General features: G+C 27.4%; 62 protein-coding genes. 45 read left to right on the forward strand and 17 right to left on the reverse strand.

The genetic code is table 11. The features are described 5' to 3' along the window. Positions 1-29: 29 nt before the first annotated feature. Positions 30-1,394 carry an FAD-dependent oxidoreductase gene (locus AACT_RS03885; protein ID WP_172125133.1) on the reverse strand — a complete coding sequence of 455 codons (1,365 nt, stop codon included), beginning with the start codon at positions 1,392-1,394 and terminating at the stop codon, positions 30-32. A 277-nt stretch (positions 1,395-1,671) separates the two neighbouring features. Here AACT_RS03885 and ileS point away from each other — a divergent pair, with 277 nt between their 5' ends. The 4 genes from ileS to AACT_RS03905 all read left to right on the forward strand — a co-directional run bounded on the left by ileS (position 1,672) and on the right by AACT_RS03905 (position 6,662). Continuing rightward, positions 1,672-4,401, forward strand: a complete 2,730-nt coding sequence (gene ileS / locus AACT_RS03890) for an isoleucine--tRNA ligase (protein ID WP_172125135.1) — start codon at positions 1,672-1,674, stop codon at positions 4,399-4,401. Positions 4,402-4,523: 122 nt separating this feature from the next. After that, positions 4,524-4,802, forward strand: a complete 279-nt coding sequence (locus tag AACT_RS03895) for a NifU family protein (RefSeq protein ID WP_172125137.1) — start codon at positions 4,524-4,526, stop codon at positions 4,800-4,802. Continuing rightward, positions 4,802-5,395, forward strand: a complete 594-nt coding sequence (locus AACT_RS03900) for a hypothetical protein (protein ID WP_172125139.1) — start codon at positions 4,802-4,804, stop codon at positions 5,393-5,395. The genes AACT_RS03895 and AACT_RS03900 overlap by 1 nt, the downstream gene beginning before the upstream one ends. Continuing rightward, a complete protein-coding gene (locus AACT_RS03905) occupies positions 5,376-6,662 on the forward strand; it encodes a UDP-N-acetylmuramoyl-L-alanyl-D-glutamate--2,6-diaminopimelate ligase (protein WP_172125141.1) in 1,287 nt (428 codons plus the stop codon). Before AACT_RS03900 ends, AACT_RS03905 begins: the two co-directional genes overlap by 20 nt. Before the next feature lie 16 nt (positions 6,663-6,678). On the opposite strand, the gene AACT_RS03910 is transcribed toward AACT_RS03905, so the two are convergent. Genes AACT_RS03910 through AACT_RS03935 form a run of 6 tightly spaced genes read right to left on the reverse strand, consistent with a single transcriptional unit; the run spans position 6,679 to position 11,744 of the window. Further along, the gene (locus AACT_RS03910; RefSeq protein ID WP_172125143.1) at positions 6,679-7,239 is read right to left on the reverse strand and encodes a hypothetical protein; all 561 of its coding nucleotides are present in this window, start codon (positions 7,237-7,239) and stop codon (positions 6,679-6,681) included. Positions 7,240-7,289: 50 nt separating this feature from the next. After that, positions 7,290-8,627 carry a PAS domain-containing sensor histidine kinase gene (locus AACT_RS03915; protein WP_172125145.1) on the reverse strand — a complete coding sequence of 446 codons (1,338 nt, stop codon included), beginning with the start codon at positions 8,625-8,627 and terminating at the stop codon, positions 7,290-7,292. A 36-nt stretch (positions 8,628-8,663) separates the two neighbouring features. Continuing rightward, a complete protein-coding gene (locus tag AACT_RS03920) occupies positions 8,664-9,566 on the reverse strand; it encodes a VWA domain-containing protein (protein ID WP_172125147.1) in 903 nt (300 codons plus the stop codon). Then, complete coding sequence (locus AACT_RS03925; protein WP_172125149.1) at positions 9,559-9,954, reverse strand: hypothetical protein; 396 nt, start codon at positions 9,952-9,954, stop codon at positions 9,559-9,561. The genes AACT_RS03920 and AACT_RS03925 overlap by 8 nt, the downstream gene beginning before the upstream one ends. Further along, positions 9,954-10,787, reverse strand: coding sequence for a DUF58 domain-containing protein (locus AACT_RS03930; protein ID WP_172125151.1), 834 nt, complete (start codon positions 10,785-10,787; stop codon positions 9,954-9,956). Before AACT_RS03930 ends, AACT_RS03925 begins: the two co-directional genes overlap by 1 nt. A 3-nt stretch (positions 10,788-10,790) precedes the next feature. Next, positions 10,791-11,744 carry an AAA family ATPase gene (locus tag AACT_RS03935; RefSeq protein WP_228720534.1) on the reverse strand — a complete coding sequence of 318 codons (954 nt, stop codon included), beginning with the start codon at positions 11,742-11,744 and terminating at the stop codon, positions 10,791-10,793. Positions 11,745-11,987: 243 nt separating this feature from the next. Between AACT_RS03935 and rpsB the strand changes: the two genes are divergently transcribed. The 5 genes from rpsB to gmk are packed head-to-tail and all read left to right on the forward strand — an operon-like array spanning position 11,988 to position 16,027. Further along, positions 11,988-12,779 (forward strand): 30S ribosomal protein S2, encoded by a 792-nt coding sequence (gene rpsB / locus AACT_RS03940; protein WP_172125153.1) that lies wholly within the window; start codon positions 11,988-11,990, stop codon positions 12,777-12,779. 2 nt (positions 12,780-12,781) lie between these two features. Continuing rightward, positions 12,782-13,828 carry a translation elongation factor Ts gene (gene tsf, locus AACT_RS03945; protein WP_172125155.1) on the forward strand — a complete coding sequence of 349 codons (1,047 nt, stop codon included), beginning with the start codon at positions 12,782-12,784 and terminating at the stop codon, positions 13,826-13,828. A gap of 46 nt (positions 13,829-13,874) precedes the next feature. Further along, positions 13,875-14,558, forward strand: a complete 684-nt coding sequence (locus AACT_RS03950) for an ABC transporter ATP-binding protein (protein WP_172125157.1) — start codon at positions 13,875-13,877, stop codon at positions 14,556-14,558. Continuing rightward, on the forward strand, positions 14,555-15,406 hold the full coding sequence (locus AACT_RS03955; RefSeq protein WP_172125159.1) for a hypothetical protein: 852 nt from the start codon (positions 14,555-14,557) through the stop codon (positions 15,404-15,406). Before AACT_RS03950 ends, AACT_RS03955 begins: the two co-directional genes overlap by 4 nt. A 3-nt stretch (positions 15,407-15,409) precedes the next feature. Continuing rightward, positions 15,410-16,027 carry a guanylate kinase gene (gene gmk, locus AACT_RS03960; RefSeq protein ID WP_172128529.1) on the forward strand — a complete coding sequence of 206 codons (618 nt, stop codon included), beginning with the start codon at positions 15,410-15,412 and terminating at the stop codon, positions 16,025-16,027. A 1-nt stretch (position 16,028) separates the two neighbouring features. On the opposite strand, the gene AACT_RS03965 is transcribed toward gmk, so the two are convergent. Then, the gene (locus AACT_RS03965) at positions 16,029-17,651 is read right to left on the reverse strand and encodes an EAL domain-containing response regulator (protein WP_172125161.1); all 1,623 of its coding nucleotides are present in this window, start codon (positions 17,649-17,651) and stop codon (positions 16,029-16,031) included. Positions 17,652-17,765: 114 nt separating this feature from the next. On the opposite strand from AACT_RS03965, the gene AACT_RS03970 reads away from it, so the two are divergent. Continuing rightward, a complete protein-coding gene (locus AACT_RS03970) occupies positions 17,766-20,204 on the forward strand; it encodes a heavy metal translocating P-type ATPase (RefSeq protein ID WP_172125162.1) in 2,439 nt (812 codons plus the stop codon). 10 nt (positions 20,205-20,214) lie between these two features. Further along, entirely contained in the window at positions 20,215-20,478 is a 264-nt protein-coding gene (gene ccoS, locus AACT_RS03975; protein WP_172125163.1) for a cbb3-type cytochrome oxidase assembly protein CcoS, read from the forward strand. 11 nt (positions 20,479-20,489) lie between these two features. Here the strand turns inward: ccoS and AACT_RS03980 are convergent, their stop codons facing one another. Beyond that, entirely contained in the window at positions 20,490-20,783 is a 294-nt protein-coding gene (locus AACT_RS03980) for a c-type cytochrome (protein WP_172125164.1), read from the reverse strand. 201 nt (positions 20,784-20,984) lie between these two features. Here AACT_RS03980 and AACT_RS03985 point away from each other — a divergent pair, with 201 nt between their 5' ends. From AACT_RS03985 to prx-suh, 11 genes are all read left to right on the forward strand, one after another. After that, positions 20,985-21,590, forward strand: coding sequence for an ATP-binding cassette domain-containing protein (locus tag AACT_RS03985; protein ID WP_172125165.1), 606 nt, complete (start codon positions 20,985-20,987; stop codon positions 21,588-21,590). Beyond that, positions 21,577-22,512 (forward strand): ferrochelatase, encoded by a 936-nt coding sequence (gene hemH, locus AACT_RS03990; protein ID WP_172125166.1) that lies wholly within the window; start codon positions 21,577-21,579, stop codon positions 22,510-22,512. The genes AACT_RS03985 and hemH overlap by 14 nt, the downstream gene beginning before the upstream one ends. Before the next feature lie 20 nt (positions 22,513-22,532). Further along, entirely contained in the window at positions 22,533-23,081 is a 549-nt protein-coding gene (amrA, locus tag AACT_RS03995; protein ID WP_228720535.1) for an AmmeMemoRadiSam system protein A, read from the forward strand. Beyond that, a complete protein-coding gene (gene amrS / locus AACT_RS15675; RefSeq protein WP_172125167.1) occupies positions 23,081-24,856 on the forward strand; it encodes an AmmeMemoRadiSam system radical SAM enzyme in 1,776 nt (591 codons plus the stop codon). The genes amrA and amrS overlap by 1 nt, the downstream gene beginning before the upstream one ends. Then, a complete protein-coding gene (locus AACT_RS04005) occupies positions 24,857-25,600 on the forward strand; it encodes an ElyC/SanA/YdcF family protein (protein WP_172125168.1) in 744 nt (247 codons plus the stop codon). A 71-nt stretch (positions 25,601-25,671) separates the two neighbouring features. After that, positions 25,672-26,412, forward strand: a complete 741-nt coding sequence (locus AACT_RS04010) for a metal ABC transporter ATP-binding protein (RefSeq protein ID WP_172125170.1) — start codon at positions 25,672-25,674, stop codon at positions 26,410-26,412. Positions 26,413-26,553: 141 nt separating this feature from the next. Then, positions 26,554-27,354 carry a metal ABC transporter permease gene (locus AACT_RS04015; RefSeq protein ID WP_172125172.1) on the forward strand — a complete coding sequence of 267 codons (801 nt, stop codon included), beginning with the start codon at positions 26,554-26,556 and terminating at the stop codon, positions 27,352-27,354. Between the two features lie 213 nt (positions 27,355-27,567). Continuing rightward, positions 27,568-27,807, forward strand: coding sequence for a hypothetical protein (locus AACT_RS04020; protein WP_172125174.1), 240 nt, complete (start codon positions 27,568-27,570; stop codon positions 27,805-27,807). Continuing rightward, positions 27,797-28,156, forward strand: coding sequence for a type II toxin-antitoxin system PemK/MazF family toxin (locus AACT_RS04025; RefSeq protein ID WP_216658219.1), 360 nt, complete (start codon positions 27,797-27,799; stop codon positions 28,154-28,156). The genes AACT_RS04020 and AACT_RS04025 overlap by 11 nt, the downstream gene beginning before the upstream one ends. 21 nt (positions 28,157-28,177) lie before the next feature. After that, complete coding sequence (locus tag AACT_RS04030) at positions 28,178-29,020, forward strand: CvfB family protein (protein WP_228720536.1); 843 nt, start codon at positions 28,178-28,180, stop codon at positions 29,018-29,020. A 104-nt stretch (positions 29,021-29,124) separates the two neighbouring features. After that, positions 29,125-29,661, forward strand: a complete 537-nt coding sequence (gene prx-suh, locus AACT_RS04035) for a thiol peroxidase Prx-SUH (protein ID WP_172125178.1) — start codon at positions 29,125-29,127, stop codon at positions 29,659-29,661. 46 nt (positions 29,662-29,707) lie between these two features. On the opposite strand, the gene AACT_RS04040 is transcribed toward prx-suh, so the two are convergent. Continuing rightward, on the reverse strand, positions 29,708-30,556 hold the full coding sequence (locus tag AACT_RS04040; RefSeq protein ID WP_172125181.1) for a YitT family protein: 849 nt from the start codon (positions 30,554-30,556) through the stop codon (positions 29,708-29,710). A 143-nt stretch (positions 30,557-30,699) separates the two neighbouring features. On the opposite strand from AACT_RS04040, the gene AACT_RS04045 reads away from it, so the two are divergent. The 6 genes from AACT_RS04045 to AACT_RS04070 all read left to right on the forward strand — a co-directional run bounded on the left by AACT_RS04045 (position 30,700) and on the right by AACT_RS04070 (position 36,125). Further along, positions 30,700-31,431 carry a tetratricopeptide repeat protein gene (locus tag AACT_RS04045; RefSeq protein WP_172125183.1) on the forward strand — a complete coding sequence of 244 codons (732 nt, stop codon included), beginning with the start codon at positions 30,700-30,702 and terminating at the stop codon, positions 31,429-31,431. 114 nt (positions 31,432-31,545) lie between these two features. Next, positions 31,546-32,736, forward strand: coding sequence for an NnrS family protein (locus tag AACT_RS04050; RefSeq protein ID WP_172125185.1), 1,191 nt, complete (start codon positions 31,546-31,548; stop codon positions 32,734-32,736). Between the two features lie 68 nt (positions 32,737-32,804). Then, entirely contained in the window at positions 32,805-33,764 is a 960-nt protein-coding gene (msrP, locus tag AACT_RS04055) for a protein-methionine-sulfoxide reductase catalytic subunit MsrP (RefSeq protein ID WP_172125187.1), read from the forward strand. Next, positions 33,764-34,318: a ferric reductase-like transmembrane domain-containing protein gene (locus AACT_RS04060; protein ID WP_172125189.1), complete on the forward strand. Its 555-nt coding sequence runs from the start codon at positions 33,764-33,766 to the stop codon at positions 34,316-34,318. The genes msrP and AACT_RS04060 overlap by 1 nt, the downstream gene beginning before the upstream one ends. A gap of 135 nt (positions 34,319-34,453) precedes the next feature. After that, the gene (locus AACT_RS04065) at positions 34,454-35,770 is read left to right on the forward strand and encodes an ammonium transporter (protein WP_172125191.1); all 1,317 of its coding nucleotides are present in this window, start codon (positions 34,454-34,456) and stop codon (positions 35,768-35,770) included. A gap of 16 nt (positions 35,771-35,786) precedes the next feature. Beyond that, complete coding sequence (locus AACT_RS04070; RefSeq protein WP_172125193.1) at positions 35,787-36,125, forward strand: P-II family nitrogen regulator; 339 nt, start codon at positions 35,787-35,789, stop codon at positions 36,123-36,125. A 77-nt stretch (positions 36,126-36,202) separates the two neighbouring features. Here the strand turns inward: AACT_RS04070 and AACT_RS04075 are convergent, their stop codons facing one another. Beyond that, the gene (locus tag AACT_RS04075; protein WP_172125194.1) at positions 36,203-37,252 is read right to left on the reverse strand and encodes a GGDEF domain-containing protein; all 1,050 of its coding nucleotides are present in this window, start codon (positions 37,250-37,252) and stop codon (positions 36,203-36,205) included. 424 nt (positions 37,253-37,676) lie between these two features. On the opposite strand from AACT_RS04075, the gene AACT_RS04080 reads away from it, so the two are divergent. From AACT_RS04080 to AACT_RS04150, 15 genes are all read left to right on the forward strand, one after another. Next, a complete protein-coding gene (locus tag AACT_RS04080; RefSeq protein WP_172125196.1) occupies positions 37,677-39,725 on the forward strand; it encodes an ATP-dependent helicase in 2,049 nt (682 codons plus the stop codon). A gap of 54 nt (positions 39,726-39,779) precedes the next feature. Beyond that, a complete protein-coding gene (locus AACT_RS04085) occupies positions 39,780-40,943 on the forward strand; it encodes a cation:proton antiporter (RefSeq protein ID WP_172125198.1) in 1,164 nt (387 codons plus the stop codon). 249 nt (positions 40,944-41,192) lie between these two features. Continuing rightward, entirely contained in the window at positions 41,193-42,527 is a 1,335-nt protein-coding gene (gene soxC / locus AACT_RS04090; RefSeq protein ID WP_172125200.1) for a sulfite dehydrogenase, read from the forward strand. Continuing rightward, positions 42,496-43,683, forward strand: a complete 1,188-nt coding sequence (locus tag AACT_RS04095; protein WP_172125202.1) for a c-type cytochrome — start codon at positions 42,496-42,498, stop codon at positions 43,681-43,683. Before soxC ends, AACT_RS04095 begins: the two co-directional genes overlap by 32 nt. Before the next feature lie 13 nt (positions 43,684-43,696). Then, a complete protein-coding gene (gene soxX, locus AACT_RS04100) occupies positions 43,697-44,050 on the forward strand; it encodes a sulfur oxidation c-type cytochrome SoxX (protein WP_172125204.1) in 354 nt (117 codons plus the stop codon). Positions 44,051-44,065: 15 nt separating this feature from the next. Further along, a complete protein-coding gene (gene soxY / locus AACT_RS04105; RefSeq protein WP_172125206.1) occupies positions 44,066-44,518 on the forward strand; it encodes a thiosulfate oxidation carrier protein SoxY in 453 nt (150 codons plus the stop codon). 68 nt (positions 44,519-44,586) lie between these two features. Further along, complete coding sequence (gene soxZ, locus AACT_RS04110; RefSeq protein ID WP_172125208.1) at positions 44,587-44,892, forward strand: thiosulfate oxidation carrier complex protein SoxZ; 306 nt, start codon at positions 44,587-44,589, stop codon at positions 44,890-44,892. Positions 44,893-44,930: 38 nt separating this feature from the next. Further along, positions 44,931-45,845, forward strand: coding sequence for a sulfur oxidation c-type cytochrome SoxA (gene soxA, locus AACT_RS04115; protein WP_172125210.1), 915 nt, complete (start codon positions 44,931-44,933; stop codon positions 45,843-45,845). A gap of 14 nt (positions 45,846-45,859) precedes the next feature. Further along, positions 45,860-46,282, forward strand: coding sequence for a hypothetical protein (locus AACT_RS04120; RefSeq protein ID WP_172125212.1), 423 nt, complete (start codon positions 45,860-45,862; stop codon positions 46,280-46,282). Between the two features lie 80 nt (positions 46,283-46,362). Further along, entirely contained in the window at positions 46,363-47,019 is a 657-nt protein-coding gene (locus tag AACT_RS04125; protein WP_172125214.1) for a rhodanese-like domain-containing protein, read from the forward strand. Between the two features lie 15 nt (positions 47,020-47,034). Beyond that, positions 47,035-48,801, forward strand: a complete 1,767-nt coding sequence (gene soxB / locus AACT_RS04130; RefSeq protein WP_172125216.1) for a thiosulfohydrolase SoxB — start codon at positions 47,035-47,037, stop codon at positions 48,799-48,801. Positions 48,802-48,900: 99 nt separating this feature from the next. Next, complete coding sequence (locus AACT_RS04135; RefSeq protein ID WP_172125218.1) at positions 48,901-49,689, forward strand: thioredoxin fold domain-containing protein; 789 nt, start codon at positions 48,901-48,903, stop codon at positions 49,687-49,689. Further along, positions 49,686-50,126, forward strand: coding sequence for an MOSC domain-containing protein (locus tag AACT_RS04140; protein WP_172125220.1), 441 nt, complete (start codon positions 49,686-49,688; stop codon positions 50,124-50,126). Before AACT_RS04135 ends, AACT_RS04140 begins: the two co-directional genes overlap by 4 nt. A 3-nt stretch (positions 50,127-50,129) precedes the next feature. Then, entirely contained in the window at positions 50,130-50,567 is a 438-nt protein-coding gene (locus AACT_RS04145) for a DsrE family protein (protein ID WP_172125222.1), read from the forward strand. 21 nt (positions 50,568-50,588) lie between these two features. Continuing rightward, positions 50,589-51,374, forward strand: a complete 786-nt coding sequence (locus AACT_RS04150) for an alpha/beta fold hydrolase (RefSeq protein WP_172125224.1) — start codon at positions 50,589-50,591, stop codon at positions 51,372-51,374. 4 nt (positions 51,375-51,378) lie between these two features. Here AACT_RS04150 and AACT_RS04155 read toward each other — a convergent pair whose 3' ends face one another. The 4 genes from AACT_RS04155 to AACT_RS04170 all read right to left on the reverse strand — a co-directional run bounded on the left by AACT_RS04155 (position 51,379) and on the right by AACT_RS04170 (position 54,125). Then, the gene (locus tag AACT_RS04155) at positions 51,379-51,681 is read right to left on the reverse strand and encodes a hypothetical protein (protein WP_172125226.1); all 303 of its coding nucleotides are present in this window, start codon (positions 51,679-51,681) and stop codon (positions 51,379-51,381) included. 57 nt (positions 51,682-51,738) lie between these two features. Beyond that, positions 51,739-52,473: an IclR family transcriptional regulator gene (locus tag AACT_RS04160; protein WP_172125228.1), complete on the reverse strand. Its 735-nt coding sequence runs from the start codon at positions 52,471-52,473 to the stop codon at positions 51,739-51,741. 31 nt (positions 52,474-52,504) lie between these two features. Further along, on the reverse strand, positions 52,505-53,071 hold the full coding sequence (locus AACT_RS04165; protein ID WP_172125230.1) for a DJ-1/PfpI family protein: 567 nt from the start codon (positions 53,069-53,071) through the stop codon (positions 52,505-52,507). A gap of 133 nt (positions 53,072-53,204) precedes the next feature. Next, the gene (locus AACT_RS04170) at positions 53,205-54,125 is read right to left on the reverse strand and encodes an MBL fold metallo-hydrolase (protein ID WP_172125232.1); all 921 of its coding nucleotides are present in this window, start codon (positions 54,123-54,125) and stop codon (positions 53,205-53,207) included. An 88-nt stretch (positions 54,126-54,213) separates the two neighbouring features. Between AACT_RS04170 and AACT_RS04175 the strand changes: the two genes are divergently transcribed. Beyond that, the gene (locus tag AACT_RS04175; protein ID WP_172125234.1) at positions 54,214-55,374 is read left to right on the forward strand and encodes an HD-GYP domain-containing protein; all 1,161 of its coding nucleotides are present in this window, start codon (positions 54,214-54,216) and stop codon (positions 55,372-55,374) included. On the opposite strand, the gene AACT_RS04180 is transcribed toward AACT_RS04175, so the two are convergent. Then, positions 55,371-55,655, reverse strand: a complete 285-nt coding sequence (locus AACT_RS04180) for a helix-turn-helix domain-containing protein (RefSeq protein WP_172125236.1) — start codon at positions 55,653-55,655, stop codon at positions 55,371-55,373. The genes AACT_RS04175 and AACT_RS04180 overlap by 4 nt on opposite strands. Before the next feature lie 99 nt (positions 55,656-55,754). On the opposite strand from AACT_RS04180, the gene AACT_RS04185 reads away from it, so the two are divergent. After that, the gene (locus AACT_RS04185; RefSeq protein ID WP_172125238.1) at positions 55,755-56,807 is read left to right on the forward strand and encodes a type I restriction endonuclease; all 1,053 of its coding nucleotides are present in this window, start codon (positions 55,755-55,757) and stop codon (positions 56,805-56,807) included. Positions 56,808-56,848: 41 nt separating this feature from the next. Here AACT_RS04185 and AACT_RS04190 read toward each other — a convergent pair whose 3' ends face one another. After that, entirely contained in the window at positions 56,849-57,523 is a 675-nt protein-coding gene (locus AACT_RS04190; protein WP_172125240.1) for a rhodanese-like domain-containing protein, read from the reverse strand. Positions 57,524-57,671 lie beyond the last annotated feature (148 nt).

Raw genomic sequence — 57,671 nt, forward strand, 5'->3', positions numbered from 1 at the left:
TATTATATTTTATTAATTGTAGAAAAAATTTAAGCTATTTCAGGATCTGTTAAATCAGCTAAGAAAGCAGCTTCATCAAATTCTAAATTTAAATATTCACAAACAACTTTAATATCTCTTTCTGCATTTCCTAAACAAGAAGTTGCCCCTGGAGATGGAGTCATATTAAAGATGATTCCTTTACCTTCACTTAGTGAAGCTTCACCAAGCATTAGTTTTTTCTCAGTTTTATTAAGAACTTGAGGTCTAACACCACCAAATCCTTTTGCATATTCTAAATCATCAACAGTTAAAGAAGGAACGATTTTTCTTGCATCTTTAACGAATAAACCTTTGTTTATTCCTGGAACTTCAAATAAGAAGTTTTTAAATACATAGTTTCTAATTTCAGAATCTTTTAATAAATCCCAGAAGATTTTTAAAATACTTCCATCAATATTCATTGTTTTTAAACATTGGAATATTGATTTACCACCTTTGTATCTTTCAAGAACAAGTAATGCAAGTGCAGTTGGTCCAAATCTAGTTTTTCCATTTTCTAAGATATCCGGATCTCCATGAAGTGCAGCAAATGGTAATTTATCATTTTGTACCATATAAACTTTACCATTTAAGAACTCACCATTTGTAATATAAAATGATCCAGCCATTGATAAAGAACCCATATGTTTTCCATAACCCATTTTATGAGCTAAGAATAATGAGTGAGCACCAGCATTTACTACTACGAAATCAGCCGTATAAACAGTTCCATTAACAGTAGTTAATTTATATTTGTCTCCAACTTTTTCAATATCTTCAACTTCAGAGTTAAAGAAAATATCAGTTGTTTTTGTACTATCAGCATTTTGTCCAGCTTTTGCTAATTCTTTTGTCATAGCACCAAAGTCAACTGTTGTATATTGATCTTTAGCTCCCATTGCTACGATTGGTTCTGGTCTATCTTTAGTTTGTTCTTTATCAGCATAAACTAATTTAGGCTCTAATTCTCTTAAAGTTTCTTTATCCCATAATTCTAAATAAGGAAAAACTTCTTTAAATTCATTATATCTTTTTGTAATAAACTCAACTTCTTTTTCACCTACACCTAAAGCCATTTTTTGGTGTTTAAACATAATTTTGTCTTGTAAATCATATTGTAAACAGAACTTTTCAATCATTTTTGCAGTTCTTTTTGTAATTTTAGCCTTAGACAATGTATAGTTAGTTTCAATATCACCTACGTGAATTGTTTGAGAGTTACTTGTACCTTTTGAGTTCAAAGTTGCAAGATCTTCATATTTTTCTAGTAAACAGATGTTTTTTGCAGTTGAGTATTTAGCAAGCTCATAAAATAAAGCAGCTCCAGAGATTCCCCCACCTACAATTACGACTTCATAGTGTTTTTCGTTCATTTAGCATTCCTATGTTTTTGTGAAATATCTGATGATTCTATCATATAATTTTTATATTTTGCATAAATAAAACACAAAATTGTGCAATTAGTAAATAATTTATAGATTTTAGTAACACCTAATTTATATAGTATATATATGATTGTACATATATTGTACAATATGTTTAAAAAAAGTCATTTGATTTTTTATTGATAAATATAGTTTTAAATTAAATTAGATATAATCTACGATTTAATGAAAAACTATAAATATTTTGAATAATGAAGGTGTTATAATGGATTATAAAGAGAGTTTACTACTTCCAAAAACTGATTTCCCAATGAGAGGAAATCTTCCAAACAATGAGCCTGTTAAATATAAGCAATGGGACGAGCAAAAAGTATACGATAAGATGAAAAAAAATAGGGTAGGTTGTGAATCTTTCACACTACATGATGGACCTCCTTATGCAAATGGTAATATTCACATTGGTCACGCTTTAAATAAAATTTTAAAAGATATTATTAACAAATTTCATTATTTTGAGGGAAAATCAATTAGATATGTTCCAGGGTGGGATTGTCATGGTTTACCAATTGAACAAAAAGTAGAAGAGAAAATAGGTTCAGAAAAGAAAAAGATACTTCCTAAATCAAAACTTAGACAACTTTGTCGTGATCATGCTGCTAAGTTTGTTGATATTCAAAGAAATGAATTTAAACAATTAGGTGTTATTGCAGATTGGGAAAATCCTTATTTAACAATGGATTTTAAATTTGAAGCTAACATTTATAGAGAATTATGTGCAATTGCAAAACAAGGTTTATTGATTCAAAGAAGTAAGCCTGTTTACTGGTCATGGGCTGCTCAAACTGCTTTAGCTGAAGCTGAAGTTGAATATGAAGATAAAACATCACCATCAATTTTTGTGGCATTTAAACATGAAAAATTAGATGCAAGTATTATTATTTGGACTACAACTCCTTGGACATTACCTGCAAATACAGGTATTTCTCTTAATGGTGAAGAAGAGTATGTAAAAACAAGTGATAAATTTATTGTTGCTCGTAAATTATATAATTCATTAATAGAAAAAGAAGTAATCAAAGGTGAAGTTGTTGAAACTATTAATCCTAAAGATTTAGAAAATACAAATGCAATTAATCCATTAAATGATAGAAAATCTAAAATTGTTTTAGGTGATCATGTTATGATGGATTCTGGAACAGGTGCAGTACATACGGCTCCTGGACATGGAGAAGATGACTATAAAGTTGGTTTAATCTATGGTTTAGATGTTATTATGCCTGTTGATGCATTTGGTAAATATGATGAAACTATTATTAGAGAAAAACTATTTAAAGATACTGAAAAATATTTAGGATTAAATGTATTTAAAGCAAATGATTTAATTTTAGAAGAATTAGGTGAGGCTTTATTAAAAAGAGTTGATATTAGACACTCATATCCACATTGTTGGAGAACACATACACCAATTATTTTTAGAGCTACAAAACAATGGTTTATCTCTATTGATGATAATTATGGAAAAGAAAACAAAACATTAAGAGAAAATGCACTTAAAGTTGTTGAGGATTTAACTTTCTATCCTGAATGGGGAAGAAATAGATTAAAAGCTATGCTTGATGGAAGACCTGACTGGTGTATTTCAAGACAAAGAGATTGGGGTGTTCCAATTGCATTTTTTAGAAATAAAAAAACTGATGAAATTGTTTTTGATGAAAAAGTATTAAATTATACAGCTACGATTTTTGAACAAAAAGGTTGTGATGCTTGGTATGATTTAGAAATTTCAGAATTACTATATCCAGAAAGTGGATTGAATCCAGAAGACTTAGAAAAAACTGTAGATATTTTAGATGTATGGTTTGATTCAGGTTCAACTCAAAATGCAGTTTTAAGAAGCGGAAACTATGATGCTGGAACTTTCCCTGCTGATATGTATTTAGAAGGAAGTGACCAACATAGAGGTTGGTTTCAATCTTCACTTTTAACAACTTTAGCTTCAAGCGAAATTGCTCCTTTTAAATCGATTTTAACACATGGATTCACTGTTGATGAAAAAGGTGAAAAAATGTCTAAATCTAAAGGAAATGTTGTTGCTCCTGATAAGGTTTTAAAAGAGTACGGATCTGAAATTTTAAGACTTTGGGTTGCTATGAGTGATTATCAATCTGATTTAAAAATTTCTGATAATATCTTAAAACAAAATGCAGAACTTTATAGAAAAATTAGAAATACAGCAAGATTCTTACTTGCAAATGTTTCAGATTTAGAAGAGATTGTATCTGTAGATAAAATGGGACCTTTAGATAGATGGGTTTTAAATAAAGCTAAAAAAGTATTTGATGAAATTGAAGCTGCGTTTAATGTATATGAATTTTCAAAAGGCTTAAATAAATTAAATAATTTCTTAGTTGTTGATTTATCTGGTATTTATTTAGATGTTTGTAAAGATAGATTATATTGTGATGATAAAAATGATATTCATAGACTTGCATCTCAAAGTGCAATGGCATTAATTGCTAAAAAATTAATATCAACAATTGCTCCTATATTAACATATACTATGGATGAGTTATTATCATTTGCACCTAATTTTATAAAAGGTGATTGTGAAGATATCTTTGATTATGAAAAAGTAGTATTACCAAATGTAGAAATTAATATAAATGAAGCTGTTTTATTCTCGGCAAAAGAGAAATTTTCAGAAATAAAAGATGCATTAAGTAAAGAAAAAGTTATAAAATCTACACTTGAATTAATGATTTATACAAATTGTGAGGATATAATAGCATTAGATGAAGTAGAATCAAGTGATTGGTTCTTGGTAAGTTCTGTAACAAAAAATAAACAAAACTCTGATATACTTGGAACTTTCCAAGTTGATACAAATGTTTTTGAAGTTTATAAAGCAAATGCACATAAATGTCCTAGATGTTGGAAATATACAGCATTAGAAGAAGACACACTTTGTCAAAGATGTGATGAAGTTTTAAATTAGGAATAAAATGTTTCAAGAAGAAGTAACACTTACATTTATATTTGAAACAATAGCAGTAATTTTAGTAGTAACAGCTATTGGAATATATTTTGTAAAGAAGAAAGCAAAAGAGGTAAAATAAAATGATGCCATTTACAGATGAAGATTTACAAGACCCTGTAAGTTCAATTATAAAAAACAAAATTGCTCCAATGCTTGCACGAGATGGTGGAGCAATTGAACTGTTGGATATAAGAAATGCAAGAGTTTTTGTTCAATTAAAAGGTGCATGTGTTGGTTGTAGTGCTAGTGGAAGTACATTAAAATATATTGTTGAAAAAGAGCTAAAAGCTGCTATTCATCCTGAATTACAAATAGTTAATGTACCACAAGGTATGGAAAATAGATTAGAGGAATTTTAATGATAAATGAGAGTAGATTATTAAACGTGGCGAACTCTTTTTTTACTCAAAGAAAATTTGAGAAAGCTTTGTTTTTATACTCACAACTATCATCAGAGTTTCCAGATAATAAAGAGTATCAAATATATGCATTATTTTGCGATATTGCAAGTGAAGATGAAGAAAAAGCAATGTCACTTTATGATTATTTTGTAGTTGTAAAAGATGAAAATCTAGAAGTTGCAATAAGATATGTAGAAGATGTAATAAACGCATATGATGGCGATATTGATAAAATGATGGAGATACTAAAAGAAGTAAGTTCTTCAACAATTGAATCATTAGATGCTATTAGATATGAAGATTTTAAAAAACTTATAGAATCAAGAGGTTCTTTTAGAATTGCTTTTGAAGATATTATGTTTTCAACAAAAGTTGCAATTGAAAATAAAGATGATTTTTTTGATTTTGTAACTAAATTAATAGATAATGATTTTAATACAACAGCTTATACATATCTTGATGGATTTAATGAATATTTTTCATATGACCAAGAGATAGAAAAATTATATAAAAAATTAGAAGAGAAAAAAATTGCAATTAATCATAAATAATAAAGTTTATACGGATAATTCAAAAGAAGCAGATGAAAATTCTGTTTTTGTAGTTTCAAAACAAAATGAAAAGTTTAAAGAAAATGCAATTGCTAATGGTTGCAAAGAAATTATTGATTCAAGTGAATTGAAAAATCATATTGATTTTTCATCTATAAAAATAATTGGAATCACTGGAACTAATGGTAAAACTACAACAGCAGCTGCAATATATTCTATTTTATTAGATTTAGGATATAAAGTTGCACTTCAAGGAACAAGAGGATTTTTCATCAATGATGAAAGAGTTGAAGATTATTCGTTAACAACTCCTGTTCAAATTGGAAATTTTGCACACATACAAAAAGCATTACAAAATGAATGTGATTTTTTTGTTATGGAAGTTAGTTCCCATGCAATTGAGCAAAAAAGAATTGAAGGTTTAGAATTTGCTTTAAAAATTCATACTAATATTACAAGAGATCATCTTGATTATCATAAAACTATTGAAGAATATATTAGAATTAAAAATTCATTTTTTGAAGATGATAGTAAGAAATTAATTAACAAAGATGATAAAATAGTTAAATATAATTCTAAAAATGGATATGCCTATTCTCTAGATGATCCTTCAACTTATAAAGTAACTGCATACTCTTTTAAAAATGGAACTCATGTTATGTTTTCTCACTTTGGAACTATGCACTCTTTTTCATCTTCTATGATGGGTATTTTTAATGTTTATAATTTGATGGCAGCAGTTGCTGCTGTTCATATAACTACAAATAAGCCTTTAGATGAGATTTGTGAAGCTCTTGAAGGCTTTGCAGGTGTTAGTGGAAGAATGGAAACTATTTCTTCAAATCCTTTAATTATTGTTGATTTTGCCCATACACCTGATGGAATGAAAGAAGTTTTACAAAGCTTCAATGAAAAAGATATTATCTGTGTATTTGGAGCAGGGGGAGATAGAGATAAAGCAAAAAGACCATTAATGGGTAGTGTTGCGGCATCTTATTCAAAACATATTATTGTAACAAGTGATAATCCAAGATTTGAAGATCCTGATATGATTATTGAAGATATTCTAAAAGGAATCAAAAGTCATAAAAGTGTTGAAGTTGAGATAAATAGAAAAGAAGCTATAAAAAAAGCCATAGCTATGGCAGATGAGAATAGTGTAGTATTAATCCTTGGAAAAGGTGATGAGTCAACTCAAACAATATATGATAAAAAATTTCCTTTTTCTGATAAAGAAGAAGTTCTAAAAGTTTTAAATAAAGAGTAGTTTTACTCTTTGTTTATTAAACCGCACCCATAAGAGATTTTTTCGTATTACCAATCAAATTTTTCATTTCTTCGTAAGTTTTATTTATATTCTCTTTTTCTAAATTAGTTAATTGGTCATAAATAGTTATTAATTTATCTTCGTTTGAGAGTTTTTTTAAATCATTTTTTTCTAAAGATACAAAATCTAAAACTTCATTCCAAACTGAATTTTCATATAACATAATTGCATTAAATTTAATGCCTTCATATTCAAAAATGCCATTACCATCTAGGTCTATAACATAAAGAATAATAATAGATTCTTTATCAAAGAAATTTTTATATTTTTCAAAAAATTGTTCAAAGTGATTAAATGTTTCTAATTCACAAGCAAAAAATTTAACTTTATCATTTTCACTAATCATAATAACTTGTTTTGCTTGAGCTTTTGGTGGCATAACTTTTGTTTCAGATAACTTTTTACCTTCTTCTACAATTAATGCGCCTCTATATGCATTTAAAGAAGATGAAATTGAACCATTAAATGATGGTTGCCATTCAAGTTTATTCTCTTTAATATATTCATTAGGTGTCATAAAAATCCTTTTTTATAAAGGAATGCAAGTTTTATTCCACAGAATAAAAATTATAATTGAAGAGTAATTTTAAAAGAGGCTCCTGTATAATTTTTTTCTAAATAATCAAATATAACAGTTTGGACACTAATAGTGCCTTTTAAATGTTTAGTAACAATTTCATTACACATATAAAGACCAAGTCCAGTACCATTTTTTTCATCTTTTGTACTAAAATATGGTTCAAATACTTTCCCTATAACATCATCTGCAATTCCACCTGCATTGTCTTTTATTTCAATTATTAAATGGCTATTTACTTTTTTTGTTTCTATAAAAATATATTTATTGTAATTTACTTCCATAAAAGCATCAATTGAGTTGTTTAGAATATTTATATAAATTTGAATTAATTCATTTTCATATGTATCAATTTCAACATTTTCATTATTCAAAATTATTTCGATATTATTATCTTTTAATCTTGAAGAAATTAATTTTAATGTTCTAGCAAGTAAATCATCAGTGTATATGGTATTTGTATAATTACTTTTTTTAAAGAAATTTTTAAAATCATCAATAGTTTTAGATAAATATTGAGTATTTTGGTTTATCATATCCAATGATTCATTCTCGTTTTCATCATTTGAAATACCCAACTCTCTTTCAAGTTTTATTCCTGTTGCTAAAGTAGAAATTATAGATAAAGGTTGTCTCCATTGATGGGCAATATTTGCAATCATTTCTCCCATTGAAGCTAGTCTTGATTGTTGAATTAGTAGTTGTTCTTGCTCTTTTAATAAATTTAAATTTTCTGTGTGTTCTGTAATGTCTTGAGTAATAGCTAAAATCCCAATAACATTTCCTTCAAAATTTAGCAAAGGTACTTTTGAGGTATTTACAATTTTTACAATATTATTTTTAACTGTAACTTTTTCTATATAATTTAATTTAGCTTTTTTTGTTTCAATAATTAACTTATCATCATTTACAAATTCTTCTTTTTCTGGAAAATTAAGATCAGAATCTTTTTTACCTATTAAATCTTTTCTGTTTTGTAAATTTATTAATTCTAAAAATTTTGAATTAGCTCCAATATATGCTCCATTTAAATCTTTCCAAAATACAGATATTGGAGCATTTTCAATAATAGTTTCTAATAAATCTTTTGTTTTGGCTAATTGATCTGTTTCATTTTGTATTTTTTCGAATTGTTGCTTAGAAAAGAAAAATAGTATTAAGGATGATATACATATAAATAACCAACCTTTTATAGTTTGTAAAAACTTAAGAGTTTCTAAATCAGAAACAACTAGATTAATAGCAGCATCAGAGAAATAGATCCATAATACACCAAATAAAAAATAAACTGATGTTATCTTAATGTACGATGATGTTTTTGTTTTCATATTATCTCCTATTTTAATTATACCTTAATAAAATTATTATTCTTTATTTCTTAGATAAATAAGTAAAATCAATGATAAAACAGCTATAAATAATGGATAGAAAAATAAATAATCTTTTAAGATTATTTTATTTTGATCAATTTGCGACTTCTCAAGTTTATTTATATCTTCATAAATCATAAGTAAATCTTCTTTTGACATTGCTGTATATGATTTTGCATTTGATTCTTTTGATATTTTGTATAAAATATTTTGATTAAAATCTCCAATACCTATTGTATATGCTTTTATATTATATTTATTTAGTAATTTAATTATAACATCAAGGGGAATCTTGCTAGCATTATCTTCACCATCACTTAGCAATATTATAATATTTGATTTAGCTTTTTGCTCTTTTAGAATATTTATACTAGCAGCAAGCGAATCAATAAATGCAGTTTTTTGTCCTGCCATTTCCACATCTAAATAATCAATTATTTGTTTTTGTGCTTCTTTATCAAAGCTAAGAGGACTTGCTATTAAAACAGAATCACCAAATAATACAACACCTATATTATCAGCAACTCTTTTACTCATAAATTCTTTTACAATTTCTTTTACTACTTCGAAACGATTTTTTGAATAATTATTGTCTAAATCTTGTTCTTTCATAGAACCACTCGCATCTAAATTTAAAAGTATATTTATTCCATTATTTTTAAGCATTATAGTGTCGTTTATTTTTATAGGTGAAGCTAATGCAATAATTGAAAATATAATTACTATATATTTTAAAATATTTATAACAAACATTGATTTTTGGTTTGCAAATTGAAAAATATTTAAATGGGGTATTAAATAAGTAGGAGTTTTAGCTTTGCAATAAATTGAGCAAATAACAAATAATATAATCAAAAGTAAGAAGTATGGATACTCAAAAGTAATATTACTAAACATCTAAAATTTCCATAAAAGTTAAAAACTTTGCCTTACTCATTTTATCAATATTCTTAACATCTTTTTTATATTTAAAGAATTCAAGGTCTTCGATTAATTCATTTGCTAATTTTTTTTCTCTATCATTACTTGCTAGTAATCTTGAATATTTTGTGATTGTGTAAGCAGCTTTTTTCGAATCAGAAAAATCTATATTTTTTAATATATTATAATAAGTTTTTCTATCATTTGTTTTTTTGTTTTTTAAATATTTAATAAATAAAAATATACTTGTTAGAACTAAGATAATTCCAAGAAAAATTAAAATAGAAAAAATAAAAATAGAATAATCTGGTATTTTTTCTAACTCTTTTATATCATGAAGTTTTGATAACACATCTTCATTCATTATCTTAAAACTCCTATTAGTTTTTTTATTGGATCTTCGTGTGTATATATTTTTGTAAATCTTATAGCACAATTTTGAAAGTGATTATATAATTTATGGTCATTTTCTTTTATTTTATTTATATAAGTCTCAACTGTATTTTTATTTAAAACACCTTCGAAACTTCTATTATTATTTGGATCAATAAAATTTACATTTCCAAGTTCTATTGGGGCTTCTTCAAATTTATCTCTTACAATCAATGCTATTACTTCATGTTTTTGACAAAGGAGTTTTAAATCAAGTTTTTCAATATCAAAAAAATCACCAATTAAAAAAATCATAGATTTGTGATGAATTGATTTAAAAAGTTCTTTTGTGATTTTTTCATAATTAATATTTTTTCCAATCACATTGTAATAGTATTTTTGTTCTGACATAAAATTTACATTAAAAATTTGCTTTGATTTTTTTGTACAAATTTCAAGATTTTCATTTGCAATAAATGAAGAAAAAGGATTTCCTTGTTTTACACAAATAAATCCTAAAGCACTTGCAATTTGTATAATAATTTCTTGTTTAAAAATATCAGTTCCAAAATAAGTAGATCCATTTAAAAAAGAAACAATATTTACATTTAACTCTTTTTGTGCATAAAAAACTTTCACATAAGGTTTTTGCATTTTAGCACTTATTACCCAATCAATATTTTTAACATCTTCTCCATATTCATACTCTTTTAGTTCACAAAAATCATAACCTTCACCTTTTATCTTAGTGCTATTATTTCCTATGATTTCTGAAAAAACTTGTTTTTTAGTTTTTATAAGTATTTTTTTTAAGGCTTGATTCATATTTTATGGAATTGCAATTTTTTCTAAGATTTTTTGTATTACATCATCTACATTTATCTCTTTTGCCATTGCTTCATAAGATAAAATAATTCTATGTCTTAAAATATCTTTAGCAAGCATTGCTATATCAATTGGACTTACATAATCATTTCCTCTTAAATATGCATTTGCTTTTACAGCTTTAAACATATCTATAGTGGCTCTAGGACTCGCACCAAAATGAATAATATCAACTAAATCATCTAGACCATAATTTTTTGGATTTCGTGAAGCATCAATAATATCAATAATATAATCTTCTAGTTCTTTATCAATATGAATATCTTTAACTTCTTTTTTTAATTCTTCTAAATCATTTTTATCTATTGCTTTATTTATTTGCTCAAAAGAGTTCATTGTAACTCTTTTTGCTATTTCATACTCTTGTTCTTTTGTATTATATGAAACAACAATTTTAAACATAAATCTATCAAGTTGGGCTTCAGGTAAGCTATAAGCTCCTTCTTGTTCTATTGGATTTTGAGTAGCTAGAACTAAAAAAGGAGCTTCTATTTTAAAAGTATCATCAGCAATTGTAACTTGTCTTTCTTGCATTACTTCAAGCAAAGCTGATTGTACTTTTGCAGGTGCTCTATTTATCTCATCTGCAAGTAATAAATTTGTAAAAATTGGACCTTTTTTGATTTTGAATTCACTCGTTTTCATATCAAATATTTGAGCACCAATAATATCACTTGGCAATAAATCAGGAGTAAACTGGATTCTTTTAAAATTTAAATCAATGGCAAGAGCAACAGCTTTTACAGTTGTAGTTTTAGCTAAACCTGGAACTCCTTCTAGTAATATATGTCCAGATGTTAAAAGTCCAATTAAAATGGAATTTACCATTTCTTCTTGTCCTATAACACCTTTTGCTATTTCTTCTTTTAATTTATTTATCTTTTCACGAGAATTCAATTAATATCCTTTTACTTTTCTGGCATGATTTTATCTAATTACTTATAAATTATATTTTAATAGATAAATATTCCTATTAAACTAAGATTAAACTTAACTCAGATATAATCACGGCTCTAATTTTAATTAGAACCTCACATGTATCAATCCTTGTACGGGTTGTGACCAAAGAAATTTGGACATTAAGGGATACAGAGGCAAAACCCTATTACAAAAAATACAATTAATTCAAGGAGAATTACTATGGTTACAATGAAAGACCTATTAGAATGTGGTGTACACTTCGGACACCAAACAAGAAGATGGAATCCAAAAATGAAAAAATTCATTTTCGGTGTAAGAAAAAATATTTATATTATTGACTTACAAAAAACATTAAGATATTTCAGATATACATATAATGTTGTTAGAGACAGAGCTGCTGAAGGTCAAACAATGATTTTCGTAGGTACTAAAAAACAAGCTAGCGAAGCAATCAAAAAAGCTGCTATTTCTTGTGGAATGCCATATGTTAACCATAGATGGTTAGGTGGAATGTTAACTAACTTCGGAACAATTAAAAAATCAATTAGAAAATTAGAAATTATTAAAAAAATGAGAGAAGAAGGTCAATTAGATCTTTTAACTAAAAAAGAAGCTTTAATGCTTTCTAGAAAAGAAGAAAAATTAGAATTATACCTTGGTGGTATCAAAGAAATGCACAAACTTCCAGATATGATGTTTGTTCTTGATGCTGTTAAAGAAAAAATTGCTATTGCTGAAGCTAGAAGATTAGGAATTACTGTTGTAGCTCCTTTAGATACTAACTGTGATCCAGACGTAGTTGATTTACCAATTCCAGGTAATGATGATGCAATCAGATCAATTCACTTATTCTGCAACGAAATGGCTGCGGCAATGAATGAAGGTAAAGCTGCATTAGCTGATGCAAATGGTGAAGATTTAGAGCCTGTGTCTCAAGAAGAGACTGAAGCGTTAATTGCTGAAGCTGTTGCTGAAGGTGATAACGAAGTAGTAGAAACAGAGGAAGTATAATTATGGCAGGAGCAACACCAAAATTAATTAAAGAATTAAGAGAAATGACTGGTGCAGGTATGCTTGATTGCAAAAATGCACTTAACGAAACTGATGGTGATTTAGAAAAAGCGGTTCAAGCTTTAAGAGAAGCTGGACTTGGGAAAGCTGCTAAAAAAGCTGGAAATGTTGCTGCTGAAGGTGTTGTTGCTGTTAAAGTTAACGATGATAACACTGTTGCAACTTTATTAGAATTAAATGCACAAACAGATTTCGTTGCTAAAAACCAAAACTTTTTAGATTTAACACAAGAAATTGTTTCTCATGCACAAGCTAATAACATTGCTGATGCTGAAGCTTTAGCTGCATCTACTATTAATGGTACAAGTTTTTCTGACTTTTTAAACGGAAAAATTGCAACAATTGGTGAAAACTTAGTTGCTAGAAAATTAACTTCAGTAACTGGTACTGTCGTTAATGGTTATGTTCATACAAACGGAAGAGTTGGAGTTTTATTAGCTGCAACTTGTGATGATGCTGTTAAAGAAAAAACAGCTACATTATTAAAATCATTAGCAATGCATGCATCTGCTATGAAACCAACTGTTATTTCTTACACTGATTTAGATCCAGCATTTGTTGATTCTGAAAACAGAGCAATAGTTGCAGAAATTACAGCTGATAATGACGAATTAAAAAGATTAGGAAAACCATTAAAGAAAATTCCTGAGTTTGTTTCTAAATCTCAGTTAACAGATGAAGCAATTGCAAATGCAAAAGCTAAATTTGAAGATGAATTAAGAGCAGCTGGAAAACCAGAAAAGATTTGGGCAAATATTATTCCTGGACAAATTGAGAGATATATCACTGATAATACTCAATTAGACGGAAGATTTGCATTATTATCTCAAGCTTATGTAATGGATGACAAAAAAACTGTTGAGCAAGCAATTGCTGACGTTGATGCATCTATTAAAATCACTGCTTACGTAAGATTCGAACTTGGTGAAGGTATTGAGAAAGTAGAAGAAGATTTTGCAGCAGAAGTTGCAAAACAAATGGGTAAATAATCATAGTTTAACAACTGTGTAAATATATAAATAAAAGGAAAATGTAATGAGTGAAGCTAACAAAATGGATGAGCTCATTGCAGATGACCTTTTACTTCAAGCTAAAAATCTATCTCATAAGTTCGATTATGAACTTTTCAACGATATAAACTTATCTCTTTTAAAAAAAGAATCAATTGCAATCATAGGAATGAGTGGTAGTGGAAAATCTACTTTACTTAATGTACTGTCTTCCCTTTTAAAGCCATCAGCAGGAAGTGTTGTTTTTAAAAGTAAAGATATCTATGCACAAAAGCAAAGTGAACTATTAAAAATTAGAAGAGATGATTTTGGTATAATATTTCAAGCACATTATTTATTTAGAGGATTTTCAGCAATTGAGAATCTGGAAATTGCTACTTTATTAAGTAGTGAAGAAATTGATAAAGATTTATTAAAAGAATTAAATATAGATTATGTAATAAATCAAGGGGTTGGTGAACTAAGTGGTGGTCAACAGCAACGATTATCAATAGCAAGAGTAATGACAAAAAAACCAAAAATCATTTTTGCAGACGAACCAACTGGAAACTTGGATAAAGATACTGCAAAAATCGTTATGGATACATTATTTAAATATATTAAAAATAATGATGCAGGATTAATATTAGTAACTCATGAGTATGAATTAGCCATGAGATGTGATAAAGTATATAAATTAGAAGAATTGAAATTGCAGGAGATTAAGTGAATTTATTATTGGTATGTGAAACAACAATAATTGAGCACATTTTTACTTTAGTTTGTAAAAGATTAAATATTAAATTAACTACGCAAAGAAATACTAATATAACTCAAAAATTTGACTTAATTGTAATTGATCAAAATTTTGTTGATGATAAATTTAATTTAATCAAGCAATATTCAAGAAAATTAGGAGCTATTAGCTCAGAAGAACTACCTTTTGATAAAGCAAGAGATTTCATAATTCCTAGACCATTTTTACCTACTAAACTAGAAGCTATGATAATTGAGCAAATCAAATATATCAAAGAAGAAAAAGAAGAAGAAAGTTCTAATAATAGAATTTCTTTTGCTAAAAATTCTTATGAAGAAGATGAAGAAGTAACAGTCCCTGTAGTTAAATATATTGATTCTTTAGATGAAAAAGAAAAAGAGTATGTTCAAGTAAAAGAATCTAAATCTCATAATCAAAATACTTATGATGAAGATGATTACGAAGATGAAGATGAAAGTATAGTTCATTTACAAACTTTAAAAACAGGTGGTATTTTAGATCATGGAGAGTTAAGTAAAATAAATGATATTTTACGTGAAGATAATATTCAAAATGAAATAAACTTAGAAAAAAGTGACTGGAAAGATATCTCTGCCATAATAGATGATGCTTTAGCAGAAGTTAAAGAATATGAATTTGATTTAACTACTGTAGTTCCTACAAAGCCATATAACTTAGTATTAAGTAATTTTAGTATTAATGAATTAAGACCATTGTTGGAAAAATTTGACCAATCAGTTATTGATAAACTTTCAAGTGGTGAAACGGTAAATGTAAAAATGAGTTTAAAGGAAAAATAATTGATAGAAGAAAAAAAAGGCGCAATATTAATTCTTTCAGGACCTAGTGGTTGTGGAAAATCTACACTATTAAAAGAAGTGTATAAAGATATAAGTGATTACTATTTTTCAATATCAACTACAACAAGAGCACCTAGAACTGGTGAGCAAAATGGTGTAGATTATTTTTTTGTAACAAAAGAAGAGTTTGAAAAAGATATAAAGAATGATGATTTTTTAGAGTATGCAAAAGTTCATGATAACTATTATGGGACTTCATTAAAACCTATTAATAAAGCCTTAGAAGAGGGGAAATTAGTTATATTTGATATTGATGTGCAAGGGCATGAAATAGTAAGAAATAAACTTGATTCTATTGTAACATCTGTATTTATTACTACTCCTTCTTTGAAAGTATTAGAAGAAAGACTAAATGCTAGAAATACTGATAGCAGTGATATTATTGAAAAAAGAATTAAAAATGCTAAGGGTGAGGTTGAATTTTTCCAAGATTATGATTATTTGATAATAAATGATAATTTAGAAATTGCTGCTAAAGAGTTAGTTTGTATTGCAAATATCACAAGAATAAAAACTAAACTTTATGAAAAAGACAAAATTATATCAAATTGGCTAAACTAGCCTATTTGACATTATCATAACTTAAAGGTCTATCGAAATAGTAACCTTGACAATAATCTATATTTAACTCTTTTATTTTATTATAAATATCCTCATTTGATACATATTCAGCAACTGTTTTAACTTTGAACTCTTTAGAGAAGTTTGCTATTGTATTTACAATTATTTCTAAATCTTTTGAAGTTGTGATTTTTTCAATTAATGAACCATCAATTTTAACGAAATCAATATCAAGCAATGTTAGCAAATTGAAGTTTGAATATCCAGCTCCAAAGTCATCAACTCCTACAATACAATCAAATTTTTTGATTTCACTAATAAATCTTGAAACTTCGTTAAAATCAGAAATTTCTTCTGATTCAAGTATTTCAAACTCTAAAAACTTTGTATATTCTTTATGTTGTTCTAATATTTCATATATGAATGTTGTTGTTTCTTCATTTGCGATATCATCAAAAGAAATATTAACAGATACTCTTTTATTTTTATTTTTAATTAATTTAAAAGCATCTTGAATTACAATTTTGATTATATTTGGATAAAGTTTAGTTTTTTTAGCAACATTTATAAAATTGTATGGAGCTATTTCAACTCCATCTTTTGTTATGTATCTTATTAAGGCTTCATATTTATGTATAACTTTTGTGTTTGTATCTACAATTGGTTGAAAATATGCTTGAAATAGATTTTCTCTAAACCCAATTTTTAATTGTTTCACCCATTTTATATTTTCTTCAAAAGATTGTTGAATTTTAAATGATTCATTATAAATCATAATTCTTTGAAGTTTAGTTCTTGCATAATTAATTACCCTTTGTGAGTATTTAAATGCTCTTGCACCATCCCCCTGTGCTATTCCTATTGTTATATTTATATCAATTTCATCTTCTTCTATTAATAAAGATTCTTTTTCAATTTTATCAGCAAATGCTTTACATAAATTATAAAATTCATCTACATCTTTATTATTTTGTTTTGCAACAATAGCAAATTTATCAGCTTCCATTCTATAAACAAAATATTCATTATCTGAAAAATAGTTTTTTATTTTACTTGCCAATTCATAAAGAATTGTATCTCCAATTTTTTCACCAAAAAGGTCATTTATAGTTGAAAACTCATCTACATCAAGAAGTGCCATTAAATCAATATTGTTTTCACTTAAATCTTTTTTTAATTTATTTCTATTTGGAAGATTTGTTAGGGTATCTGTATATAAATCTTTTAATTCATGATAGATTAAAGATTGAGACATTACTTGTAAAAGTTTTGCAATATCAATAGGTTTTAATACATATTTATCAATACCTATATCAATAGCTTCAAGTAAGTATTCTTTATTTGAAAATGCTGTTGCTACGATAATGGGAATATTAATATTAATTTTTTTAATCTCTTTTACCATGTCTAACCCATTCATTACAGGCATATTTACATCTGTAATAATTAAGTCTATTTCATTTTCATGGGCTTTAAATAATTCTAATCCTTCTTGGCCATTTTGTGCAACATATTGCTTTTTTGTAAAACCTTTTAGTATTTGATGAGTAACTTCTCTTAAGTCTTTTTCGTCTTCGGCATATAAAATAGTTATATTTTTTAGTATTGAAATATTATTTATCATTATTAAGTCTCTCTCTAAAATTATTAAGATATAATATCATAATTAAGCATAATAACAAACTCAAAATTATTAATTAAAAAAAGAAGTAATTTTATTGTTAATCCAGGAGTGTTTTTGTCGAAAGTAAAGTGTAATCATTGTCATTTAGAGTTTTCAAAAGATGTTATGATAATAGAAGAAAATTTGAATTTTTGTTGTAAAGGTTGCCAAGGTGTTTATCATTTGTTAAAAGATGATGGCTTGGACTCTTTTTATGATAAGCTTGGAAATAAAACTATAGCACCACCTATAAAGCTTGATAATGATGATATTAGTAAATTTGATTCTTTAAACTTCTTAGACAATTATGTAAGTTCTACAAAAGAGGGTTTCTCCCAAATTGATTTGATAATAGAGGGAATTCATTGTGCCGCTTGTGTTTGGTTAAATGAAAAAATATTACATGATACAAAAGGTATTGTTGAAGCAAATATAAATTTTACTACAAATAAAGCCCGAATAGTTTGGGATAATGAAAAATTAAAACTATCAGAAATCATTTTAAAAATCAGATCAATTGGCTATAATGCTTATGCTTATGATTCAAGTATTGCAGATCTTCAAGCTTCGAAAGCTAAAAGAGATTATTCTATTCGTATGATGGTTGCAGTAATTGCAAGTATGAATATAATGATGTTAAGTGTTGCTAAATATACTGGATTTTTTACAGGAATTTCTGCTGAAGTAAAACATATGATTCATATAGGTGAGTTTCTTCTTTCAACACCTGTTTTATTTTATAGTGGATGGATTTTTTATAAGGGTGCTTATTATGGATTAAAAAACCGTATGTTAAATATGGATTTTTTAGTTTCTTTTGGTGCAACATTAACATATATTTATTCTTTATTTATTCTATTTGGAGCAAAAGGCGAGAGTTACTTTGATTCTGTTGCTATGATTATCACTTTTGTTCTTGTTGGAAAATATTTAGAAGTAATAGGGAAAAAATCAGCTGTTGATACACTTGATAAAATAAAATCAAGCTTACCTTTAGAAGCTGTTGTTATAACAAAAGAGGGTAAAAAAACACTTGCACTAAATAGTATATCTTTAGGTGATATTGTTGAAATAAAAGCAGGTGAGAAAGTACCTGTTGATGGTAAAATTCTTATAGGTGAGGGTTCTTTTGATGAATCAACACTAACCGGTGAATCAATTCCTGTTTATAAAAAAAGAGATGATTTAGTTTATAGTGGAACTATCAATATGGATTCTTTAATTCAATTTGAAGTTACTAAAAGTTTTAAAAATTCTACATTTTCATCTATTGTGGCACTTCTAGAAGATTCATTAAATTCAAAACCAAAAATACAAACAAAAGCTGCTCAAATATCAAAAGGTTTTTCAATTACAATTTTGTCTTTATCTTTACTTACTTTTTTAGTTTGGTATTTTATGGGAATAGATTTAGGTTTTGATTATGCAGGAACTAATCACTTTGAAAAATCATTTATCGTTGCAATTTCTGTAATAGTTATCGCTTGTCCTTGTGCTTTGGCCCTTGCAACTCCAATGGCTAGTTTAATAGGTATCTCAGAACTTGCAAAAAGAGGTTTATTATTTAAAGAAGCGAAGTTTATAGAAACTCTTGCCGTTGCCAATACGGTAGTTTTTGATAAAACAGGAACTTTAACAAAGGGTGAATTAAATGTAGTAAAAGCTAATATTTTAGATGATAATATTCATAAGATAAATCTTTTATATTCACTTTTGGATGCTTCAACTCATCCTGTTAGTATTTCAATTAAAAAATATTTAGTGTCTAAATATGATTTAGAAAGTAAAAATCTTTTAAGTGTAAAAAATATTGAAGCAAAGGGAATGAGTGCAATTTATGAGAATTTTGAAGGTAAATCTTTTGAGTTATTAGGTGGAAATATTGAGCTATTAAAACAAAATGATATTAACTATGCATTTGATTCTAATAAAACAGTATATTTATTTGCAATTAATAAAAAAGTAATAGCAAGTTTTGAGCTTGAAGATGAGATAAAAGATAATGCAAAAGAGTTAATTTCATTTTTACAAAATAAAAATATTGATATTATAATGCTAACAGGAGATAATGAACAAGTTGCTTCAAGAATAGCAAAACAATTAAATATTAGTAAATACTTTTCTACTCAAACACCAGTTTCAAAAGCAGAGTATATTAAACAATTGAAAAAAGAGAATAAAACAGTTGTTATGGTGGGTGATGGAGTAAACGATAGTGTTGCTTTAGGAAATGCAGATGTAGCAGTTGCTATGGGAAATTCAGCTGGAGTTTCACTTGCAGTTTCTGATATAGTTTTATTAAATTCAACACTTAGTTCATTACAAGAAGCTTTTGTTATATCAAGTAAAACATATAAGTTTATAAAACAAAATTTGGGCTTATCGATTATTTATAATGCAGTGACAATACCTTTAGCAATGGCAGGTTATGTTATTCCTTTAGTTGCTGCATTATCAATGAGTTTAAGTTCACTAATGGTTGTATTAAATTCTCTTAGAATAAAAATGAAATAGGATTATAAAAATGATAGATGATACTTTGTTTTTTATGTTAATTGTTGGAATTATAATTTCAGCAGGATTATTACTGATTTTTGTTTGGGCAGCAAAAAGTGGTCAGTTTGATGACTCTAATAAAATAGTAAATGGATTATTATTTGATAGTACAGAAGATTTAAATGATGCTATTAATAAAGATAAAAATTCAAAAGAAGCAAAAGAAAATAAAATTAAAAGTGAAAAAGAAAATAGCAAAGAAGAGAAAAAAGTTAGTCAAAAAATTGACTAACTTTTAAGGAATTATTTAATTGCAGCGATTTGTTTTGCAATGTCAGCGATGTCAGCGTCAGATAATTTAACAACTTGACCTTTCATTACAGCACCCATACCGTGATTATTTAAAGTTCCAGCTTTGTAACCGTTTAATGATGCGATGATTTTAGCTTCATCCCAACCTTTTACGATTTCTGATTTACCTAATGCAGGTTTATCAAAATTTGCACCATGACATGAAGCACATGCAGCTATTGAAGCAGCTGATAATGATGCTGCAGTTGCAGCTGCAAAGATTGCAGTTAATACGATTTTTTTCATTTTTTCTCCTTGAATTTTAGAAAAATTATTCTAGCTTTTTTTACTTTTTTTTATGCTTAATATTTTTTCTTTTTTTATAAATACACTTGTAAGTTTTACTTATAATTGTATAAGAAATGTGAAAGAGTAAAAACTTTTGTTAAGAGGAAAATTAAAGCTTATTTTGTATATAGTAATATTTTAAAAATAAGGGCCTAGATATTGAATAAAGATTTAGTTTTAGATATAAAAGATTTAACTTTTTTTTATAAAAAAGATAATCCAATTTATAATAATTTTTCATTAGAGTTAAAAAAAGGTGAATTAGTTACGATTTTTGGTAAAAGTGGAAGTGGTAAAACTACACTATTTGAACTAATATTAGGAAGTTTAAAACCTATTAGTGGAACTATAAATAAATCTAATATTAGTATGATTTTCCAAGATCCATATAACTCTTTTCATCCTACATATACTATATTTGAACAAATAAAAGATGTGATTAAAAATAATTATAAAAAAGAAGAATTAGATGAATTTTTATTAAAGTTAAGTTTGGACAGAAATTTACTGAATAAAAAACCACATGAATTAAGTGGAGGTCAATTACAAAGATGCTCAATTTTGCGAGCACTTTTAATGAAACCAGATTTACTTTTAGTGGATGAACCAACATCTGCTTTAGATAATATTATAGCATATGATGTAATGAAATTATTAATAAATCTACTTAATAATTGTGCGATACTATTAATTACCCATGATTTACAAATGGCTTCATGGTGTAGCGATAAAATAATAAGGTTAGAAGAGAATGCAAGAAAATAAAAAAGCTTTAGTTTTACTAAATATGGGTGGAGCTAGAAATAAAGCTGAATTAAAAATGTTTTTAACAAATATGTTTAACGATAGAAATATAATAACAGTAAGAAATCCAATTATACGAAAAATGATTGCTTTTTTTATTACAACAACTAGATTAAATAGTGCTTGGAAAAACTATGAAGAAATAGGAAATGAATCACCTATTAATAAATTAACTGAAAAATTAGTAGATAAATGTAATGAAAGTATAGAAGGTTTTAAAACTTATCAAGTTATGAGATATACACCTCCATTTTCTCAAGATGTAGTAAAACAAATGATGGAAGATAAGATTACGGAAATTGTTTTACTGCCTTTATATCCACAATATTCTACTACAACAACAAAATCATCAGTTGAAGATTTTATAGATTATTTACCATATTCTTTTGGTCAAAATATTAGATATGTGGAGACATTTTATAAAAATGACAAATTTAATGATTGTATTATTAATGAAATTATTTCAAAAACTTCAAATGCAGGTGAATATAATCTGATTTTCTCAGCACATGGACTTCCTCAAAAAATAGTAGATGCAGGTGATCCATATCAAAAACAAATGATTGAGCATGTGGAAATACTTTCAAAAAAACTAGAAGAAAAAAATGTAAACTTCAAATCAGTAAACTTAGCTTACCAATCAAAAGTAGGACCAATGAAATGGCTTGATCCTTCACTTGATGAGATGCTAAAAAACTTCAAAGAGCAAAATGTAATTATTTATCCAATTGCATTTATTGTTGATAATTCTGAGACAGATTTTGAGCTTGATATTGAGTATAGAGAAATTGCCCACGAAATTGGGATAAAAGATTATCAAGTTTGTAAATGTGTAAATGATAGTGATGAGTTTATAGAGGCTATAAAAGATATTATAAAATAGTACAAAATAGGAATATATATATGAAAATTGAAAATATTTTATTAGAAATTGCTCGAACTTCTATTTTAAATGAATTTACTCACTCTTTTAAAATTGATAAAGAAAGCTTAAAAAAGAAGTTTCCAATTTTGAATGAAATAAGAGCTTGTTTTGTAACTATAAATTTAGATGGAAAATTAAGAGGATGTATAGGTTCTTTGGTTGCTCATCGAACTTTATTAGAAGAAATTATCTCAAATGCACATAACAGCGCTTTTTCTGATTTAAGATTTTCAAGACTAACTTATGAAGAGTTTAGAAAAATAGATATTGAAATATCTATTTTAACTCCTGCTGTTAAATTAGAATATACAGGAATAGAAGACTTAAAAACTAAAATCAAACCTTTTGAACATGGTGTTATCTTAGAATACCAAAATAAAAGAGCTACATTTTTACCTCAAGTTTGGGATCAAATTCCATTATTTGATGATTTCTTTACACAACTTTCAAAAAAAGCTGGTTTTTCTAAATCTTGTTTAGATTCACACCCTATAATTTGTACTTATACAGCTTCAAAAATTAAATAATGCAGTTTTATAAAAAAGACAAAGATAGATTAGTTTGTCTTTTGTGTTCTTATTATTGTAAGTTAAAAGAGAATCAAATAGGGATTTGTGGGGTAAATAAAAACACAGGTGATAAAATAGAGTGTTTAGTTTATGGACATATAAGTGCACTGAATATTGATCCAATTGAAAAAAAACCTTTATATCATTTTTTACCAAAATCAAGGTCTCTGTCTTTAGGAACAGTTGGTTGTAATTTTAAGTGTTCATTTTGTCAAAATCATGGAATATCACAAGAAAAAAATATAGATAACTCAAAATATCATAGTCCTATAGATGTTGTAAATATGGCTTTAAAATACAAATGTGAATCAATTTCTTATACATATAATGAGCCAACAATTTTTTATCCATATGCTAAAGATATAGCAATTGAAGCAAAAAAACATGGAATAAAAAGTGTTTATGTAAGTAATGGTTTTGAAAGTAGTGAAGTAATTGATGATATGAAAGGTTTGATAGATGCTGTTAATATTGATTTAAAATGCTTTAGTCAAAGTTATTATAAATCAAATCTTGGTGGAAATTTAAATCAAGTTTTGCAAAATCTAAAGCATTTTAAGAAAAATGATATTTGGTTAGAAATCACAACTTTATTGGTTCCTGGAAAAAATGATTCAAAAGATGAGCTTGAAAAAATCGCAAAATTTATAAAAGAAGAACTTGATGAGTTTACTCCTTGGCATATTTCATCATTTCATCCAGATTATAAAGATATGCATATTCCTCACACTTCAATTGATTCTTTACAAATGGCTTATAAAATAGGAAAAGAAGCTGGATTAAAATATGTATATATTGGAAATACCTCTTTACAAAATGATACCATATGTCCAAATTGTAATCATACAGTACTAAAAAGAAATAGATTTGAAGTTATTGAAAATAATATAAAAAATGGCAAGTGCCCAAAATGTAATTATAAAATACAAGGAGTGTATCCTAAAATGAAAACTATAAGAAAAACTGGTTTTGCAGGCTCTTTTTACCCTGATAATAAAGAAGAGATTTTAAAATATATTGAAGAGTTCAATAGACAATCTACAATAAATGGAACATTTAATACAAGAGCTATTATTGTTCCCCATGCGGGATATGTTTATAGTGGACTAACAGCAAATTTAGCATACTTTATTGCAAAAGACAAAAAGCCAAAAAGAGTAGTTGTTATAGGTCCATGTCATAGTATGTATTATGAAGGAGCAAGTATTGCTTTATATGATGAGTATGAAACACCTTTAGGAAATATAACTATTGATAAAAACTATTCAAATCATTTAAAAGATAAGTATGAATTTTTAAGTTTTGAAGATAATATGCACTTAGAACACTCAACTGAAACCCAAGCACCTTTTATAAAACATTATTTCCCTGATGCATCAATTGTCGAAATCATATATGGAAAGATGTCTTATGAAGGATTATCACTTTTAATAGATGAGGTTTTAGAAGATGAAGATAACTTATTAGTTATATCAACTGATTTAAGTCATTTTTATACCCAAGAAAAAGCAAATGAATTAGATAATATTTGTTTAAATGCTATTGCAAAAAAAGACTTAGCACTTTTTGATAAAGGCTGTGAAGCTTGCGGAAAATTAGGTGTGAAAGCTGTGATTAAATCAGCTATTAAAAAAGGTTTTGATACAAAAGTTTTACATTATTGTACAAGTTATAATAAAACAAAAGATGCATCCAGAGTAGTTGGTTATGCTTCTGCTTTAATAGGAAATTAAATGTTTATATTTAAAAAAATTGTTTCAGCTTTTTTATTGCCAATTCCAATTGGTCTTTTTTTACTACTAATTTCTTTTTTATATTTGATATTTAATTCATATAAAAAAGCAAAGATTTTTTTAGCTTTAACTTTTTTATGGTTTTTCTTATTTTCATTTCAACCATTTGCAAACGCACTTTTATCTCCCCTTGAAAATACCTATAAGGACTTATTAAAAACACCAAAAGTTGAGTATATATTAGTTTTAGGTAGTGAACATAGAAGTGATGATGATTTGAGTATAACTTCCCAAGTAAAAGGAATTGCAATTAATCGTTTGGTTGAAGGTATACGGCATTATAAAAATCTTGAAAATGTAAAATTAATAGTTTCAGGATATGGTGGCTTTGATAAAAATTCACATGCTTTTATGCAAGAAAGATTAGCTATTTCTCTAGGTGTAAATCCTTCTGATATCATAAGATTAGATTCTCCAAAAGATACCAAAGAAGAAGCTGTTGAAACAAAAAAAATATTAGCTGATAAACCTTTTATTCTAGTAACATCGGCTTTTCATATGAAACGTTCAGCTTTATTGTTTCAAAAAGAAGGCTTAAATATAATTCCAAGTCCAACAAGCCACTTAGCATATGAGGCTACTTCTTTATCTTCCTATTTTGAAGCTTTTAATATACGAAAATGTGAAATGGCTATTCATGAATATTTAGGATTAATGTATTCATGGCTTAGAAATGAAATTTGATAAATATTTGATACATATTTAATTTAATATCTGATATTATTGCAACAAAGTTGCAAAATAAAAGGTTTTAAGTGGAATTAATAAATATTAGTAATTTATTTTACAAATATCATAAAACAGATGTCTTAGAAAATATAAACTTATCAATAAAAGATGATGATTTTTTAGCAATCATTGGTCCTAATGGTGGAGGAAAATCAACACTTCTTAAACTAATTTTAGGATTATTAACTCCAATTAATGGAAAAATTGATAAAAAAATAAAAAATTCTTTAATAGGTTATGTACCTCAAAATACAAATTTAAATATAGATTTTCCAATAACAGCATTAGAAATAGTTTTAATGGGACATATTGTTTCAAAAAAAAGAATATTTGGTTATTCAAAAGAAGATATAGCATGTGCTATGGAATCATTAAAAAAAGTTAGTATGGAAAAGTTTGCAAACTCTAAAATAGGTGATTTAAGTGGAGGACAAAGACAAAGGGTTTTTATAGCAAGGGCCCTTTGTTCAAATCCTAAAATCATGCTTTTAGATGAGCCAACTGCAAGTATTGATGTAAAAGGTCAAAGAGAAATCTACGAGCTATTAAAAGAATTAAATAAATTTATATGTATAGTTGTTGTTAGCCATGATATTTCAGTTTTATTAAACTATGCAAAAAATGTTGCACATATAAATAAAAACTTAGTTTACCACTCTTTAGAAAATATACAAAAAAATTTAAATACACAAAATGAGCATTTATGCGAAGTTGAACTTTTATCAGCTTTGGGAAAAACTCAAGCTTGTTGTAATCATGAACATTAAAAGGTAACTTGTTACCTTCTTTAGAGTTTTCTCAAAGAGAGTGTAAACACAAGGCTACTTTTAGATGAATTTACTTCATCGTTAAAAAGTAGTTGTAAAAGTAGATGGTCCCTTAAAAATGGGACATTTTAAAGGATATATATGTTAGAAGTATTACAATACGATTTTATACAAAATGCTTTAATAGCAGGAGTTCTAATCTCAATCGCAGCAGGAATAATTGGAAGTTTGGTTGTTGTTAATAAAATCACTTTCTTAACAGGTGGAATAGCACATAGCTCTTATGGTGGAATAGGACTTGCTATTTATTTAGGACTTCCAGTACTTTTTGGAGCTACTGTTTTTGCTGTATTAACAGCTGTTATAATTGCAATTATAACTTTAAATAATAGAAATAGAATAGATGCAATTATTGGAATGATGTGGGCTAGTGGTATGGCTATTGGTATTATATTTGTGGATTTAACACCTGGATATAATGTGGATTTGATGTCATATTTATTTGGTTCTATTATTGCTGTATCAAATGATGATTTAATATATATGACTGCCTTAGATATCTTCATAGTTTCTACAGTTGTATTTTTTTATAAACAAATATTAGCAGTTTCATATGATAGTGAGTTTGCAACATTGCGTGGAATAAATGTAAAATTCTTTTATACTTTGATTTTAATCCTAGCTGCTCTTTGCGTAGTTGCAGCAATAAAAGCAGTAGGACTAATACTAGTAATCGCACTTTTAACGATACCCACATATCTAGCTGAAAGTTTTGCTTCAAGATTATCAACAATGATGGTTATTAGCTCAATTTTAGCTACGATTTTTACAATATTAGGATTAGTAGTTTCATATATTTATGATATTAGTTCAGGTGCAAGCATTATTATGGTTGCAGTTGTGATTTTAGCTTTTGTAAAATTGATTAAATTTAAAAGATAAAACTTTTTTTATTGCAAAAATTTGGAAGCTAGGTAGTGTTTTTACTCTAGCTTTCTATCGTTTATCCATTTAAAAATCTTTAAAATTATCTTCCTTTCTACTTAATATATAAGCTAAAACACTAGAACAAGAAAAAAGCAATCTCTTCTAGTTGAACTTATTGACTTATTCTAAATACATAGTTATAATAAGAATAAAAATAAGGAGTTTAATATGACAGCTGAAAAAATAACTGTTACAATTCCCCATGATTTAAAAGTAAAACTTGTAAATATTAAAGATGAGTTAAAAACTTCAATGTCTGCTATTTATAAAGAAGCCTTGGAAGCTTATTTAGAAAAAAAAGAGTTGGAGAAATGGGAAAAAGGTGCATTACTTGCTTCTAGTGATAAAAAATATCAATCTTTATCAAAAGAATTAGGAAATGCAGAAGGAAAAATCTTTGAATATTAATCAAGGCGAAATATGGATGGTGAATTTTGAACCAAGTGTTGGGAACGAAATCCAAAAATTTAGACCTGCAATTGTGGTAAATGATGATAGAATAGGCAGGTTTGGAATTAAAATAGTTGTTCCAATTACCCAATGGAAAGAACACTATATTGATTATCCATGGATTATAAAAATTATTCCTGATGATATAAATGGATTAAGTAAAGATTCATCAATAGAATGTTTTCAGATAAAAAGTTTTGCAGTAGATAGATTTGATAAGAAAATTGGAGAGATTGATAAATTATTATTACTTCAAGTTCATAAAACTATTGCTAAAACTTTGAATCCAACATATAAAATAAATTAAAAAAGAAACGGAAAAACCAAAATGAATGAAAAACAAATAAACGAACACATCTATGTGGGAGAGCTAAATACCCTTGCTGTAAATCGAGTGAGTGAACCTGGAATCTATCTAATAAGTGATGACCAAACAGAAGTGTTGCTTCCAAATGCATATGTTACAAAATCTATGGAAATAGGAAGTTTTCTTGATGTATTTATATATACAGATAGTGAAGATAGACTAGTTGCAACTACACTTAAACCTTATGTTTATTTATATGAGTTTGCAGCTTTAGAGGTTGTTGATAATATGAAGTTTGGGTCTTTTGTAGATATTGGATTACCTAAACATATATTAGTTCCTAAAAATAAACAAAAAAGTAGTTCTTTTAATATAGGTGATAGAAAGGTATTACAACTTCAACTTGATGATAAAACAGATAGATTAATTGCTTCTGAGAAATTTGATTTATTAAAAGAGATTAAAAATTTAGAAAAAAATGATGAGGTTGAAATTATCTTATATTCAAAAACACCCCTTGGATATAAAGTAATTGTAAATAATTCTTATGATGGAATTATTTTTCATTCAGAAATTTTTGAAAATATAAAAATAGGTGACAAAAAAAGAGCCTATGTAAAAAATATTAGAGATGATAATAAACTTGATATCTCTTTACAAAAAATAGGGCAAAAAGTTTCAGGTGATAAAGTCTATGATGTATTAATACAAAATGGTGGAAAATTGCCTTTCACATATAAAAGTGAAGCAGATGATATAAATGCTAGGTTTGGTATTAGTAAAAAAGCTTTTAAAGCATCATTGACAAAACTTTTAGCTGAAGATAAAATTGTGCTAGAAGAAAATTCAATTAGAGTTAAATAGTAACATTTTGAAAAGTTACTTCTTGATTGCAAATAATTAAGAGTAAATTTATCCTATTTAAATATAATTCGTTAAAATATTTTGATTAAAATAAAAGGAAAAAAATGGCAACAACAAAATTAAAAGGTAATGAAGTTACTTTAAGTGGAACAGATGTAAAAGTTGGAGATGTAGCTCCTGTAGTTACTGTAGTAGCAAAAGATTTATCAGATGTTCAAGTAGGTGGTCAAAAAGGTAAAGCTCAAATCGTAGTTGTAGTTCCTTCTTTAGATACAGCAGTATGTGCTGCTGAAACTAGAAAATTCAATGAAGCAGCAGCTAAAGTTGAAAATGCAGAAGTAATCGTAGTTTCTATGGATTTACCATTTGCAATGGGAAGATTTTGTACAACTGAAGGAATCGAAAACTTAACTGTTGGTTCTGACTTTAGAGCAAAAGCATTTGCAAAATCTTACGGTGTACTAGTTGCATCTGGACCATTAGCTGGTGTTACTTGTAGAGCAGTATTTGTAATCAATGCTTCAGGTGTTATTACATACAAAGAAATTTGTCCTGAAATTACAGAAGAGCCAAATTATGAAGCAGCATTAGCAGCTGTTAATGAGTCAACTTCAACTTCTTGTTGTGGAACTTGTCACTAATTTTTAGATAAAGAGTCTTTTAGACTCTTTTCTTCTTCTACTTTTTTTAATTTCCTCTTCCTAACATTTCACTAGCTTCTGTTATTATTAAAAACGCATCTGGGTCACTTTGTCTAACTATTTGTCTCAGCCTTTGTAGTTTTGTAACTTCAACAACAATTAAAATCATTTTCTTTTCTTGATTTTCAAATAAACCTTCACCTTTTAATATAGTACCTTCAGGCCCTAGTTCTTGAGTTATTAATTGTTTTAATTCATCTGTTTTCTGTGTTACTAAATAAACAACTTTTTTGTTTAAACTTCCCGTTAAAATATAATCTATCATTTTTGCAGTTATATAAATACTAATAACACTCCATAAAATTTTTGTTCTATCTTCAAAAATAAATAAAGCAGATAATATTATGATTATGTCAATTACTAAAATAACTTGACCAGCTTTAATTTCGGTTTTTGAAGATATTATTTTAGCTATGATAGTAGAGCCACCTGCTGATGAATTACCTTTTATAACTAATGATAATCCAAGTCCCACAAATATTCCACCAAAAATAGCACCTAAAATTGTATCTTGAATAAATGTTTCTATTTTTATAATCTGTGAAAATAAATCAATAAATAAAGAAATTAAAATTATTGTAATTATAGTTCTTATTGTAAACATTTTTCCAAGATATTTATTTCCTATTATTAATAAAGGAAGATTAATTAAAGCTATTAATGAACCAATTGTAAGTGGTGTAATAAAATGAAGTAATAAAGCAAGACCTGCTGTTCCTCCTGTGATAATATTATTTGGAAGAAAAAATCCAACTAAAGCTAATGATAAAATAATAGAACCAGATATGATAAAAACATAATTAATTAGCTCATCTTTTGTAAAAAAAGTATTCATGTGTTCCTTTGATATAAAAATTTAAAAAAGATTTTATTTTAACTCAATATTTGTAATAAGTTGTTTATTTTAATAATATATGTCTTATAGTAGTAGTATAATTTTATAATAAGATTTTAAATTATATTCAAAGGAGAATAGGGATGCTAAAAAATCTATTTAAAATAATGGTATTTTGTTTTATGTGTTTTCAGTATTCATCTGCTGTTTCAGTTAATGATGGATTTGAAGAATATAACAAAGGAAATGTTTTTCAAGCTTTAAACATATTTGAAGAAGCTTGTGAAGGTGGCGCTTATGTTGGCTGTTATAATGCAGCACTTATTTACTACAAAGGAAGTAGAGTAGAAAGAGATTATGAAAAAGCTGCAAACCTATTTATAAAAGCTTGTGATGAGGGTCATAGCGAAGCTTGCTACAATATTGCATATATGTTTGAAAATGGTTTAGGGGTAAATACAGATTCTTCAAAAGCTGCAATTTTATATGATAGAAGCTGTCAAAATGGTGTAGGAGCGGCATGTTATAATTTATCTATTATGTATGAAAAAGAAGATGGCGTTGAAAAAGATTCTTTTAAAGCAGTTGATTATTTAACTCAAGCTTGTAATTTAGACCATGCAAAAGCTTGTTACAATCTTGCAATAAAATTCCAAAAAGAAGATGGAGTTGAAAAAAACCCATTAAAAGCTGCAAATCTTTATCAAAAATCTTGTGATTTAAACTATGCATCTGCATGTTATAATCTAGGAGTTATGTATTTTGATGGACTTTTTCTTAAAAAAGACAATTCAAAAGCAGCAGAACTTTTCAGTAAAGCTTGTGATATGAATCTGGATGTAGCTTGTAAAGCTTATGGTAATTTGAATAAATAAACAAGAGTTATCTCTTGTTTATAGTCAAGGAATATTCTGTTCTAAATTGATATAATCTCTCAAAATCAAAGTCATTATTTATTTTTTTAATTTAGACTTTTTATAGGAGATATTATGCAAGCTTGGTACAAGAAGTTTTCTTCTCAACCACACCAACCATTTTTCACAAGTGGTATTTTATTTTTAATTCTTTTTATGATGTTATTTACAGCATCTTATTCGAACATTCTTATTTTAGACACTTCTGTTTTAACATTTCATGCTTATACTATGGTATTTGTAATTTTTATTCAATTTTTCTTAGGTTTTCTATTTGTAGTATTTCCACGATTTTTAACCCAAGCTGAAATAAATAAAAAAGAGTATATGAATCAATTTATTCTTTATTTTATTAGTTCTTTAGGGATTCTATTATCAATTATATTTTATTCAGATGTAGTTTTTGTATTTCAAATAATGATGTTAATTGCTCAAGTACTTAGTTTTAAACTTCTTTATTCAATACACAACAAAAGTCTTGTAAAAGTAAAAGATGATACAAAATGGGTTTTAATATCTTTTGTTGCAGGTTTAATTTTTCATACATTATTTATTATTTCAGAAATAAAATTTCTTTATTCTCATGATTTATCAAAGCTTTCTATAGACGCTGGATTTTATCTTTTTATTTTTATGGTTATATTTGTAATTTCACAAAGAATGATTCCTTTTTTTACAACAGCAAAAGCTCCAAATTATAAACCAAATAAAAGTAAAAATTTACTAGAAATTGTATTTGCTTTATTGATTTTCAAAGTTGTTTTATTGTCTTTTGATAATGTAAAATTAAATTTATTAGCAGATATTCCTTTATTTGTAATGATTACGAGAGAATTAATAAAATGGAAATTACCATTTTTTAAAGTTCCAGCAATTATGTGGGTTTTATATCTAGGACTTTATTGGATTCCATTTGCTTTTTTTATATCAATTGTTGAAAGTTTAATGGCATTTTATAACCCAAGTATTATTTTCGAAAAAGCAGCTATTCATGCTATGGCTTTAGGGTATTTTTTAACACTTCTTGTAGGTTTTGGAACGAGGGTAATATTAGGACATTCAGGAACAACTCCCCACGCAAATAATTTTGCAATATTTATTTTTATTGCTATTCAACTTATTGCATTATTAAGAATATTTTCTTCATTTACTTTAAACTTTGGATTAGATTATATGTTTTTCATAAATCTTACTGCTGTGTTATTGATTATGGGATTACTTGTTTGGTCAAGTAAATATTTAACCATATTAATAAAAGGAAAATAAAAACTCTTACTAAACATATCCTTTACATAAAACTTCTATAATTTGCTTAGAATTTAAAAGGATATGTTATGAATATAATCAAAAGAAAACATTGGCAAATAAGTGAGAATGAAGTTACTCCAAAAGAGTTATTTGAAAAAAGAAGAAACTTTATTAAACTAGGTGCTGCTTCAATTGTATCAAGTGGAGCTATTATGGAACTTCTTGCCCAAGAAAATTTACCTAAAATTACCCTTGATTTTATAAAAGATAAAAATATTGATAATCTAAAATTAAATACTTTTGAACAAATTACTTCCCATAATAATTTTTATGAATTCACAACAAGTCAAAGTGGTGTAAAAGATATTGCCCATACTTTAAATACAGATAATTGGAGTGTTACAATAGATGGTTTAGTAGAAAATCCAATGAAAGTAAATTTGGATGATTTAGTAAAAATGTTTACAATGGAAGAACGAATCTACAGATTTAGATGTGTAGAAGGTTGGAGTATGGTTGTTCCTTGGAATGGATTTTCACTAGCAAGTCTAATCAAAAAAGTAAAACCCTTGTCAAGTGCTAAGTATGTAAGATTTGAAACATTAGTTGATCCAGAAGTTTTTCCAGATCAAAAAAGAGGAAAATTCGGAGTTATTGATTATCCATATATTGAAGGTTTACGAATGGATGAAGCTGTGAATGATTTATCTTTTCTTGCAACTGGACTTTATGGAGATGTAATGCCTAAACAAAATGGTGCTCCAATTAGACTAGTTGTTCCATGGAAATATGGATTTAAATCTATTAAATCTATCGTTAAAATATCATTTGTTGATAAAGAACCTTTAAATACATGGCAAAAAGAAAATCCAAGAGAATATGGATTTTTCGCAAATGTAAATCCAAATGTCGATCACCCAAGATGGTCGCAAAAAAAAGAGAGAGTATTGGGAAGTTTTTTCAAACAAGATACTTTAATGTTCAATGGTTATGAAAAAGAAGTTGCATCACTTTATTCTGGAATGGATTTAAGAAAGTATATCTAATGAAAAGAATATTTTTATATCTAATAATTTTATCTCCATTAATCTATTTATTAACTAGATTATTTGTTTTTGATAATGTTAATGATCCAATAAAATATATATACACAATTACAGGTGCAAGTGCTACAGTAATTGTTTTCTTCTCAATAATAATTTCCTTGATAAAAGAAAAAATCAATCTAATGAAATATAGAAAAGAAATAGGACTTTTAGGCTTTTCTTATGCCTTATTACATCTTTTAAATTTTATTATCTTAGATGCACAATTTGATTTTCAATTTGTAATAAAAGAAACTTTAGATAAACCTTTTATATATTTGGGAATGATTGCTTTCTTTATCATTTTATTTATGGCAATAACATCCACAAAAAAACTGTATAAAAAATATAATAAATATCATAAATTAGTATATTTATTTTTAATCTTAATTACTATACATTGGATTATGGCTCAAAAAGCTATAAGTATTCTACAATTCTCCTATATAATAGCTATTTTGATTATAGGATATTATAAGCTTTTACAGCAAATAATCAATAATAATAAATCATAGTTCTATCAATTTTAAAGTAAAATAAGATATTAAATCATAAAAAAATTTCAACTGTATATCTAATATACAGTTGTATTGTACTTTGTTTCTAAAAATATGATAAATTTTCATTATATAAAAAACAAAGGATAATGAATGAAAAAATTGCTTTTATCAATGCCTCTATTTGGTGTTTTAGCATTTGCAGATGAGGCAGAACCTGTTCTTAATTCAGGTGATACTGCTTGGATGATGATTTCTACGGCGCTAGTTATGTTAATGACGCCAATTGGTCTTGCTTTATTTTATGGAGGGATGACAAGATCTAAGAATATTCTAAATACATACTCAATGGTATTTGGAGCTTTTGCTATTGCATTTATTGCATGGATAGTAGCTGGGTTTTCTATTGCGTTTGGAACAATGGAAGGTTCAATGAATCAATTTATAGGTGGTTTTTCACATGTAATGCTTGATGGTATTTCTTGGAAAGAGTTTGCAAGTGTAGAGTTAGGACAACTTTATCCTAAATTCATTTTTGTTGTTTTCCAAGGTACATTTGCTGCTATTACAATTGCAATTGCATCTGGATCTGTTATTGAAAGAATGAAGTTTTCTACATGGATGATATTTGCAGCTATTTGGACAATTGTTGTTTACGCACCTATTGCACATATGGTTTGGGGTGGAGGATACTTATTTAATGAAGGTGCTCTTGACTTCGCAGGTGGAACAGTTGTACATATGAATGGTGGACTTGCTGGTTTAGTTCTTGCTTTATTAATTGGTAAAAGAGCTGGATATTCTAAAGTTGCAATGAAACCTGTAAGTATTATTTTAACAGCAGTTGGTGCTGGTCTTTTATGGTTTGGTTGGTATGGATTTAATGCAGGTTCTGCATTTGGTGCAAATGCAATTGCAGGTGTAGCATTCCTTACAACAACAGTAGCAGCTTCAGTTGCAACTCTTACATGGTTAGCAATTGAATCTTTAATATTCAAAAAACCTACACTTTTAGGTGCTGCATCTGGTGCAATAGCTGGATTAGTTGCTATTACTCCTGCTGCTGGATTTGTAAGCGTTGGTGGAGCTCTTATCATTGGTATTATGGGTGCAATCGTTGCTTTCTTTGGGGTATCTATTCTTAAGAAAAAACTTGGATTTGATGATAGTTTGGATGCGTTTGGAATTCACTTCTTAGCTGGTCTATGGGGAGCAATTGCTACAGGTATTTTCGCTCTTAATGATAAAGATTTATTATGGGATGGACCGCTTAAAGCTTCAGATGATAGATTAGGACAAATTTTTGTTCAATTTGAATCTGCATTAATTGTAGGTGCATATACATTAGTTGGAACAATTGTTGTTTATTATATTGCATCATTCTTAACAGGTGGAGCAAGAGTAAATGAAGATAAAGAGAGCCAAGGTCTAGATGAATCAGTACACGGTGAACGTGGTTTTAACTTATAATAGAAAAGAGTAAATAATGAAAAAAATAGAAGTAATAATTAAACCTTTTAAATTAGAAGATGTGAAAGATGCACTTGTAGAAATTGGAATTACAGGAATGAGCGTTTATGATGTAAAAGGTTACGGAAGACAACAAGGTCACTCTGAATTATATAGAGGGGCTGAGTATGTGGTTGATTTCTTACCAAAAATAAAAATCGATGTAGTGGTAAAAGATGAAATGGTAGAATCTACAATTAATGCAATAGTAAATTCTGCAAAAACAGGAAAAATCGGAGATGGAAAAATATTTGTTTCATCTTTAGATGAAGTAGTTAGAATCAGAACAGAAGAAAGAGGAAGCGAAGCTGTCTAAGCTTTAGATTATATGAGTAAAGATTATCAACAAAGAGATTAAAAACTCTTAGTTGATATATTCCTAACTCTTTAAAACTATACTTCGACTCTATTACGTCCATTTTTTTTTGCAAGATAAAGTTTTTTGTCAACAGTTTTATACGCTTGGCTAAAAGAAGTAAAATCACCCATATAAACAACACCAAAGCTACAAGTTAATGTTGGTATGTCTTTTAATTTAGATGTTTCTAATTCAATATTATTTTTTAGTTTATTAGCAATATCTTTTACCATAGATAAATTTGCTTCAATTAATAATATAAATTCTTCTCCTCCCCATCGTACAAAAATATCATTTTTTCTAATAGTTTTTTTTACAATTTGTACTAAATAAATCAATGCATTATCACCAATATCATGACCATATATATCATTAATTTTTTTAAAATAATCAACATCAAACATAATTAGAGATAATTCTTGTTTTAAAGTTAACATTTGATGAAATTTTTTATCAATCATTGAATCAAAATAATTTCTGTTATAAATGTTAGTGAGCATGTCATAATTTGCTTTTTGTTCCAAATCAGTATTTTTTATTTTTAAAGATGCAACCTCAGTTAAATCTATATCAATACAAAACATTTCTGGATTAAAAGATTCTTCTCCTAGCATTACATGTGAAGAGAAAACATGTATGGGGGATTGGTCTTTTCTTTTAAGTATTAGTTCCCCTGATGGTATGACATTTCCATTTTCAAACCAATCTTTTATTCCTTGGATTACAGGGATATGCATTTCCTCTGGTATTATTAACTCTTCTAATGATTTTCCTATAGCTTCATAATATGTATATCCATAAATATTTTCACTAGATTTATTCCAATATATAACTTTTCTATTTTTATCATATCCTTGTATTGCTACAGAAGGAATACTATTAATTAATTCAATGAAAGTTCTTTCTTTTCCCATACTTGATATTGTGTCGCTTTTTTTATACTTGATTAAATTATTAATTGTATTTATTTTTGATTCTTGATTTTTGTTTAAGGAATTAGAATCTAGAAGAGCAAGTATTTCATTACATTCAAAAATATGATTTTTTAAATTCTGTTTTATTTCTGATAAATCGTTTTTATCCAAAATGTAAACCTTTTTATTAATTCTAATATATAAATTGATGGTATTGTATCGTAATCAATTTTATAAATAGCATGTATAAAAATGTAAATTTCTATATGTTAACTATTTAATTAATAAATTTATTGTATTAATTGTTAATATTATTTTATAAATATAGCGTCAAGTTAACTATCCATTAATCCTTGATTATATTTTAGTTAATGATGGCTTGTTATAATTTTTCTATAGATAGGTTGACGCAGCGACTTATTTATGAATACCTTAAGATTTAGATTTTTAGACAAATAATTTTTTATGTTTCCTTGTTAAAAAAAGAGTGTTGATTTTTATCCACTCTTTTTTTATTTCTTTCAATTTCCCTTAACACTTTTATGATACTATTTCGAAATGATAAAACTTTTCACAAATACAACAAACTAATCCCATGCCTTTATCGAATTTAAATCAAGAGCAACTAAGTGCTGCCACATGTCCATATGGATACAATCTTATAATCGCAAGTGCCGGGACTGGAAAAACTTCTACTATAGTTGGAAGAATTGCTACTTTGATAAACAAAGGTGTAAAACCAAATGAAATTTTACTTTTAACTTTTACAAATAAAGCAGCTGCTGAAATGGTGGCAAGGGTTGCTAAGTTTTTTGGAAAAGATATTGCAAAACAAATAATGGCAGGAACTTTTCACTCTGTTTCATACAAACTTCTAAAAGAGTTAAATGTAAATATTACTCTAAAACAACCAAACGAATTAAAAACATTATTCAAATCAATTTATGAAAAAAGAGTATTTTTTGATAGACATGAAGATGCAAATCCTTATGATGGTGGTTATTTGTATGATATGTATTCATTATATTTAAATTCAAATGATGGGGAAGAATTTGGTGAATGGATAAAATCAAAAAATGAAAGCCATGAATTATATACAATGATTTATGAAGATGTTGTTGCTGAATTCCATGAATTAAAGACAAAATACGGATATGCAAATTTTGATGATTTATTAACAATTATGCTTGAAACTTTAAAAGAAAAAGAGTTTGAATTTAAAGAGATTTTAGTTGATGAATACCAAGATACAAATCCTTTACAAGGAAGACTTCTTGACTCTTTTAGGCCTAAATCTTTGTTTTGTGTTGGAGACTATGATCAAAGTATTTATGCTTTTAATGGTTCTGATATTGGAATTATTTCTACTTTTGCAAAAAGATACCCTAATGCTGAGGTTTTTACTCTTAGAAAAAACTATCGTTCTACTAAACCTATTTTAGATTTAGCAACAAAGGTTATTGAATATAATGAAAGAGTTTACGAAAAGAAATTAGAAGTTGTAAGAACTGAAACAGAACATAAACCAAAATTATTAGCTTTTGGAGAACTTTTTTCACAGTATCAATATTTATCAGAGCTTATTTCTAAAACATCAACACCACATAACGAAATAGCGGTTATTTATAGAAATAATTCAAGTGCAGATGGAATAGAAGCAACTTTGAGAGAATTTTCAATTCCTGCAAAACGAAAAGGTGGAATGAGCTTTTTTGATTCAGTTGAAGTGAAATTTATATTAGATGTTTTAGTAATGCAAATAACGCATAATGATATGATGGCATTTATTCATATTGTTGAACATGGAAAAGGTATTGGAAAAGCAATAGCAAAAGATGTTTTTGATGCATTAATAAAACTAGGAGATGGGGATTTATTAAAAGGATTATTTCAACCTCGTGCTGATATGAATAACCCATATGAAAATGGAAAAATTAAAAATAGACAACTTGGTCTTTTTGATGATTTTATGGAGTTAGGTTCTATTTCAAAATTTAAAGATTGTAATTTTGAAGAGGCGTTTTTAGGAAATCCAATTTTAAAACATCCAAAATTAAATGTGGATGGTGGTAAGTATTTATATGATATTTATTTATTAATGAAGCATTTAAGAAGAACAAAGAATCCAGAAAGCTTAGTTACAAGTATCTCTTCATCAATGGCATATTCTAAATTGAAAGATTTTTTATCTACCAAAAGAGCAACACAAAAAGATGGAACAATTAATCCATCACAAAAAACTAAATCACTTGCAAAAATAAATAGAAAAGTAATGCTTTTGAAAAATTTATCACGAAATTTTCAAGATTTATCAAAATTTATAAATTCAATGATCTTAGGTGGAAGTGAAATGAGTGAAGGAGATGGTGTAAATCTCTTATCTATTCATGCAAGTAAAGGCTTAGAATTCAAAGAAGTTTATGTAATTGATCTTATGGATGGAAGATTTCCAAATAGAAAACTTATGAGCAAAGGTGGAAGCATAGAAGAGGAAAGAAGGCTTTTTTATGTGGCAGTTACAAGAGCAAAAGATATTCTTTATCTAAGTTATGCCAGATCTGATAAGATAAAAAAAATGAGTTTTATTGCAAGCCCTTTTTTAAGGGAAGCTGGATTGATAATTAAAGAAAGTGATGAAGAGTAAATCTTAAATATTTTAGATAAAATACCGCCTATTATATAAATAGGATAGATAAGAGTGGAAAAGTTTTTTTTAATTATTTCGATTTGTTCAATTATTATGTTTTCTCCATCTTTATCAAAATTATTTAGAACACCTGTTGTTGTTGTTGAAATATGCTTAGGTTTAATGGCAGGATATTTTGGCTTGATATATGATGATGAAACATTAAAATTAATTGCAAAATTTGGTTTCGTATATCTAATGTTTCTAGCTGGTCTTGAAATAAATTTAAAACTCGTAAAAATAATAAAAGCTACCCTAGCTATAAATGTAATTTTATATTTTGTATTTTTATATAGTATCTCTGGCTTAATTTGCTGGCTTTTTGATCTTGGAATTACTTATTTTGTAGCATTACCAATATTCTCACTTGGTATGATTATGATGCTTATTAAAGAATATGGAAAAGATGAACCATGGTTAAATCTTGCTTTATCTATTGGTGTTGTAGGTGAAGTTATTAGTATTCTAGCATTAACTTTATTTAGTGGTTGGGTTGAACATGGTTTTAATCTAAGCTTTTTCATCTCTATTTTAACAATAATTGGTGTTGTTATTCTTACTATTTTAGGTCTACGATTATTTTATATAATTTTTTGGTGGTATCCTGAACTAAAAAAATTTCTTGTTCCAGATTCTGATAATAATCGCTTTGATCAAGATATTAGATTTTCAATTTCAAGTTTATTAATATTGGTTGCTATTATGTATGCTTTAAAAATTGATGTTGTTCTTGGAGCATTTGCAGCTGGGCTTTTCTTTAAAATGTTCTTTTACCAAAAACATGACTTAATTGAAAAAATTGAGTCTTTTGGTTTTGGTTTTTTCGTACCAATATTTTTCATTTATACAGGATCAACTGTAAAACTAGATATGCTAACTTATGATATATTTAAACATGCACTTTTTATTATGGCAGCAATAATAATAATCAGATTGATAAGCTCATATCTAGCATTTTATAAATATCTAAAATTTAAACAAACTATGTTATTTGCATTGAGTGATTCTATGCCTTTAACTTTTCTTGTAGCTATTGCTATGCTTACTTATAACTATGGTTTAATAACTCAATCAGAATATTTCTCATTTATTATTGCAAGTATGATTGATGGATTAGTCTTAATGCTTCTGATTAGAAAACTACATAAAATATTCTCATTAAGAATTCAAAAATAAGTAAATTATTTTTTACTAAAAAGCTATATTTATGAATTCTAATTCACTTATAGCTTTTTAATATAATTAAAACAAATATCATAAATAAGCCCCAATTATAGGTGCTACTTTAATGCTACTAAAGGCTTGTTATTTCTTTCTAAATATAAGAAAACTTAATATTTTAAGTTTCATTTTAACTTATAAAATCTATAATAGAGGTGATGAAAAAATTTAATGAGTATTATCAAATATCTTAGGAGGTTAGAGTTGAAAAACAGCGAAGTTTTACAAAAAGAAGTTAAATCTAGTGCTACTGCAGTAACAAGTAGAAGAGATTTTTTCAAAAAAACTGCTATTTATTCTGCTGGTGCCTTAAGTGCTGCCTCAGTTTTAACGCCTGTTTCTGCAAAAGCAGATGATCCAGCGATTATAAACGAAGCACCTTGGGGACAAAAGTTAGGAGATCCAGTAGATAAAAATCTATATGGAATTCCATCAGCGTATGAGCATAATAATATAAGAAGAACGCATGAATTGTTCTCATCGGGAGATCCACATGCATCTGTGTCAATGTGCCCAATTCATGAATCAGAAGGAATTATTACTCCAAATGGTCTATTTTTCGTAAGAGATCATGGTGGAACTGCACATGTTAATCCAAACGAATGGAGACTAATGATTCATGGTAAAGTTAAAAAAGAGATAGTTTTAACTTTAGAAGATTTAAAAAAATATCCAAGTGAAACAAGAACATACTTTATTGAATGTCCTGCAAATGGGAGTCCTGAGTGGAGAGCTCCTCAATTTAATAATTTACAATTTATGAAAGGTCTTATGAGTGCTGCTCAATGGACTGGAGTTATGTTAAAAACTATTTTAGAAGACTTAGGACTAGAAAAAGATGCGGTTTGGATGCTTGCAGAAGGTAGTGATAATGCTTCAAATCCTAGATCAATTCCAGTTGATAAAGCAATGGATGATATTATGGTTGTTTGGGGACAAAATGGTGAAGCATTAAGACCTGAACAAGGATATCCTGTGAGACTTGTTGTTCCAGGATGGGAAGGAAATCTTAATACTAAATGGTTAAAAAGATTAGAATTTTCTGATAAACCATGGCATTCAAAAGAAGAAACTTCAAAATATACAATGCTACAAAAATCAGGAAAAGCTATTAGATATTTCTGGGTAAATGAAGTTAACTCTGTTATTACTTCACCATGTCCTGAGAAACCATGGACTCACCTTAAAAAAGGTGAAATGGTAGAAATAGAAGGACTTGCATGGTCTGGACATGGAACAATCAAAGGTGTAGATATATCATTTGATGGTGGAGATAACTGGGTAGAAGCTAAATTAAAAGGTTTAGTACTTCCAAAATCTTGGACAAGATTCTCATATATTATTAAATGGGATGGGAAACCTATGATTCTTGCAAGTAGATCATATGATGACTTTGGAAATATTCAACCTACAATTGATGAAGAAACATCAGCAGTTGGTGTTGAATCAGTTTATCACAGAAATGCGATAGTAACATGGGAAATAACAAGCAAAGGAGAGTGTAATAATGTTCAAATTAGAAAACATAAAAAAGCTTAAATCTACTCTTCTTAGTGTTGGTTTATCTAGTTTATTAGTAAGTTCTGTAATGGCAGCTACAAAAGAATCTTCTGTTGATGGTGCTGTAAAATATCCGATAAAAGACGGTAAATATTCTTCGTATCATGTAAATACACAAGATATTAAGAGTTATAACATTGGAAGAATACCAACTGAGAATGAAATTAAAGCTTGGGATATTGATGTAAAACCTGATGGAACTGGTTTACCTGAATTTGAAATGAATAGAGGTCAAGTAGTTCTTGGAGATGATGGAAAACCTAAAAAAGCTGAAGGTTCAGTAGAATTGGGTGGAGAACTTTATGATGCACAATGTGTAATGTGTCATGGTGATTTTGGTGCAGGTGGAAAGGGTGGTTATCCTAGACTTGCTGGGGGTTCAATTAACTCTTTAAAAAATCAAAGGTTAAATCCAGCGGATGAACATCCAAATCCTGAAAGTCCATTAAGAACAGTTGGTACATATTGGCCATTTGCTAGTACGTTGTACTGGTATATTCAAGATTCAATGCCATATACTCATTCAAAAAGTTTAACAAATAGTGAAACTTATGCAATCACTGCATATATATTATCAGTAAATGGTATTAAATATGAAGGTGAAGATATGGATGATGATTTTGTATTAGACAAAGAAAAAATGATGAAAATTAAAATGCCAAATGCAGATGGTTTTTATCCTGAAGTTGATACAAAAGATCCAAGACAAGGTGTTAAAAATATGACTGCATTGCTTTCAGATCCAAAAATATATGGAACGGGAACAAAATGTATGAAAGATTGTATAAAAGAAGATACAGACAAACTTCTAATGAAAATAGAGTATGATTTAACAGATAGTGTTAATCAACCTATATCAGTAGTAAGAGATTTACCTGTAGTAGTAGATACTTCTGTTAAACCTGGTCAAGTTACATATGAGGCAAACTGTTCTGCATGTCATGCTAATGAAGCTATTGGAGCTCCTGTATTAGGAGACAAAGATGCTTGGAGTAAAGTTCTTGAAAAAGGAATTGAGAAAGTTTATCATAATGGTATAAATGGTATAAATACAATGCCTCCAAGAGGTGGAACAGATTTAACTGATGACCAAATGAAGGAAGTAATCGATTATATGATTAATTCTAGTAAATAAAAAGGAGAACGTTATGAATGTAATTAAAAAGTTATTAACTGCATCTGCAATTAGTGGACTTATTGCTGTTAGTGGTTTTGCATCAGATGCTGATTTAGTAAAAGAAGGTGAAAAGATTTTCACAACTAATACTCAAGGTAACTGTGTTGCTTGTCACGCGGTAAATGGTAAAACATTAGATGGACCAGGAAGTATGGGACCTATATTACAATATTTATCAGCTTGGCCTGAAGATGCGTTATATGAAAAAATATTTGATCCATATAAAACAAATCCAGTTTCAGCAATGCCAGCATTTGGTAAAAATGGATGGTTAAGTGATTCTGAAATTAAAGCATTAGTTGCTTATTTAAAAACAATAAATTAATAAAAGGAAATTAAAATGATTAATAGAAGAAATTTTTTAGGTTTAGGTTTAGGAGCAATGGCTGTGGCTGTTATCCCAGGTAAATTAAGTGCGATTGATTTTAGAGAAACTAAGCCAAAAGCTTGGACTGCAACTAAAGTTGATGATGCAGTAAAAGAAATTTTTGGTTCAACTGCTACAACTGAAGGAAGTATTAACTTAAGTGCTCCTGATATTGCTGAGAATGGTGCTGTTATTCCTGTATCTTTTGATACTGAATTAAAAGCTACAAAAGTTGCAGTTTTCCAAGATGCAAATCCTGAAAGTGCAGTTGCAGTATTTACAATTCCTGAAAATGCAGTTATTGATTATGCAATTAGAATTAAATTAGCAAAAACTGGAACTGTTACAGTTATTGCTGAAGCTGATGGTAAATTATATTCAGTTTCTAAATTAGTAAAAGTAACAATTGGTGGATGTGGTGGTTGATTTTATTCAACTAATCGCATAGAATTAAATTAATAAATATATAAAATAAAAAAATAAAAGGAATAAAAATGTCAGATACTACTAAAATCAAAGCAAAATTAAAAAATGGAATAGTTGAAGTAAAAGCATTAGCTACTCACCCAATGTTAAGTTTTCAAGAAGCTGAAAGAGCAAAAAAAGAAGCAAATTTCATTACTTACGTAGTTGCTAAAGTTGGTGGAAAAGTTGTTTATGAAGCATCAACTAGTCAATTTTTATCAAAAGATCCATACATGAAGTTTTCATTTAAAGGTGGAAATGTTGGTGATGAACTAGAGATTACTTGGAAAGATTTAAAAGGTGCTACTGATACTAGTACAGAAAAAATTAAATAATTACTAATTTTAGTAATTTATAAAAAAGGAGAGATACTATGTTATCAAAAATTGTAAAGTCAACAGCATTATTAGCATTAACAGTATGTGCTTTAAATGCTTCAGATTTCAATGCACAAGCAGAAAAAGATAGAATTGAAGCAGTAAAATATTTTGAAGCAAAGTTTGCTGATCCAGAAAAAAATAAAGATAAATTTTTTCCTTATTCAACAGATGCTGAATTAAAAAACGATTATGAGAAAAATTTAAAACATCATGATTTTAATATTGGTACTTATGCATACTCAAAAGATGCAAAAATGCAATATGATGCTATTAAAGAAATGCCTCCATATGAGTCAGATATTGAAGCAGGGGAAGAGTTATATAACAAAAAATTTGCTAATGGTAACTCTTTTGCAACTTGTTTCCCAGATCCTGCTGTAACAAATACTTATCCATTCTTTGATGATAAGAAAAAAGATGTTGTTACTTTAACATCAGCAGTAAATGATTGTTTAAGAGCTAATGGTGAAAAAGAATGGGACACTAAAAAAGGTAATATAGCAAATTTACAAGCATATTTAGTAAATGCTACTACTGAAGCTGGTAAAAAATTTGATATTAAAATTCAAAATGCAGATGCTCAAAAAGCATATGAAAATGGAAAAGAATTTTACTATACTCAAAGAGGATATTTAAAAATGTCTTGTGCAACTTGTCACGTTCAAGGTGCAGGTCAAAGGGTTAGAAATGAAAAACTTTCTCCATTAACAGGACAAATTACACAATTCCCAGTATTTAGATTAAAATGGGATAGTTTAGGTACTCTTGAAAGAAGATTATCAGGTTGTGTTGTAGATCAAGGACAAGTTCCACCAAAAGATGAAAGTACTCAAATGAAAGAATTAGTTTATTTCTTAGCGTATATGTCAAATGGTATGTCTGTTGATGGTCCAGATATAAGAAAATAATAAAGGTGAATATTATGAAAAAAACAATTTTAAAATTCGCAACAGCAACTGCATTATTAACTTATGGATTAGTTAACGCAACAGCGTCTGAAATATCTAACTTAGATGTTAAAAAAGAGTGCAATGTTGAAGCAAATGGAATAGAAAAAGTAATTGCTACTGCTGCAAAATATAATGAAATGGCAGTAAAAAATAAAATAGAGTTTATGAGACTTGGTATGAAAGCTAGTCAGTATATTGAAGCTGTTCAAGGTGCTATTAAAACAGGTTCAAAAAATATTGATATTGTTGATGACAAAAAAGTAAAGACAAGCGAAGCTACAGTTGAATTTGGAGCTTGGAGAGCTTGTTCTTTTGCAATTAGTGCATTAACACAAGATGAAGAAGCTAAAAAAACTTGGAGAGCATCAGTTCCAGGTGATGGTTATAAATATTAATTTTATTTGGATTAATGTTTAAATTAAAAAAGTCAAGAGTTTAAATCTTGACTTTTTTTTTGTTTTAGAAAAGGAATAGAATGAAATTTTTTAAAAATTTAGTAGTATCATCATTAATACTAGGACTAACTTCATCATTATCATTTGCAGAAGAAAAATTTGTTCCTATATCTGATGGTGTAAAATCAGTAGATATAACTTTAGATGGTGAAAAATTCACTATTATGAGAAATCAAACGGCAGGGAATAAAATTTCATCATTGTATGATACTACAGATAGAGGTACTCCTCAACCTATGATTTTAGCACCAGGTGTTGAAACTGTAGGTGAATTAGAATTTATTGAGTATATGAAAAAAGCTCAAACTGATACTAATATTGCAATTGTAGATTCAAGAAAACCAGGATGGTTTGCAAGACTTAGAATCCCAGGTGCCGTGAATGTTCCTTTTACAAATTTTGATGATAAAGATGATGCAATAGATATGATGGAAGATTATATGGGAATTTCTGTAAAAGATGATGGTTCTATAGATTTTTCAAAAGCTAAAACAGTAGTTCTATATTGCAATGGTTATTGGTGTGAACAAACTCCAGGAATGGTTAAGGATGCAAAATTTGCATTACTAAAAATTGGATATCCAGCTGAAAAAATCAAATACTACAGAGGTGGAATGCAAGCGTGGACTTCGCTTGGATTTACAGTTGTAGGTGATGATGCTCCTGCTGCAAAATAATTAAGGATAATAACAATGAGTAAATTAAGTAGAAGAGAATTTGTTTATATGATGGCAGTACTTGGTGCTGCTCCTGTGTTTGCTAATTCTCATACAAGAATGACAGATACAACAAATAAATTAGAAGACTATTATAAGTTAAAACCTTTTGGAAATGCTAGATTTTTGCATATGACAGATTCTCATGCACAGTTATTACCTGTATATTTTAGAGAGCCAAGTGTAAATCTTGGTTTTTATGGTAATTTTGGTAAACCACCACATATTGTTGGTGAAAAATTATTAGATTATTATGGAATTAAAGGTAATAAAAGACTTGAGTATGCATATTCATGTGTAAACTTTGAAGAACATGCAAAAGTTATGGGAAGAACAGGTGGTTTTGCTCAAATTAAAACTGTTGTTGATTATTTAAGAGATAGTTTTGGAAAAGATAAAACTCTTATGTTAGATGGTGGAGATACTTGGCAAGGAAGTGCTACTGCTCTTTATACAAGAGGTAAAGATATGGTTGGTGCTATGAATTTACTTGGTGTTGATGTAGCTGTTGGACATTGGGAATTTACATATAAAGCTGAAGAAGTTTTAGAAAATGTAAAAGCTTTAAATGCAGAATTCTTAGCACAAAATGTTTTTGTAAAAGAAACATCAATGATGAATGGAATTGAAGCATTTGATGAAGATACAGGTCATGCATTTAAACCATACACAATTAAAAAAATGGGAAATGCTAGAGTTGCTATTATTGGACAAGCATTCCCTTATACAACTATTGCAAATCCTCAAAGATTTATTCCTGATTGGACTTTTGGTATTAAAGAAGATTCAATGCAAGAAATCGTTGATATGATTAGAGAAACAGAAAAACCAGATGCTGTTATCGTTCTTTCTCATAATGGATTTGATACTGATAAAAAAATGGCAGAAGTTTGTACTGGAATTGACTTTATTATGGGTGGTCATACTCATGATGGTGTTCCTGAAGCTGTTCCTGTTAAAAACCCAGATGGTACAACTTATGTTTGTAATGCTGGAAGTAATGGTAAATTCTTAAATGTACTTGATTTAGATATTCAAAATGGAAAAATCAAAGATTTCAAATTTACATTATTACCAATTTTCTCAGATTTAATTCCTGAAGATAAAGATATGAAAAAATATATCGAAGATCAAAGATTACCTTTCTTAAAAGAATTAACAAGAGAAATTGCAACAACTGAAATGACTCTGTTTAGAAGAGGAAATTTCAACGGTTCTTGGGATCAAATTATTTGTGATGCATTACTTGAAGTAAAAGAAGCACAAATTTCATTAAGTCCAGGATTTAGATGGGGAACTTCTGTAATGCCAGGTCAAGCTATTACTTTTGATGATTTAATGACTCAAACAGCTATGACTTATCCAGAAACTTATGCAAGAGATATGTCAGGAACAGATATTAAACTAATTTTAGAAGATGTTGCTGATAACTTATTTAATGAAGATCCATTCTATCAACAAGGTGGAGATATGGTAAGAACAGGTGGTATTTCTTATAAAATTAATCCAAAAAGTAAAATGGGTGAAAGAATAACAGATATCGTTCTTACAAAAACTGGAATGAAAATTGAAGCTAACAAGTCTTATAAAGTTGCTGGTTGGTCAACTGTTGGTGCACAATCAGAAGGTGAGCCTGTATGGGAAACGGTTGAAACATACTTAAAAAATGTTAAACATATTAGTAAATTAAAAGTTGATACTCCTGATATTATCGGAGTTGCTGGAAATCCTGGAATTATTTAATTCTTGATTTAAAAGTATAAAGAGCTTCTCTTTATACTTTTTTCCATTTAATAAATTTTTTAATAAAAATATTTATTAAGTTGAAAAAAGGATTTTAATTTGATAAAAATTTTTATTGTATCTTTACTTTTATTTTTAAATCTTCATGCAGATTATAAAGAAGGTAAAGAAATCTTTGATAATAAATGTGCATCATGTCATAGTGGATATGTGGATTTAAATAGTCTAAAAGAGAATTTCTTTGCAAAAAATAATAAACTTTTGAACCTAAAAGCACCAACAGTTAATATGATTGCATATGCGATTATGGATAGTCCGAAAAAAATCGGGGATGCAACAGACCCTGAAATGCAAGAAATTGAAATAGAAAAATATCTAAAAACATATTTAGAAAATCCAGATATTTTTAATACTATTTGTGATGAACATATTTTAAGTTTTTATGATAAAAAACAAAGAATAAAATTAGAGGATGATGAGTATAACAATCTAGCAATATTTTTTATGGAATATAAAAAACATTTAGAAATTAAAGATGAAGTAAAAGATGAATTCTCTTCTAAAGACGAAGAAAAAATTTTAAAAAAAGCAAAAGATGAAAATAAACAAATTATAGTTTATGCAACAGCAAAATCTTGTTTCTTTTGTAAAAAAATGGATAAAGAAGTTTTAGGACTTGATGATATAAAAAATCTTATAAAAAAAGATTATGTTTTTGTAAAAAATGATATGGATGAAAGTGCACTGCCATTTGATTTACAAAAAGTTTATAAAAAAATAACACCTACTTTTTTTATACTTTCAAAAGATGGGAAATATATAAAACAATATCCAGGATCTTGGACTAAAAGTGATTTTATTGAAATATTAAATGAGAATCTTAAATGAAAAATCTAGGAAAAGTATTAAAAACTTTTAGTGCAACAAAAGAGTCAAGTGGCTTACCAAGACCTCAAGTAGAAAAATTAAATTTAATAGTTGATTTTGGAATTGAAAATGATAAGTTTGCAGGTAAAAAACTTGATCAAACAGTTATGATTGTAGGAATTCAATCTTATGAAATAGCAAAAGAAAATAATATAGATTTAGAGTTTGGCTCTTTAGGTGAAAATATATTATTGGATTTTGATCCACATATTTTTGAAATTGGGAAGCAATTATTGATAGAAGATTCAGTTATTGAAATAACACAAATTTGTACCGTATGTAACCATTTGAGTGTATTTGATAAAAAATTACCTGCACTCTTAAAATCTCATAGGGGACTGTATTGTAAAATCATAAAAAATGGTATTATAAAAGAAAACAAGATAGTAAAAGGATAAAAAATGAAAAAAGTGATTCTAATAGTTTTAATGGCAATCTTTTCTTATGCACAATCAACTTTTAGTGACCCTCAACCAACGTTTGAGAAACCTAGAAAGTTAGTTATAAATTTACATGATAGTAATTTAGAAGTTGTAAATCATACACTTGGCTCAATTTATAATATTTTAAAAGAGTATCCAAGTGAAACTTTAAAAGTTGCTGTTGTTCTTTATGGAAATGGAATGAGAGCTGTTAAAAAAGATTATGATAAAGCAACATTAGATAGAATAAAGTCTCTTATGGAATATGATGTTGAGTTTATAGGTTGTAAAAATACAATGGAAACAATGAACTGGACTGAAAATGATTTCATAGATGATGTTGATTACGTTCAAGCTGGAATTGTAGAAATCATTGAAAAACAAACAGCTGGATATATAGGTATTACACCTTATTAATTTAAAATAAAAGGATAAAAAATGTTAAAAAAAGCTTTATTATTTTCAAGTTTACTTATTTCTTCTAGTTTATTTGCTTCAAATATATCAAAAGAAGATTGTGCAAAAAAAGGTGATAATTTTATTTTTGCAGGAAATGAATGTATCCAATTTTATAAATCAAAAGGTGATACAGAAGATGCCTTAAATATTATTGTTCATGGAACATGGAAAGAGGGTACGAATACTCTTGCTAGATATGCTCCATTTGCTGAGAATTTATCACTTCAAACAGATATTACGACAGTTGCTGTTGCCCTTCCTGGCTATTCAGATTCATCTACAAATAATTTTAAATCTCTAGCTCATGAAGGGGATGGAAACTTATCTGTAAAAAAAGAGTACGTTGAGTTTTTAGCTTCACTTGTTGAGGCATTGAAAGAAAAATTTCATGCATCAAAAGTTACATATATAGGTCATAGTGCTGGTTGTACTATGGGGGCTACTATGACTGGATTAAATCCACATTTAGTGAATAATCTAGTTTGTGCAGGTGGTGTTTATAATATCCATGAAAAAGAGCAAGGAAAAGATTTAATATCAATGACTGATGTTTTACATAGTGTAAATAAAGATATGAAAATGGTTCTAGTTTATGGAACTGCTGATGATATTTCTAAACCTCAAATTACAATTGATTTTTATAATTTAGCAAAAGAAAAAGGCTTTAATGTAAAATTAGTTGAAGCTAAAGATGCTCCACATTTAGACTTAGATATGACAGATGCATCTGTTGATGCTATCGTTGAAGTAGTTGAAGAAGATTAATCTTTTAAAGATTATTCTTCTGTGGAATAACTGCATAAATTGGTATATTCACAGCAAGCAAACTTGAAACTATTTCAGGTATTTGCTGTGCACATATATCTAAAACAAAGCCATGTTTTAGATTCTTCATATTTTTAATATAACTTATATCTAATAAAATCTCTTCAGCTAGTTTTTTGTCAGCAACTTCAAAATATACTGATAAATCATCTTCGCTATAATCAAACTTTATTCCTGTAACATTTTTATTAGTATCTTTTTTTTGAAATGTAAATATTTTAAATAGTTTAGTAAAAAAACTTTTCATAAAACCTCTTTTTTTTAAGTGGCTTATATTAGTAATTTAGTGTGTAAAAAAAGTGAACTAATAGCTTATAATATGTTTCGAAACCAAATTTGATATAACTTCACCTATTTCATGAATTTTTTTAGAATCTAGTCTTATTGAATTTCCAGATATTCCAACAGCACCTATAAGAATATTCTCTTTATTGAACAAAGGAACCGCAACACAACACATACCATCTTGATACTCTTTATTATCAATAGAATATCCTTTTTCTCTAACTTGCTCAATATCTTTTTTAAGTTTATTTATATTTGTTATTGTGTTATTTGTGTATTGATTGAATTTAATTTTTTCCAAATCATAATTTCCAAAAGCTAAGATAGATTTCCCAAGAGCACTTGTGTGTAAATTTGTTTGAACACCTATATTATTTCTTGTTTTTAGTTCTTGATTAGATAAATCAATTTGATTAATATATGAAACTTTATAATCATCAAAAATACCTAAGTAAGCACATTCATTTGTAGTTTTTGAAATCTCTTCAAGTAAAACTTTTGTTTTTTTGATTAGGAGTTCTATTTTTGTAGATTGGTTCGTTTTATTTAAAATATCATTTGCGATTATTTCATTTGAATTTTCCAAGTATGAGATAAAATCTTCATCTTTTAGTGTTTTTAAAAGTCTTGACATGGTACTTTTATCAATTTGTAATTTTTCGCATAAAGTAACTGCTAAAATAGGTTTACCATAATCTGCGATAAACCTATAAACTTTTAAACCCTTTGATAAAGATTTTATTAAAGATGGCATAATAAACCTTTTTTGATTTATTATAACCTATTTATTTTGTTAATAACTCATTAAATTTTGCTAACCACTCAGGATGTGCAGGCCAAGCAGCAGCTGTGACTAAGTTTCCATCTACTATAGCACTTTCAAATCCAATATCAGCCCATGTTCCACCGCTTAGTCCAACATCTGGAGCACAAGCTGGATAACAAGAACAAGTTTTATTTGCAATAATCCCTGCAGCTGCAAGAACTAATATACCATGACAAACTGAAGCTATTGGTTTATTTGCAGAATTAAAATTTTGAACAATTTCAATAACTCTTGGATTTAATCTAATATATTCAGGAGCACGACCACCAGGAATCACTAATGCATCATAAGTTGATTCAACAACTTCATCAAATGAAGCATTTAACGTGAAGTTATGACCTGGTTTTTCTGTATAAGTTTGATCACCTTCAAAATCATGAATTGCTGTTTTAATTTGATCATTTGCTTTTTTATTTGGACAAACAACATCAACTGTATAACCTAACATTTTTAAACATTGAAATGGAACCATTAATTCGTAATCTTCTACGAAATCACCAGCTAATATAAGAATTTTTTTTGACATAACTTCTCCTTAATTTTATTAATTAAAGATATATTATAAGAAATATATTTAAAAAGAAATTTATTTTAAAAGTAGTTTTTTATAGTTTCACATAGTGAAACTATAAAATAATTAAGATAGAAAAAAGAAGAATTTAATCTTCTTCGTAAAACTCTAATTCTCTAAATGCATCGTATACATTTTTACTATTTAACTCACCATATAAAGGTTTGTCTTTAAACTCATCCATTGTTACAACTTTTGTTATCTCTGTTCCACTTGTATCATTTTCAATAGCTTCTAAAACCCTTTGTTTTAATAAAGAAAAATACTCTACTGTATCATTTATAGCTGTTTTTGAAGTATCAAGACCATGACCTGCTACTAGGTAATTCCAATCTTTTTCTTTTATCATATCAATAGCTTTTAAAGTACCAATTACTGAACCATCTCTATTTGATGTTACTCTTCCATTCATAATAACATCACCTGAGAAAAGAATTTTTTCACTAGGTATAAAAACAAATAAATCCTCTGAAGTATGAGCTTTTACACCTGTTGGAATAATTGTAATTTCTTTATTTCCTATTTTTAAGGTTCTCGTTTCATTTACAACATCATCAACAGGAATTATTTTTGTTCCTTTGAAATCTTCTTTTGATAAAACTTGATGCATTCTTGTAATAGTATTTTCATTGTATTCTTTATTTATCAAAGATGGCCCTAATATTTTTGCATTAAATTTTTCTTTGTAAAAACTATTTCCTAACCAATGGTCATCATGACTATGAGTTGAAATAACTGTACTTACAGGAAGTTTTTCTATTTTTGACATAGCTTCATATGCTTGTGAAGCAAAGCCATAACTTGCTCCTGAGTCAATCAAAACATAACTTTTATCAGCTTTTACATAGCAACTATTTGACATAAAGCCACCATTTTCTTTTGTAGGCATATCAAGTTTTCCTAAAAAACACCAAACGTCATTTGTTACTTTTACTGGTTTTAAATTATAATCAAATGCAAAAGTATAAACTGATGATAAGAATATCGATGATAAAATTTTTTTGAACATAAGTCTCCTTTTAATTTATAATTAAAAATTATATTGTAATATCACTTTTATATAAGTAATAATTTTAATTTAATATAGGATTTAAAATATGGATAAGAAAAAACAGATGCAATTTAATCTGAATAATTTTTTATTAGCTACAAGTATAGCTTTAGATTTTGTTTCAAAAGATAGATATAAAATAAGTTTAGGACACGCAAAAAGAGTTGCATATATTGCTTTAAATATTGGAATAAAAATGGATTTTACTCCTGAAGAATTAAGTGATTTATGCTCTTATTCTTTAGTTTCTTCACTTGCATTAAATCAAAGTACTAATGATAAAGAGTTTTGTGAGATATCTCAAGAGTGTATAAAAGATTTTCCTTTTTTAACACAAAAAGAAAACGTATTAAAATATCAAAAAGAAAAAATTGATGGAAGTGGAATTTTTGCTTTAAAAGGTGATGAAATACCTTTGTTTTCGCAAATAATCTTTTTAGCAAAAACACTTGACATAATGTACGATTTTGGAAAAGAAAATATTAAAAGTAGATTTGATGCAATTGAGTTTACAAAAGATAAATTAGATATGTATTTTTCAAGAGATTTAATCGAAAAATTCTTTGAATGTGTTAGAGAAACAAGCTTTTGGCAAGATATGTTAAATGAACAAGATACTTTGATGTTTATTTATTCTTCATTACATGATTTTACAAATCCATTAGATTTTGAAGAGATTCTAAAAATCACAACAATTTTTTATAAAATCGAAAATCCTCAATCAAGGTTAATAGAATTAAGTGAAATTATGTGTGAATTTTATGTCTTAGATCACAAAGATAAATTAATTTTTTTAATAACTTCTAGTTTATGTACTATTGGAAAATTAACTTTAGGAAAAGAGTTATTAGAAAAAGAGTCTGATCTCGATATTTATGAAATTGAAAAAATAAAAACTTATCCATACTATACTAGAAAGATTTTACAAAATATTATTGGATTTACTGATATTGCATCAAGTGCATCAAAAGTTCAAGAAAGATTAGATGGAAGTGGCTATATTTGTGCATTATTAGGTAAAGATTTAACATTTAAAGACAGATTACTTCAAAGTTTAAATTCATATAATGCATTAAGACAAAATAGAACATATAGAGAGTTATTTAGTCACGAAGAAGCTATCGAGATTTTAAAATTTGAAGCAAGTGAAAATAGATTTGATTTAGCAATTATTGAAGATATAGATAAGGTTTTGAAAACAATTTAAGATAATTCTTTTGAATTATCTTTTATCTCTATACCTTGGAAAAAGTCTTTAATATCAACATTTAATATAATTGCAATTTTAAAAATATGTTCCATATTAAAATGATGATTGTCTTTAAAGTTTTCACATCTACTATAAAAAGCAGTAGATTTTAATCCCATTTCTAAAACTAAATCAAGCTGAGGCTTATTTTTCTCATTTCTAATTCTCTTAACATTCTGTGAAACTAATTTATAAAAATTGTTAATATCTTCATCTTTTACTAATGATAAGCTTTTCATTTTATGTTTAACTTTATGTTTTATTTTGAGTTTAACAATAAATAATATTTTAAGCAATTTTATATATAATATTGCTATATATAACAAATAGGAATTAAAATGGATTTTCAAACAAAACTACAAGAATTGGTTAAAAGAATAGAAAGTTTAAGAAATAGTGTACAAACAGAAGAAGCAACGAAACATTCTTTTGTAATGCCATTTATTTCTTTATTAGGTTATGATATTTTTAATCCTAATATTGTAATTCCTGAATTTACTGCAGATATAGGTAAGAAAAAGGGTGAAAAAGTTGATTATGCAATTATTCAGGATGGAAAGCCTTTAATTCTTATTGAGGTAAAAAACCATACTGAAAATTTAGATAATCATGATAAGCAATTAGAAAGATATTTTACTGTTACAGAAAGTAAGTTTGGTATTTTAACTAATGGTATTGAGTATAGATTTTATTCAGATTTAGATAAACCAAATAAAATGGATGGAAAACCTTTTTTAGTTATTAATCTATTGAATTTAAAAGATAGAGACATAAAAGAATTAGAAAGATTTTCAATAGAAAATATAGATATTGAGAAAATTCTAAATATGGCAAATAAGCAAAAGTACATTGTACAAATAAAAAAAATATTTAAACAAGAATCAATTGAACCAAGTGATGATTTTATAAGATTTTTTGCAACAAAAGCTACAGATAGAAGACTGATTCAACCAGTAATTGAAGAGTTTAAAGCTTATATAAAAATCGCATTTTCAGAAATTATAAATGATATGGTTCAAGATAAAATTAATTCACTAAATACTCAATTGTCAGTTGAAATAGATAATGTTATTGAAGAAGATGTAGTTAATAATGATGGAATTGATACAACAGAAGAAGAACTTGAAGGATTCTATATCGTTAAATCAATTCTCGCAGAAAAAATTTCTTTATCTAGAATAATTGCAAGGGATACCAAAAGCTATTTTGGTATTTTATTAGATGATAATAATAGAAAATGGATTTGTAGATTAAGATTTAATACATCTCAAAAATATATTTCATTACATGAATCAGAAAAAGAAGAAATAAAATATACTATAAGTAAATTAGAAGACATATATTCTTTCAGAGATAAATTAATTTCAATAGTTGAAAGATTGGAAAAATAAAATGTATATAAAAGAGAGTTAAAAAACTCTCTTTTATATTTTTATGGTTTGATAGTAGTTAATCCAAGACTTAACCAAGATTGCATTCCACCTCTGTACCATTTCATTTTTGTTTCAGGGTATCCAATATCAGATAGATATTTCATAGATTCAGGTGATTGTCCACACCATGCACCATTACAAAACATTAATAGTGTTTTTGCATTTGTAAAATCATATTTACCATCAACTTTTTTTACACCTAATATTTCTAAATACTCTTCAAACTCATCAGGATATTGTGATTGTTTTAAATATGTATAAGGTACGTTAACAGCACTTGGAATTGTTTCATGGTAGAACCAATTTTCTGTTCTTGAGTCAACTAACATCATAGTTTTATCATTTTTAGCTTTTTCTATAAAGTCTAAAACTTCAACTTCTCCAAAAGTTTCTACTTTATCAGAAAACTTCATAGGAGCGATTTTTCCCATATATGTAACAAAAGCTCTTTTACAATCAGCTTTTACAGAATCAGCGGCTTGATGATTTCCACCATATACTACTTTTGGGTCAAAATTTACACCTAAACATTCTTGTGGTTTTTCTCTTTTTATAATAAGTGTTTTTGCTTCGTCATTTGAATTTTTGATCTTTATTTCAACTCCATCATTTTGCAAGTCAACGGCAAATATTGAAGATGCGAGAACAAAACTTCCTATAATTATTTTTAACATTTTTCTCTCCTTAATATTTAAAATAGATAGAATTAATTATATCATAGATATTAGAAGAAGTAATAATATATAATTTAAAAAATTTCTTTTATATAAAAAAGTCAAATAACAAGCTAAGTAAAAAGTGGATATAATCGCGAATATTTAA

Origin of the sequence: Arcobacter acticola, assembly GCF_013177675.1 — a bacterium.
GTDB lineage: Bacteria > Campylobacterota > Campylobacteria > Campylobacterales > Arcobacteraceae > Aliarcobacter > Aliarcobacter acticola.

Bases quoted from the DNA above. Each gene is read 5' to 3' on its own strand.
- AACT_RS03885 (WP_172125133.1), bottom strand. From the start codon at position 1,394: ATGAACGAAAAACACTATGAAGTCGTAATTGTAGGTGGGGGAATCTCT.
- ileS (WP_172125135.1), top strand. From the start codon at position 1,672: ATGGATTATAAAGAGAGTTTACTACTTCCAAAAACTGATTTCCCAATG.
- AACT_RS03895 (WP_172125137.1), top strand. From the start codon at position 4,524: ATGATGCCATTTACAGATGAAGATTTACAAGACCCTGTAAGTTCAATT.
- AACT_RS03900 (WP_172125139.1), top strand. From the start codon at position 4,802: ATGATAAATGAGAGTAGATTATTAAACGTGGCGAACTCTTTTTTTACT.
- AACT_RS03910 (WP_172125143.1), bottom strand. From the start codon at position 7,239: ATGACACCTAATGAATATATTAAAGAGAATAAACTTGAATGGCAACCA.
- AACT_RS03915 (WP_172125145.1), bottom strand. From the start codon at position 8,627: ATGAAAACAAAAACATCATCGTACATTAAGATAACATCAGTTTATTTT.
- AACT_RS03920 (WP_172125147.1), bottom strand. From the start codon at position 9,566: ATGTTTAGTAATATTACTTTTGAGTATCCATACTTCTTACTTTTGATT.
- AACT_RS03925 (WP_172125149.1), bottom strand. From the start codon at position 9,954: ATGAATGAAGATGTGTTATCAAAACTTCATGATATAAAAGAGTTAGAA.
- AACT_RS03930 (WP_172125151.1), bottom strand. From the start codon at position 10,787: ATGAATCAAGCCTTAAAAAAAATACTTATAAAAACTAAAAAACAAGTT.
- rpsB (WP_172125153.1), top strand. From the start codon at position 11,988: ATGGTTACAATGAAAGACCTATTAGAATGTGGTGTACACTTCGGACAC.
- tsf (WP_172125155.1), top strand. From the start codon at position 12,782: ATGGCAGGAGCAACACCAAAATTAATTAAAGAATTAAGAGAAATGACT.
- AACT_RS03950 (WP_172125157.1), top strand. From the start codon at position 13,875: ATGAGTGAAGCTAACAAAATGGATGAGCTCATTGCAGATGACCTTTTA.
- AACT_RS03965 (WP_172125161.1), bottom strand. From the start codon at position 17,651: ATGATAAATAATATTTCAATACTAAAAAATATAACTATTTTATATGCC.
- ccoS (WP_172125163.1), top strand. From the start codon at position 20,215: ATGATAGATGATACTTTGTTTTTTATGTTAATTGTTGGAATTATAATT.
- AACT_RS03980 (WP_172125164.1), bottom strand. From the start codon at position 20,783: ATGAAAAAAATCGTATTAACTGCAATCTTTGCAGCTGCAACTGCAGCA.
- hemH (WP_172125166.1), top strand. From the start codon at position 21,577: ATGCAAGAAAATAAAAAAGCTTTAGTTTTACTAAATATGGGTGGAGCT.
- amrA (WP_228720535.1), top strand. From the start codon at position 22,533: ATGAAAATTGAAAATATTTTATTAGAAATTGCTCGAACTTCTATTTTA.
- amrS (WP_172125167.1), top strand. From the start codon at position 23,081: ATGCAGTTTTATAAAAAAGACAAAGATAGATTAGTTTGTCTTTTGTGT.
- AACT_RS04005 (WP_172125168.1), top strand. From the start codon at position 24,857: ATGTTTATATTTAAAAAAATTGTTTCAGCTTTTTTATTGCCAATTCCA.
- AACT_RS04015 (WP_172125172.1), top strand. From the start codon at position 26,554: ATGTTAGAAGTATTACAATACGATTTTATACAAAATGCTTTAATAGCA.
- AACT_RS04020 (WP_172125174.1), top strand. From the start codon at position 27,568: ATGACAGCTGAAAAAATAACTGTTACAATTCCCCATGATTTAAAAGTA.
- AACT_RS04030 (WP_228720536.1), top strand. From the start codon at position 28,178: ATGAATGAAAAACAAATAAACGAACACATCTATGTGGGAGAGCTAAAT.
- prx-suh (WP_172125178.1), top strand. From the start codon at position 29,125: ATGGCAACAACAAAATTAAAAGGTAATGAAGTTACTTTAAGTGGAACA.
- AACT_RS04040 (WP_172125181.1), bottom strand. From the start codon at position 30,556: ATGAATACTTTTTTTACAAAAGATGAGCTAATTAATTATGTTTTTATC.
- AACT_RS04045 (WP_172125183.1), top strand. From the start codon at position 30,700: ATGCTAAAAAATCTATTTAAAATAATGGTATTTTGTTTTATGTGTTTT.
- AACT_RS04050 (WP_172125185.1), top strand. From the start codon at position 31,546: ATGCAAGCTTGGTACAAGAAGTTTTCTTCTCAACCACACCAACCATTT.
- msrP (WP_172125187.1), top strand. From the start codon at position 32,805: ATGAATATAATCAAAAGAAAACATTGGCAAATAAGTGAGAATGAAGTT.
- AACT_RS04060 (WP_172125189.1), top strand. From the start codon at position 33,764: ATGAAAAGAATATTTTTATATCTAATAATTTTATCTCCATTAATCTAT.
- AACT_RS04065 (WP_172125191.1), top strand. From the start codon at position 34,454: ATGAAAAAATTGCTTTTATCAATGCCTCTATTTGGTGTTTTAGCATTT.
- AACT_RS04070 (WP_172125193.1), top strand. From the start codon at position 35,787: ATGAAAAAAATAGAAGTAATAATTAAACCTTTTAAATTAGAAGATGTG.
- AACT_RS04080 (WP_172125196.1), top strand. From the start codon at position 37,677: ATGCCTTTATCGAATTTAAATCAAGAGCAACTAAGTGCTGCCACATGT.
- AACT_RS04095 (WP_172125202.1), top strand. From the start codon at position 42,496: ATGTTCAAATTAGAAAACATAAAAAAGCTTAAATCTACTCTTCTTAGT.
- soxX (WP_172125204.1), top strand. From the start codon at position 43,697: ATGAATGTAATTAAAAAGTTATTAACTGCATCTGCAATTAGTGGACTT.
- soxY (WP_172125206.1), top strand. From the start codon at position 44,066: ATGATTAATAGAAGAAATTTTTTAGGTTTAGGTTTAGGAGCAATGGCT.
- soxZ (WP_172125208.1), top strand. From the start codon at position 44,587: ATGTCAGATACTACTAAAATCAAAGCAAAATTAAAAAATGGAATAGTT.
- soxA (WP_172125210.1), top strand. From the start codon at position 44,931: ATGTTATCAAAAATTGTAAAGTCAACAGCATTATTAGCATTAACAGTA.
- AACT_RS04120 (WP_172125212.1), top strand. From the start codon at position 45,860: ATGAAAAAAACAATTTTAAAATTCGCAACAGCAACTGCATTATTAACT.
- AACT_RS04125 (WP_172125214.1), top strand. From the start codon at position 46,363: ATGAAATTTTTTAAAAATTTAGTAGTATCATCATTAATACTAGGACTA.
- soxB (WP_172125216.1), top strand. From the start codon at position 47,035: ATGAGTAAATTAAGTAGAAGAGAATTTGTTTATATGATGGCAGTACTT.
- AACT_RS04140 (WP_172125220.1), top strand. From the start codon at position 49,686: ATGAAAAATCTAGGAAAAGTATTAAAAACTTTTAGTGCAACAAAAGAG.
- AACT_RS04145 (WP_172125222.1), top strand. From the start codon at position 50,130: ATGAAAAAAGTGATTCTAATAGTTTTAATGGCAATCTTTTCTTATGCA.
- AACT_RS04150 (WP_172125224.1), top strand. From the start codon at position 50,589: ATGTTAAAAAAAGCTTTATTATTTTCAAGTTTACTTATTTCTTCTAGT.
- AACT_RS04155 (WP_172125226.1), bottom strand. From the start codon at position 51,681: ATGAAAAGTTTTTTTACTAAACTATTTAAAATATTTACATTTCAAAAA.
- AACT_RS04160 (WP_172125228.1), bottom strand. From the start codon at position 52,473: ATGCCATCTTTAATAAAATCTTTATCAAAGGGTTTAAAAGTTTATAGG.
- AACT_RS04165 (WP_172125230.1), bottom strand. From the start codon at position 53,071: ATGTCAAAAAAAATTCTTATATTAGCTGGTGATTTCGTAGAAGATTAC.
- AACT_RS04170 (WP_172125232.1), bottom strand. From the start codon at position 54,125: ATGTTCAAAAAAATTTTATCATCGATATTCTTATCATCAGTTTATACT.
- AACT_RS04175 (WP_172125234.1), top strand. From the start codon at position 54,214: ATGGATAAGAAAAAACAGATGCAATTTAATCTGAATAATTTTTTATTA.
- AACT_RS04180 (WP_172125236.1), bottom strand. From the start codon at position 55,655: ATGAAAAGCTTATCATTAGTAAAAGATGAAGATATTAACAATTTTTAT.
- AACT_RS04185 (WP_172125238.1), top strand. From the start codon at position 55,755: ATGGATTTTCAAACAAAACTACAAGAATTGGTTAAAAGAATAGAAAGT.
- AACT_RS04190 (WP_172125240.1), bottom strand. From the start codon at position 57,523: ATGTTAAAAATAATTATAGGAAGTTTTGTTCTCGCATCTTCAATATTT.